The following is a 42,015-nucleotide window of genomic DNA, read 5'->3' as shown; positions in this document are numbered from 1 at the left end:
ACTTCTATTTTACACGAAGCGAGTGTGGGTTTTTTTGTATTTTCTAGATGTCGCACTTAATAATACAATTTGTCATAAATAAAAAAGAAGCTCCCCAAAAAAGTATTATTTTGGGGCAGCCTCTTTGTATGTCGAAAATAAAAAAATTAGATTTGCTGGCAGTCTTTTTTATATTACTTTTAAAAAAATAATTCTTCTTTACTTTGTTAAAACAAAGTTTTAGTTTGTACATTATCTTTTTGAATTTTCCTAAGAATATTTTTCCTTTATTTAACTAATTAGTACATTAATTAATCAGAAATATTCACGATTTTTTATGGATTTTAATAAAGTAAAGTGAGTGGGTCTTTTTACGACTGCCCATAGTCTACAATTGACAAGAAGGTGATATAAATGAATTCTATCTTATTTGTTTGCCATGGAAATATATGCCGCTCACCTATGGCAGAGGCACTCTTCCGTGACCTCTTACTTAGACATAACTTGAGTACTAAGGTTAAGGTCGATTCAGCCGGAATAGGTAATTGGCATTTTGGAAAACCTCCACACCAAGGAACGTGTGAGGTTTTATCAAAACGGAAAATCCCTTATGAAAATATTACTGCAAGACAAATAACAAAAGAAGATTTTAATAAATTTGACCTTATTATCGTTATGGATGAAAGAAACCAAAAGTCGATCAAGGAACTAGCCGGGAACAAAGCCATAAACGTCCATTACTTGTCAGAATTTATTACAGAGAGTGATTGTATCGATATTCCTGACCCTTACCACACCGGGGAATTTGAAAAAGCTTATCAATTAATCCATGCAGGATGTCAGGGTTTATTGAAAAAAATTCTATCGAAGGAAATTTTGTAAAATTCATATATTATTATAGTTCATCCTATCCCTTGTCCATTTTATCTCTACCCGTGTATTCTTATAACCTGAAATGCTTCAGCATAATCGGTGTAAATTGATTGTCCTCTGTATGTTGCCTTTGTCGAAAGAAATTGGGGAGTAGTGGGATGATTTTTTCCGCCAACCTGTGTCCTATAAGCTGCTAAAGCTTTTGCTTTTTTTTCGACCTGCTCTGGCTTAAGCGGGACAAATAAATTGGGTGAAAAAGAAAGCTCACCATCGGTTTCATATACGAGTACCGATCCGTTCCAATAATATGGTCTTATTGCCGTTAAAGCAGCCTCGTGCAAAGCTGTATGATCCTGATGTTTCGTTAACGATGGAATATAGATCACTGTTGGTTTAAATGAATCAATTTCCCTTTCAATTTTTGATACCAACTCTATTCTTGGTATCACATCCAGTTTACTATGGTATTTGATTTTTTCATTATCGGTATACATGATACTATGATCAGTCACACCTAATATTTCATAAGCCTTTTCTAACTCTTTTAAACGGACCATTCCACTGTATTCTTCATATAGATTATTTTCTTTGTGAAACTTCTGATAAGTACCGTATACAAATGTAGCTATAACAACTCGAACAGCACTTTGGTTTTCCAAGTATTTCTGGATAACCCCCCCGCATCCGATAACCTCATCATCTGCATGAGGAGCCAATATTAAAACCCTTTGATTTTCATATTGTATAGCTTGCACTATTTTCACACTCCTTCTTTTCAATAAAGACCAGTAATAAACTTCAAAAATTCCTCTTGTCTTGTTGACTAAGGGGTCTTTCTATTTGGTTACCTTTTGTTGTCGAAACTTTGAATAGAAGAAAATATTGTACAAATCAATTCTTTAACGGTATAAATATTTGAATTTTAAGGAACCAATTTTACTAAGGGAATAAACAGAAAGTACTTCAAATAGTCAATCACCCCAATTATCCACATTTGAGCTAATTGAGTTATTTAACGTCAGACGCCATTCACATTAATTATTGTATTTGCATAAGAAAGAAAGGACAGGGCTATCTACACGCTGTATATAAAAAAATATAAAAAAATATATAAAACTATCATAAAATTTTTACCATTAGCTTCTACTGCCATAATAACGATTTTGATTACCCTACATTAGGCCGAAACAATATAAATTACTGCTAATGTATCTTCTTCTGTGTTTGATAATATTCCAACTAACAAAGTTGCAACATTAAACACAACTGTCATTAAGCCTAGCAAGCAGAATAAGTTTTGGCTAAAATCACCACTCAAAAAATCATAAGTGATTCCCAAAAAACTTGACCATGCTAAAACACCCCCTTGGTTGGCTTTCCCAGACCAACCAAGGGGGTTCACATAACTTTTAAAAATCTACTATTGCTTTTCTGATTTTTCCATTCTTAATATAATGTATCCAGTAAATACTTTGCATAAGCTAATGGTGTTGTATGAGTAGCTTTCCATGTTGATTCCATTTTGGCATTTCGAAACGTTATCCTTAAATCCCGTGCATTACACTCAATAAACATCGGGAATCCCTCTTCAGTAATACCTATATCCATTCCAAGATCAGCTAAACCGCTTAATTCACTTGATAATTGTTCGGCAGCCTGTAACGAAAATTTTTCAATTGCCTTATAGACTTGGTCTTTATTAAGATTCTTTCCCTCTAATAGCACATCTAACGGATAGACTTTTCCTCCCCTCGCAACATTCGTTACATAATTTCCTCCATTAGCGACTTTCCCAACAATACCTGTCACTTGCCAATGTCCCGTCTGATTTTTTTGAACGGATACCCGAAGGTCGAATGGATTCCCTTGATAAGATGCCAGTGGAATTCTTTGTTGAACTAGAAAAGTACGTTTCCTAAGAATATCCAATAAATTTTGTGGTAATTGGTTCCCAAAAGTAAGACTTTCGTATTTTTTTGTTGCTCGATTTCGAAAGGTCCATTTGTATTCATCATCCTCTTTACTAATAAGCATGACACCAAGCCCTAAACTGCTATTATTTGGCTTAATAATAAGTGAATCAAAGTTTTCCAGCATTTGAAGAATATTATTTTCATCTGCTATTAGCGTCATCGGTAAATGTTTGTGCAGTTCATTGTTCTTTAGAAGTATTTCGTGAACTAGTATTTTACGATAACGATTCTTTATATTAAAAACTATGATACCATTATTCATTAACTGCTGGACCTTTTTATAATCCCTATTGGAATTAAATAATGCACGGTTATGAATCACTCTTGGTATAGGAACACTTTGTTTCATGTATTTGTTATTTTCACCTTTAACATATGCCTGTACTTGATTTCCCCTTGGTTCAATATCCTGGATCCGAAAAAAACAGGGTATAAAATCATACATAATCCCCGCTTCTTCATAAAAGGAAAGGTGTTCAAATCCCGTTCTTCCACGTGGAATGCCATTATATATTATATTGTCTAATAGTATACCTACATACGGTCTACTCATTTATCCAAATGCCTCCTATAAATTTATTTCTCTACCACAAATGAACCAAAGATAGATTGAATCTATGATTCAGCATTAGCTTCATATCAAATGCCCGTATGCAAAATTCATAAGTAAATTGATTTTGACTAAAAACAGCTAAACTTCTAAGAATATTCACTAATGCTACTTATTCGGTTTTGACATCACCTTATAAAGATTTAAACCGAGTTCTTAATATGAATATGAAAAAATGACCACTATGTATAGGCATATCATTAGCTTCCAAACCCTATAATTCATTGGAACAGAGCAACACTCACTGATTTTGTCTGTATCCCATTACTTATGGACAATTTGTCATTGCTTTATTATGAAAAGATGCATAAATCTGTCTCAGACTTGGGTAAACAACCAAGCAATTTCCCACTATACTGAATAGTTTATAAATAAGAAAAGGATTTGATTGTTCTTTATTAAAATGGTTGGTTTTGAATAAAAATTTAATGATGCACTTGGAAATTCCATAGTTATATATAAAATAAGTTCATGTAGCATGGAGAAAATCTTTAAAAATACTGAGGAAAAAAGATAAATATTATTCTCAATAATGATTTCTTTATATAGTTGGATGGACGAAAAGAGCGGGAAAAAAATAATGTACTAATATACTACCTTTCAAGAGACAGCGTTTGGAAGGTGTTTGAATTAATTAATGATATTTTGGTTCTTTTTTATCTAATGAACTCAAAAGCATTAAATAATACAATTTCCGATATCAAGTATTATTGTATTTCAAGTTAATTTTGCAATACATTGTCAAGGCTCGCTGTTCGATCATGATTTCATCAACCTTTCTATCTTTTCTTTTAAACTAGCTGGAGCTGCTTTAACGGTATTTAGGAGGTCGGCAAATATGCCGGTAAGAGATAAATTGACCAATTTTGTGTGGAAAACGCCAAATTTTTATTAGAGCATGATGAAGTCCTAATCACATTCTTTATAAATGAATACCCTAAAAATACAGAAAACCATATTTTTTATTCGTCATTAAAAGCTGATTACTGAAATCTAATAATCATGATTAAATATAGGAAGTTTCATCCAAGAAAGGAGTGCCAAGTTGAAAGGAATTATAGTTGCTGGGGGTAGTGGATCTCGACTTAGTCCTTTAACAAAAGTTATTTCAAAAGCTCTTTTACCTGTCTATGATAAACCGATGATATACTACCCCCTCTCAATTCTAATGGAGGCAGGTATACGTGAAATACTAGTTATAACAACTCCCGAGGATAAATTAAGATTTATGAAGTTATTAGGAGATGGATCCCACTTAGGAATCTCGATAAAATATGAAGCCGAGCCATCACCAAAAGGGATTGCACAGGCTTTTATTATCGGTGAGCAATTTATTGGCGATGATAATGTGGCTTTAATATTAGGTGATAATATTCTTTTTGGAAATGCTCTTTCTGCCCGCCTTCAAAAATCAATCACAAAGAAAACAGGTGCTACCGTTTTCGGATATTATGTAAAAGACCCTGAAAGGTATGGAGTCGTAGAATTTGATCTAAGCGGCAAAGCTATTTCCTTAGAAGAAAAGCCTAAAAATCCGAAATCAAACTACGCGGTAATAGGATTGTATTTTTATGATAACCGGGTAGTAGAATTAGCAAAAAGTCTATTACCTTCTGAACGAGGGGAATTGGAAATTACGGACATTAATAAGGCCTATTTATTTATGGACGAGCTAGATGTTGAAGTGTTGGAAACAGGATTTACCTGTATTGATACTGGTACACATAGTTCATTGTATGAAGCTTCACAATGTATAAAGATATTTGAAGAACATCAAAACATTAAAATAGGATGCATAGAGGAAGTAGCCTATAAAAAAGGATATATAACGAGAGAGCAGTTAATTTCTTTAGCCAATTCCCTGCTTAAAACTGATTATGGAAGTCACTTAAAGAAAATTGCAACAAAAAATAGAAATGTATTTTAAATTAAAGAAATAAACTCTTTCTGCCTTCTCCTATTTTTTAACCATTTCAAGTCCCTCACTCTATTATTGGATAATCCAGACCCCAAAAATTGAAATTACAACAAGTTGACAAGGTCAGATGCTTAAATATCTTGAATATGATCATTTACAATTGTGAAAAGCGCGATTATGGTTAATAAATTGCATTTTCTATTTATTAATATTGTTAGAGAATCGGTTGGGAGTCGAATCACTCCCTGCTTAACGTACTCCAATAACGTATCTATGTACCCATTACTCAATTTCTTATTCATGTTTCTGATTGTATCCTGCCTTTCTTAAAAATACGGGAGGAATTAAAATATTCAACTAAAAAAGGGTGAAAAAAATTGAAAGTTCTTGTTACAGGAGGATTAGGTTTCATCGGGTCACATCTTGTTGACCAATATATTCATAACGGATATGACGTTGTTGTTCTAGATAATCTATCAACTGGGGCTTTGTCTAACCTAAATCCAGATGCCCGTCTTATCAGCATGTCTCTTTTAGATGTTACTCTCGAAGAATGTTTGCGTAAAGAAAAACCAGACATAATAAACCACCACGCTGCACAAGTTAATGTTAGAAATTCAGTCAGCAATCCTATTTACGATGTAGAAACGAATTTGCTTGGGACTGTTCGCTTGCTTCAAGCAGCAGGCAAAGTCGGAATAAAAAAATTCATATTCGCTTCTTCAGGAGGCACTGTTTATGGTCAAACTCCTAAAATAGCTTTGCCAGAAACTTTTATTACTAAACCTGTTTCACCATATGGTATTAACAAACTTGCATCTGAATTTTATATTGACTTTTACGCTAAACAATACGGTTTTCAATCAATCATTTTGCGTTATTCAAACGTATATGGATCAAGGCAAAATCCAGCTTCAGAATCCGGGGTAGTTTCTATTTTCGAAAACCGTATAAGAAACGGTTTGCCTCCCATTGTGTATGGGGATGGAAAACAAATTCGTGATTATATTCATGTGAGTGATGTTGTGGCGGCAAATATACTGGTTAGCCAATTGGAATCTCTCCCACACGAAATTTTAAATGTTGGAACTGGCAAAGGAACATCATTAAATGAGCTTCTCGCCTTGTTTTATCGACTATATCGTGGTTCAAAACCCCCAGTTTATACAAATGCTAAAGCAGGGGAACTCAGTTTCAACGTATTATCAATTAACAAATTAACTTCCTTGGGATGGTCTCCCAAAATTAGCCTCGAAGAAGGCATTATACAACTCTCCCAGGAACATGATTAAAGAATCTGAGTACGCCAAAAGGCATCCAATTAATACATTGGATGCCTTTTGGCTATTCAGGGTTTAAAATATCATACAGGACATATTTATAACCGTTGCTGGACTTTTAATACTAAGGGAAAACTATCTGTCTAAACCTAGATTACCATTATTATATTTAAATATCTTCACTCCAAATAGTTATACTTTCATATTTAAAAAATTCGTCTTGTAATATGTGTCCTTTATTCCAAGGTTTACTTTTACCGGTAAAGTGAATGATTGCTGGCTTAAAATCGTTCATCTTTTTTTTACTACTTTTTTTCTTTTTAATTCTCATAATCCTTTTATATAATTCTGTTGTGAAATTCCATTTCATATCCAACGGTAGCCACTTACTATACAAAACAGCATTTAACGCATCCTGATCTAGAAAAATAATAATACTTTCGTTATTTTTTAAATAATCTACTACAGCTTTAGTTGTATGATTTTCACGCCATTTATCAAGATTTATTAACATGACACCAGAGTTAAAATACATTCCTTTTTTGGTGGGCAGAGACAGAGCTCTATGCCTTCTTTTATTAAATTCATTAACCGCTGCTACGAAATAGTCCTCTATATTAATTTTCCATAGTTCAGTAATATCTTCATTAAGAATAATATCACTATCCAAATATATGGCTTTACGAACCTCAGCATTAAGAAGGTCAGGAATGAGTAATCTATAATATGCTTCTTTTGTTAAGTGATTTGTGAGTTTAAAGTCCTCAAAAAGTGTGGGAGAAGTATCAAAAAACTTTAATTCTAATCCGAATCTTTTTATGGACTCATTTAACTTAAACTTATTAATATCAGACAATCTACCAATGATATTAATGGACATGGGATTGTTTGATTTCTTATTTTCTAACACGGAAGTAAGCATGACAGCTGTGGGTTTTGCATAATTATCATTGCTCGTAGTAACTATTTGTATAGTTTCCAATGTTCTTCACCTTTTTCTTGTTCAAAAGATACACAGAAAAATATGCTTATATAATACAAATAACTAATTGTAAGCTGATATTTGAAAATTCAAGGTATTTGAATAGTGAATAAATTTTTTCCGAATGATAGACCCCTCCTTCTTAATTGACGCAAAAGCCTACGTTTTTTTGAATTAACAACAATTCCATCGATTTCATTTGATTTGTATAATGAATAAGCTTCTTCTATATCATTTGACCGTGGGTCAGGAAAGCTCATCGTTATATAATGATTTTTTCCTTCCAAATGACTCCTATAAAATTCGTAGTTTTTTTCTGTGCCTAGTAATAACAATTTTGGTTTCCTATTTAAATGATTAAATCTTAGCTCTGAAATATTTTTAAAGGTACTGAGTAATACCTCGTTCCTTGTATCGATTTTATCACGATGTGCAAGAGAGTTTTTACGTACTCTATATTTATATAAAACTTCCGGCACCCTAGAAATCCCCCCCATTTCAAACATTCTAGTCCATAGATCGTAATCATAAGCAATTTTGAATATTGGATCATATCCTCCAATTTTTTCAAATACACTCTTTAAGAAAAATCCGGTACCATTGCAAAGGGGAGTGCTGTAAAATTGTTCCTTCCTGAAATTTTTTTTATTGTTAAAAAAGGATTCCTCCCATTGAAGAAACTTTTGATTAATTTTATCATTCCCGGGTATACATTGAACTAATGAACCAACAACTACAAGTCTAGGATCCGATTTAATAAAATATAACTGAGTTTGCAATCTATGCTCTATGCTAACATCATCAGCATCTTGGAGTGCAATCCATTTGCCTCTTGCTTCATTAATTCCAATATTTAAGGCATTTGCTGCCCCTCCATTCCTTTCTAAATGAATTGCCTTAACTCTGGAATCCGCTATATTGTCCAATATTTCTCTTGTCTTATCATTGGATCCATCATTTACAATAATATATTCAAAATGTGAATATGTTTGTTTAAGAATACTCTCAATGGATTCCTTAAGATACTCTTCTCCGTTATATACCACTGTTACCACCGATATTTCCATAAATCTCACTCCTTACATCATCCGTCCATTTATCAAGTTATAAAAAAAGAAGAAAATAGTTTCATATGATTTTTGATTTTAATTAGGTTTCTTAAACTCTATAAATTTCCCCTTAGGTTGGGGCTTCAAATATAAGTGGATTAAAAATAATTAATACCTCCAGCTGCAACAGAGCGTAACATTTAAGTGATGAGCAAGAATCGAAAAAACATCATTGAATTGATAGAATAAATGCTCATACGTTGGATGAATTAAGGTAAGTCGAAGTGATTGTTTCTAGTCAGTGGGAACTCAATCATTATGTGAGCATGTATCAACCTTAGGAAGCCTTTTTCGTTCTTTTCGTCTGGTCTGTTATTCTTTGAGAGCATAAAGTATCTTGATTTATTATTTTTAAAAAATGAATAATAACACCATACAGTAAATTTTAAAAGTCACAATAAAGTGTTTTAAACTCCTGAAAGGTCTGCAATTTTTTATCTTTTTCAGATAATATAATTTGATTTATACCCTTCATTTTCCAGTCAATGGCTAAAATCTCATCGTTCCATAAAATACCTGAATCGTGCTCAGGGAAATATTTATTATCACAAAGATAATAGAAAGTCGTATCATCCTCTAATGATAAACAACCATGTGCAAAACCTCTTGGAATATAAAGCATTCTTTTATTTTCTGATGATAACATTACAGAAAAATGTTTACCGAAGGTGGAAGAACTTATTCTTAAATCTACTGCTACATCAAGGATTTTACCTTTTGCACATCTAATAAGTTTAGCCTGAGACTTATTACTTTGATAATGAAGACCCCTTAAAACACCCTTTTTGGATGTTGTTTCAATTTCCTCAATAGGTGAAAAATCAATACCATTTTCTAAGAAGATATTTTTTTCAAAGGTTTTTTTCATAATCCCACGTTCGTCGTAAACGGTAAAAGGTTCTATAAGAATAAGACCTTCTAATTTTGTTGGGAAAAATTTGTAATTAGTAAACATTTCTATGCAACTCCAATGGGAATTTTTTATATCGTATAAAAATTATTTTGTCGATTAATCATTCTTTCGCGTAGTCCTAAACTTTCGTTTGCCCTCTTAAAAACCTAACAATAAATAATTTATGCACTAACTCCAACGCTAGTGTATTTGTTTTATATAAAGATCGATCCTAAATTAGTTCTTTTCAAAAAAGGCCTATTTTTGCTAGAAGCTTGAACAAATTTATTATTAATTGAATAAAGATAAGTTAGTACCGCTAATGGAAATATCTGAATATTGAACAAGCATTTAAAAAAGTGAATGAGAGGTGGTAGGAATGAAGGTAGTCATTCTTGCTGGTGGATTTGGAACAAGAATAAGCGAAGAGTCTCATTTGAAACCTAAACCTATGATAGAAATTGGTGATAGTCCAATACTTTGGCATATAATGAAAATTTATTCATTTTATGGTTTTAATGAATTTATTATCTGTTTGGGATATAAAGGATATAAAATAAAGGATTATTTTCTAAACTATTATCTTTATAAATCAGATGTCACAGTAGATTTCACTCATGGAAATCAAAGTATAGTTCATAATCAAAACGCAGAGCCATGGAAAATTACCCTAGCTGAAACTGGGTTAGAGTCGATGACAGGAGGTAGGGTAAAACAGGTTCAAAAATTTATTGGAAATGAACCTTTTTTATTAACCTATGGAGATGGAGTTAGCGATGTAAATATAAATAAGCTCATAAATTTTCATAAATCACACGGTAAGTTGGCAACACTTACTACTATTCAGCCAACAGGCAGATTTGGCTCATTGGATTTATCAGAGAAACAAGAAGTCTTAGAATTCAAAGAGAAGATAAAAGGAGATGGAGGATGGATTAACGGCGGTTTTTTTGTTTTTGAGCCAGAAGTTTTTGACTTTATAGATAATGAAAAAACAGTTTTAGAAAAAGAGCCGCTTGAAAGGCTTGCCGAACTTGGTCAGTTAATGGCCTATAAGCATACCGGCTTTTGGCAGCCAATGGATACTTTAAGAGATAAAAACTACTTAGAGGAGCTCTGGAAATCGGAAAAGGCTCCTTGGAAAATATGGAGTTGAAATGAGGTTCAATGCAATGTTAAATAAAAAATTTTGGAACGGAAAAAAAGTCTTTGTTACAGGCCATACAGGATTTAAGGGCTCATGGCTCTGCCTATGGCTCCATTATTTAGGTGCCAATATTACTGGGTATTCCTTAAGTCCGCCAACAAATCCTAATTTATTTGATTTATGTAAGATAAACGAGATTACAAACACCGTATTTGGCGACATTAGGAATTATACGTTACTTAATACCGTTATTTCAGACTTTGATCCAGATATTATTATACATTTAGCTGCACAGCCATTAGTAAGAGAATCTTATTCCAATCCCATAGAGACATATGAAACAAATGTATTAGGGACAGTTAACGTATTTGAAGCTGTAAGGGCACTATCGACAAAGTCAAATAAAAAGAGGGTAATAGTAAACGTGACCTCTGATAAGTGCTATGAAAATAAGGAGTGGCTCTGGGGATATCGTGAGGATGATAAATTAGGCGGCTTTGACCCATATTCTAGCAGCAAAGCTTGTTCGGAACTCGTTACCTCATGTTATCTTCAGTCTTTCTTTTATCGGAATAATCAATATGGTATTGCTCTAGCTTCTGCAAGAGCGGGTAATGTAATTGGCGGCGGTGACTTTGCCAAAGACCGCCTATTACCAGACTGTGTAAGATCCTGCCTTGATAAAACGGAAATTATTATAAGAAATCCGAATTCATTAAGACCATGGCAGCACGTATTAGAACCACTAAGCGGATATCTCTTACTAGCTGAAAAACTCTATAATGATGGTTATTTGTATCAAGGCAGCTGGAACTTTGGTCCATCTGAAAAAGATACTCTAACTGTAAAAACAATCGTGGATATCTTTTTAAAACAATGGGGAGAATCCGCTTATATAAAGATACAGGGAGATAATGCTACTCATGAAGCCAAAATCTTAAAGCTGGATTGTTCCAAGGCAAAACAGCTTTTAGGCTGGGAGCAGCGTTGGGATGTAGATGAAGCCATAAATAAGGTAGTACTATGGACAAGGGCGTTCATTAATAAACAAAACTTAAAGAAAGTTTGTTTAGAACAAATTGAAGAGTTTGAACTAAAGTCAAAACAATAATCGTGAACTTCTATGGCACAAAGAACTTCCGCTCATTTCATTTCCCAACAAATAGGGAAATCTACGATATTAATTTTATCAAACTTTAACTATATTAATTGCAAAGTTTCATTTAAGATCTGATTTACCGACCGAAAGAGTATATTTATTTTCATAAAGCAGTAAAGTTCTTAACATGATTAAATGCTAATAAACAAATTCAAAAAACCTCAACTGATATTAAAAAAATGAGGGATGCAATGTGAAAAACAAACGAAATCCAATTCCAGTTGGGTTCTATAGGAGATTAGAAGATTTTATCTATTCCGAAAAAAGCAATATGAATTATTTTAAAGAAATATATCCTCAAACCGACGTACCAAAACACATACAAGAATTTGAATTAGGTCCAAATGTATATATTGGATTGTGGTCCCAAATAGAAAATTGGTGGAACCCCAATTATTTTGAACAAGCATATGTCACCGTATTAGAACAAGCTAGAGTTGTGGGGAAACGCGGATCCATAATTACAAATGACAATAAAATAATTCACGATTATTCATACGAATGGGTATGGCAAAACCCTGAGGAACATACTCTTTTTCAAGAAAAAAAATTGTATCCCATTTCAATGTATTTGAAAAACGCAGCCATTTTAACACTCACATTCACTACTAATTATTATCATTGGTTAATAGATACAATACCTAGACTTCATCTTTTGGAAAAAAGCGGATTAAACATAGAGAAATATATTGTCAATTCTCCAAAAGAACTCGAATTATTGAACCTGTTCGGTGTACCGTCTGACAAAATCATCGTACCTAATGATAAGACTCATTTGCAAGTTGAAAATTTGATTATCCCTTCACAGTATTACGTAACACCAAAATGGGCATGTGATTTCATTAGAAATAAGTTTCTTCCGCCTAATATCAATTTTGAAAAAAGGAATAAGAAAATATATATTACTAGAAATGGAATTGAAACCGCTAGCAGGAAAATTCTCAATGAAGAAGTTATTTTTAATTTCCTACAAAAAGAGGGGTTTGAAAGATATGAATTAGAGAAAATTAGCATAGCAGATAAAGCAAAATTATTTTCACAGGCCGAATTTGTAATAGGTCCTACTGGAGCAGGTCTCACCAATCTGATCTTTTGCAACCCAGGAACCAAGGTAATTGAGATTTTCCCCTCTAATTTTGTACCCCCACAATTTTACCTAATCAGTCAACTATATAATTTAGATTATCATCATTTACTTGAGACTAACATAGGTACATCTAATGTGACGAACTTTCATGATATTATTATCAATGAGTCAAGGTTTTTTGAATACTACCAAAATTTAAAATAAAAAAACATGCATTGATAAGGGCCATGATACGAATCATATCATGGCTTTACTTCTTATTTACTCATTATTCTTTTCCGTCTTGTTAACTAGCTTATTTTTCTGTCACCCATGGTTTGAAATTTCCTTTTTACAAAGGAACCAAATTCACTTAAAATCACCGCTCATTGACCGCTGACTGAGGCATATGCTGTAGGTGGTCTAAAATTGCTTGTGCTAATACTTTGTTATAAATAGGCACTCATTCAAAAAACGGTTTTTTGTTGTAATGAAAAGATATCCACCCACCTTCTCTTAAGGTTTTTTGAAATGACTAGTAAGATAAATGGCACCAAAAATCAAAGAGGAAAATAGCTTTATAGTGAATACGAATTACATTAAAGGCTAAGTATAGAAAGGCGTAATTTTTGTGCCCTCAACCACAAGTAAAATGCTAAGGGAGAAGAGAATACAGCTTCAGCCTTAAACCAACTGAAGAAAGGAGACCAATTGGGGAATTAAATGATTTTAATATACTAAAATTTAATATATACTTCAAAGAACAATTTCATAAAACAGATTTTATTACTTTTATTACCATACTATTCATATTCGATTTTAAGGGTTCACTTCAATCTCCTATGCCATTCAGCCGTCAATCTAATACCCTCATTAAACGGCACCTCAATCTTAAACCCGGTATCCTTGCTTAGGTTTTCATTTTTCAAATCTTCAATTGACATATAAACACCACTATTTTTATGTCTTCCAAATCCTAGAGTAGCATCAGGTTTAACGATATCCTTTAATTCTACTAAATAATCTTTTAGTGGTATCACTCTACCGCTGCCAATTACGTATTGATTATAACTTTTTCCTTTTTCTGCGATATATCTGTATGCCCTAGCTACATCAGTTATGTATATGAAATCATATAACTGATCCGCCTTTGTTAATGCAGGTTCATGGCCATTAATTAATTGCCGAATAACATTATTTACTAAACGGTTTGATAATTCACCTATACCATAGGTATTTGTAAGTAATGGCCAAAAAAATTCCATGTTAAGTTTGCTTGCTTTTAACTTACAAAAGAAGTGAGCTGCCAGTTTCGCAGTTTTATATGCATTACCTTGATTTTTCGTTTCTTGCTCTTTTGGCATTTCGATTAAGCACTCTTTTTCCTGTATACTTCCCGCTCCAATGAAACGAGTGCACCTAGTTTGGTATGCTAGATCCATGGCATCCAGCGAAAATTTAATGTTGCTTATTTGTATATCATAGTTAGATTGCTTTTCTCCAGAAACTCCTTCCCACCCTAGATGAAAAAAAACATCATAATTATCATTTATTTTTCTACTTGCATCTTTTAAAGCAGATAAATCATATTCTACTATCTCAACATTTGCTATATTTTGTAACTTAACTATGTTTTTTGAATCTGGCCTTATCATTGCTAATACTTTGTATCCGTTATTAACCAAATCTTTGACTAAGTGGTGGCCGACAAAACCTGTAGCGCCTGTAACTATAGCTTTTTTCATAATAATCACTCCTTTTATATCGTGTATGTGGATTACAGATTGTCCTATGATAACTTATTTACTTTTTACAAACTTTTAATGGCGCTAACTCCTTTTATTTTTTCTACTTGAGTGGAATTCAAAATCTCTCTTTGGAAGAAATTTAGTGTACTGCCATAAAAAAGCCTGCTTTACTTTTGTTTGGGGTTCCCAACATAGCAAAAGAGGCTCCATAATCTTTTGGATATCACCCTTCAATCCGGGAAATAATGTGTAACTTGTTCATTTTTACTGTCCGCTTTTAACCAATTACGGCGAACATGTACACAACAATTTGCGAAGTTGACGTCTGCTATTTTGACATAGGCAGATTTAGGTATCCACATCCTGATAGCTTTTGGGCTTCGAGTTGTTTTGCAGCCTCACCCTTTGAGAATTCGCCTGATGATGTTCGTGTTCCTCGGGTCAGAATTTTGCCTCCAGCTTCCTTCGGATTCCACCTCGCGTTTGACACCCTTGCTCTTGGTAATGGTTGTCGCTATCTCCCCCATAACGGACTTTCACCATCTAGCGAATGCCCATGCGCGACGCACAATGAAAAAAGGCATTGGAGACCCCAATGCCTTTTTCAGCAACTATTTTATAATTTCGACCGATACTCAGCCAATCTTCTTACTGCCAGTTTTTCACAAGCTAAAAACAATAAATTTCTTTCCTCACATTGCTCCTTTGTTAAGACCTTTTTATATTCATGAATGTGATTCCATAGATCATCTGAAGAATCCCAGAGAGAAAGTAAGGCTAATTCAGGGTCGGCCATCCCAAATTTTTCATATAAAAATACATAAAACGGCGGGTGACTGAAATGAGGTTTTCGTCTTTGTTGAGGATGTTCTTGATGAAAACCGACAGTTTTCCCAACGCTTTTAAAGGTGTAGCCCTTTTTGTAAAGTCTATAACCAAACTCCCAGTCCTCCCCTCGAATAAGCCGGTCATCAAACCCTCTTTCCTGCAAAAAGATATCCTTTGGAATGGAGACACAACGAGTAATAAAAAGCAGCCATGGGGCAACTTCTGTACTTAAAAAAGCTTCCTTCACATTGTCAGGAACAACCTCCCATTGCCGCACCAATGGATAGATACAATTAAAATTTGACCTGAGGTCCTCAGGTTTAATCACAGGTGTCACCTTTTTGGGGGAATCTGTTTGACCTACAATATCCCGAAACAATTTACGTTCCCTGCGTGAGAAATCCGGAAAATAATGAGTAAAAACCATATTGAAACAATAAGGGGTTCCAGAGATAATGGCATTTTTATGCTGGGATTGCAAAAGATGGAAATCAGCAAGGAAACTGGGAAGGACAAGTAAATCTGCATCACAAAAGATCAAAATATCACCTTTTGCATAGGATGCACCAATATTTCTTGCAACTCCCTGTCCTCTCCGCTCTTCCACGCGGATGTATTGAAGGGGATACTTCCCTGAAAACTCTTTGACTACCTCTGCCGTTACATCTGTCGAACAATCGTCTATAACAATGACCTCAAACTGAACAAATGTCTGTAGTTCAAATGCAGTTAATGTCAGCCGAAGCTGTTCAGCACGGTTAAAGGTTGGGACTATTACACTGTATAAGATTCCCACCTTCCTATCCCCTCCTATTTAAAGACATTCCATAGGAAAAATAAATTATCATTATAAATGAGTCCGGCCCTTTTTAAATACCTCAAGACTTTGTTATGAAAATAAGATTCTAACACGATTACACCGTCTAACTTATTTTGGTACAGGCTTTTCTTGACACTATTGATTTCTTGCAATGATGGACTTGTAACATATCGCTCTACCCGAAGCCCATCAATACCCTGAATGGCATGTCGATAACTTTCGCATCCCTTTTCACAGCCAAACACAGCTAATCTTGGCGTAAGCCATTTTATATTTTCAGATGAAATCTGCATCACTTCCTTACAGGTTTCCCCTTCGTCCTTACGATGGAGCGATTTATCATGTACCCTCCATTTATAAAGCACCTTTGGAATTTTTACAATTGGCTTTTCACGCATAAATCTCATCCAAAGATCATAATCAAAGGCAATTTTGTACTTTGGATTATATCCCCCGACTCGCTGAAACAAATCCTTTGAGAAAATCATCGTTCCATGACAATTCGGATTTCCAAAAAAGCGGACATTCCTAAGGTCCTGAGCAGTTTGATGATGGTTGTAGTCATCCTCAATTTGTTTCAGTCTTTCCAAGGTGACAGGCGGAACACCATTAATGCACTCAATCAATGTCCCAACAGCTGAGTACTGAGGATCCATAAAGCGAACCTGCTCTTCTAATCTTGTTGGAAGGCTGATATCATCCGAATCATGAACCGCAAGCCAGTCACCCTTAGCGTGACTGGCCGCAATATTTAATGCAGTAGCGGCCCCCTGATTTTTTTCAAGATGAATTATATTTGCTTTATTAGCAAATTGCTCTAGAATATTTCTTGTTTGGTCGGTCGAACCGTCATTAACTATCACGAGTTCAAAATCATCATAAGTCTGCTCGAGAACACTTAAAATGGCTTCCTGTAAATGCTTTTCACCATTATATACGGCCATTATCACAGACAGCATCCGAACTACATCCTTTCACTTACCTATTTTGAAAGAATAAATTTGATAATTCAAAGGGAATTTTATTTTTAAAAAGATGAGTTTTTTCGCGGAAAATCACCCGTGACTCCTGATTTATATATTCACCGCTCCAAAAATAATCAAAGCTCCAAAGACGATCCTTATACTTTTGATTTCCAGCTTGTTCCAAGTCCTGTTTATACTCAGCTAATAAAGAATAAAGTAGATTTCCTTTATCCTTTACAAACTCCTTTAAATATTGTTCAAACCAGCTTCCTATACCGGAAAAATGAATAAAACGGAGCGCCTCACCGTTAACCTTCTTCTCTCCCTTTTCTACATAGAGATTCCTTTTTGGTAAATTCCAATTTCCAATGTTATAGCCAGAATGCTTTAGAATATGAACCCTAAATAATCCCGGAGCTAGATCAATCCATTTTTGGTCTAAAAAAAGCCCTCGTTTGAGATCAAGGTAACAAAAATGATAGAGGCGTTCATTCCACCATTTAAGAAATTGTTCCGCCTCTTTAGAGCGGCGCAGAGCAATAAACCCCATATTGAAGCTTCCCACTCGAAGTTGATTCTCTTCAATTCGTATAATTTCAGAAATATGGTCCATGGGCTCAAGGTGATGCGGAGTCAGTATAATAGCCTCATTTTTCAAAATTTCCTCAATTTCTTTAAACCGGCTATATATCTTGACATCAGAATCGATATAAACAAATTTTTCCCTGTCAGGGTATTTGCCCATAGTATAAATTAGTAGCTGAGCCTTTACCGCACAAGCTGCCTCATAAATGGAATACTTAAATATGAATGAATAAAATTCATGAATTCCCATTTCCTTTGGTAGAACTACTTCATCGAAATAAGGGCAGCTTTCAGCCTCTTTCATCATCTCAAGTTCCAGAAGGCAGACGATTAACTTCGAGTCAGGCATATGCTCTTTTAACGATTTTGCCATCGTAATTGCTTTTGCCATATGGTTGGCACAGACTGCCGTACAAAATATCAAGCCCTCACTCCCTTATAATAGCGGTGCGGATGATTTTGAAGCCAATTCCAAGTAGATTCAATCATTTGTTTAAGTCATTCTTCAGTGTCCATCTTAAATTAAAAATTTCTCCAACTGTTGGATTTTTCAACAAATATTCTAATTCTAATATATGTGCATTGGCTAAATCGGAGACATGAATATACTAATTTAGGTCAAATTCCAAAGTAAAAAACAAAGCTTATGATGATCTTATGACCAATAATCCTGTCTTCTCATTTATATTTCTAAAATAAACAAGTTCCCAAAAGGCCCATTACCTTTAATGGATTTTTCTATACCTTAGTGTTTAGTTAGAATAGTCCGAATAAGGTTCATAGTTATACAGTTAATTGATTATTTAAGGAAGTGGACCTTTTGTAAGGATGGCTTTCTGCCCCTAATAGCAGTGTTTAAAACATTAGCCACTCCTTGATGTTCATAAAAAGATGATCTTCAATTGGAAATAATCTGGTTGGATACAGGATTTCACGTAATCCTAAGGAAATCTTCGCTATTCTAACGGCCATTACCAGTGTAACCAGTATTTCTTTTTTAGCCCCTTTAAATAAAATTTCGTTACATTACACGATGGATAAACATATGATTTTAGCGTGTCGATTGGGGGGTTTTTGGCGAAAAAACTACATCCGCCTGTAGGTATTTATTCAACGGTTAAAGAGTGGTTTGATGCAAAAGTCGAACCATTTTTCGAAAATAGTTTCACATAGGAAATTTATCCGGTTTACCATTTTTCTAGACAAATTGAGAACCCGTCTGTAAGCTATCCTAAATATTTATCCGGCCTTGGTAAGTGGGATTCCGGAAGTACGGGTATGGGGGTATAACGGGTCGATTATTACGCCAGACAATTTGCTATGGGAACATTCTATTGAATGGGTACCCCAATTTTGGTCGTTCCATTTTTTTGAATGATCCAATTCCATCCATTACTGACCAGATTTGAAATTGCTGCAGATTTAACTCATATCGAGAGCAGAAACTATTCCTTTTGGATGTATGAGGTGCTGCCCCGTTTTCGTTTGCTGAATGAAAGTGGGATTAAGGGGGACCAATATATTGCGGGCTATGAACCGGAGCATGTCCCCTTTCAAGAGGAAACCTATAAGAAACTCGGTATTGATAAAGTGTTCCGAACCTATAATGAGTTCCTTGCAAAGGTGGAAAAGCTGATTCTTCCTTCCCAGCCTGATTTTTTAACCAAATGGGATATGATTTTCTCCGCAATGCCTTTCTTGGATCGGAACCGCTGCCGACACCGAACAAGCGAATCTATATTCGGCGAAAAGGAGCACGCCGAATTTTAAATGAACAGGATGTCATTGGGATGCTGGTTGAATTGGGCTTTCTTGTAGTCGATCTAGAAACGATGACGGTTGCAGAGCAGGTGGCTCTTTTCTCAACATCCGAAGTGATTACTGCCCCACATGGAGAAGGGCTTACAAATTTAACCTTTTGCCAGCCGGGAACAAAAGTACTTGAAATCTTTTCTCCCGCTTATATCATCTGTCTCTATTCGATGATCAGTTCCTTTGGTAATCTTAAACATTATTATTTTATTGGTGATTACGGAAAACGTGGCCCCGGAATGAAAGAGGATTGGTCCGGATTTGACAACATGAAGATTAAAATGCAGTTTTCTTAAGCCAGCCCCGGAAGTAGGAACTGGCTTTTTTCAACGGCTCGCGCGCAAGCTATACTGCTATCCCTAGTCTGTTATTGCTGCGATTACAAGTTCGATCAAGCAAAAACCCCGTTGCACCATGAAATTAGAAGAGTTTGCAAATTATAGAATACTCTCTGAACTTATTTCATCTATTCATTACATAATTTATTGAGCAATCTCTTCATTGATCCACTCTTATTAACTATTAAATCTAATATTAATACCCAATCAAATAGTTTTAGTTTGAATAGCATATAAAAGAAATTATTTAATGCATTTATTGAGACAAGATACTTTTTATTAATGAAATAAAGAAAAAATAAGGGGTGTAGAAGTGAAAAAAATTGTGATATCTGGGGTGGCTGGTTTTCTGGGATCTCACCTCGCTAAAGATCTAATTGATCAAGGAAATAATGTAATTGGGATCGATAATCTTTATACAGGGAAGGAAAAGAATATAACCGATTTAAATAAGGATCAATTCACCTTTATTAATACTGATATTTGTTCAGATGAATTATTAAAGCATCCGTTATTAAAAAATGTCGATGAAATTTACCACTTAGCATCTCCAGCATCCCCTAAGTACTATCAAGCTCGTCCTTTCGAAACAATCAACGTAAACACGATCGGAACTATCAATATGCTTGAATTAGCAAAGCAAAATGGAGCCAGAATTCTTTACTCCAGTACCAGTGAGGTATATGGTGACCCCGAAATAAGCCCCCAACCTGAAACCTATAGAGGGAATGTCAATACCTGGGGACCAAGAGCTTGTTATGATGAATCAAAAAGATTAGGAGAGGTTTTTTGTTATCTTTATTACACTTTATTTAATGTAAAAGTTAGAGTAGTCCGGATTTTTAATACCTACTCAGCCGGTTTAGCTAATGATGATGGCAGAGTTATTTCAAACTTCGTCACTCAAGCCTTAACAGGTGAAGATATAACCGTTTACGGAAATGGCGAACAAACCAGATCATTTTGTTATGTTACGGATACAATAGATGGTTTTAAAAAAATGATGGAAAGTGAAACCGCAAGTGGGGAAATTATTAATATTGGAAATCCAACAGAATATAAAATCATTGAAATTGCTCATCTTGTTAAAAAACTAACAAACTCCGAAAGTAAAATCATATTCCTCCCATTACCTGAAGATGATCCAAAACAAAGGAAACCAAATATTCAAAAAGCAAAAATGCTTCTTAATTGGGAACCGAAAGTTTCTCTAGAGGAAGGTCTAAAACAAACTATAAAAATGTACAAAGAAAAACTGGTAAACTGAAAGTTTGTTGTTGTTTGGAAATTCACCAATAAAATACCAAATAGTTTTGTGTCTATACCCCTTCTCGAGAATCAACAAAAAGTAGAAAGGTTCGATTAAAATTGAGAAATATTGCTGTGATAGGAACAGGATATGTAGGTCTCGTAACTGGCGTATGCCTCTCTGAAATTGGTCATTCTGTGATTTGCATTGATGTAGATAAAGAAAAAGTAAAAAAAATGAAAGCTGGAATTCCGCCTATATATGAGCCCGGTTTAGAAGAGTTAATGCACAAAAATATCAAAAATGGACACCTTGACTTTACGTCTGATTATGCAAAAGGATTAAAAAATGCTGAGGTTATTTACATCACAGTTGGGACCCCTCAAGATATTGATGGCTCAGCTAATTTACAATATATTAAGCAGGCAGCCAAAGAAATCGCCCTACATGTTACTCATGATGTAATTGTTGCAACAAAAAGTACAGTACCTGTAGGAACAAATGAACTTGTTTATAAAATTATTCAAGAAAATTTGATAGAGAACGTCCAGGTTGATATTGTTTCTAATCCTGAATTCTTACGTGAAGGATTTGCTATATACGATACTTTTAACAATGACCGAACTGTCATTGGAACAAATCAAGATCATGCAGCCAAAATAATGGAAGAAATTTACCAACCATTGAATGTTCCAATTTTCAAAACGGATATTCGTAGTGCTGAAATGATTAAGTATGCATCGAATGCTTTCTTAGCAACGAAAATTAGCTTCATTAATGAAATTGCTGTGATTTGTGAAAGAATTGGTGCCAACGTTGAAGATGTTGCTTATGGAATGGGACAAGATTCGCGTATCGGTCCAAGATTTTTAGAGGCTGGAATTGGCTACGGCGGATCGTGTTTTCCTAAGGATTCCATTGCTCTGGTTCGATTGGCTGAAAATGCGAATTATTCTTTTAAAATCTTAAACTCTGTTATTGAGGTAAACAAAAAGCAACAGCTGCTACTTCTGGAAAAAGCAAAAAAACGGTTCGGAAGTTTAAAAGGAAAGAAATGCGCAATTTTAGGACTTTCTTTTAAGCCAAATACAGATGATGTTCGTGAGTCGGCATGTATATATATTTCAAAACAATTGATTGATGAAGGTGCTGATGTTTTTGCTTATGATCCAATCGCCATCGAAAATGCCCAAAAAGTATTAGATCCAAAAGTTAAGTATGGCACAAACATAGGAGAAGTACTTCAAGGTGCTGATATTGTTTTCATTTTAACAGATTGGCAAGAATTCATTGATTTTCCATTAAATAAATATTCAGTTTTAATGAAAGAACCTATCATTTTTGATGGTCGTAACTGTTATCCATTAGAGGATGCTAAACAATATCCAATAGAGTACCACTCCATAGGCAGAGAAAGTATAACCAATAATCAAAACTAACCTACTAAAAAGATTGCACAAAACTCAAGCAGATAAATCACTTCTCATTCTGTTTACTGTCTGTATGTCCAACCCTTTTTTAAGCCTCACTTTTAAAACCACCGACTTTTCTTCATAGTAAAATCCCCTTCGAGATAGACAGTTGCGAACATATAAGATGTTCTCTTTTTTACTGTCTACTTTGAAGGGGATAATTTCATATATCAGATTTTTTTTTAAGATGATGTATTATTATAATTTATCCTAAAACCCGGCAAGAGCTTTTGCATATTCCAGCGGCGACTTAAAAATACTTTCTCTGAGTTTATAATCCCGTATTTCCCTAAAAATTTTATGTCCATAACCCGCGTTAACTTCAAGGAAATAAACATTCCCTTGACTGTCTAATATGAAATCGAGTGCAACATCCCCAAAATGTCCCAAATTTATGTCCATGCTTTGGCCTGCCAGGATACAGGCTTCTACAATTTTTTTGGCTGCCTTATCAGCATTTTCTCTTTCAAAGCCATAAAACTCCTTTAATGCTTCATTTCCGGGTAATATTTGTTGCGTATACCTAATATTTGTTATTACACTATTCGGTTGGGCCAGCCTGCCAATAAACCCGCTTACCTTCCATTCCATACTTCCGTCCTTTTGAAGATACGCACGAAAATCGACTTGTTTCTGATTCGCTTGGTAAACTACACCTTGCTGTATAATATACCCACTTTTTGTAATTAAACTTTCCAGAAAGGACTTCAATTCGATTTCTGTTTCAAACTGATCTTTTTTCTGAGTATCCTTTAAAACTCTTGTTACTTCATATAAGTTCTCCAATTTCTTGACTTGTATTATCCCGTAGCCTCGTGATCCGTATCTTCTTTTTAAATACAGGACGCCATATGTGTTAAGCATTGTGAAAAGTTGTTTAAAGTCTTGGAATTTTTCTGTATAGGGAACTTTCGATTTAGTTTCCGGGTTGTTGAATAGAGCAGAAAAAAATTCCCATTTTCCTGTTCCACTGCTATTGATGAATCTGCCATTAGTTAATTCTTCAAACAGGCGCCGGTACCTCTTGCCGACACCCCCTGTCTTCTTGTTAAAAACAGCACTTGGAATTGGAAAGGTTCCTTCCTCCCAACTTTTTTTGGGGTTATTTGAGTTATAATAATAACCCTTTATAGACTTAGCCCCTTCGTATACCTCTGATAGTGGAAAAATAATAACCAATCCTTTAATTTTATGATAATCCTTAACCCAGGGCAGCAGAATATTTCTGCTTCGGTTTAAATGGGGAAAATTGTTCCCTCTAACAATACCAAGCACAGGCCCGATGTGAAGTTCTTTTCCCTCCTTTCGGTATTCAAAATCTATATCATCCGGTACCGTAAACGGTGCCATTAGACTGTATGATATACCCATTCTATTTTCTTCAATGTCCTCTGAATAACCGATTTCAACTTCTCTATTCCAGGCACCGAAATGAACAACAAGCTTTTCACCTTCGTTCACATTCATATTTACTCCCATTGATTGATTGAAATAAATCTTTTCATCAATTATTGTTTCCATTTTTTTGATATACACTTACGCACCTTCTCATTCTTGAAAAATTGAGACAAAAAGAATCTGAAACTATAAATATTGGTTCCCTTCCCCGTAACAAAACAAATAAAAAAATGTATTTCGATTCCTCTCTATCTTATATATGTTATTTCAAAGACTGAGTACGTAAATTCCTCACTAATTTTTTCAACCATGAATAGAATATGGTAGTACAAAACTACTCAAAAAGGTAAGAATATCCAATAAGACTAGGCCAATTTTTTAGGGGAGAGTATGATGGAGGAAACGAATGAAGGCCATGGAATTTCCATCGTTGCTTGTACAAGTAAAGAAGGATATATGGATAATATTTTTTCAAATTATCAAAATCAAATATTACAAGAAAAAACAGTGATTCTCTTGATGTAAATGAATGGCTGAAAAAAGCGGAAAATTATTAACATGTCCGGGTGTGCCAACTTCCATAGGAAACAACACTGGGAAGTTGTTTTAAACTTTGGTATTGATAAAGCAAATTTTAAATTTGTGGCTAAATGGGATGATGATGATTATTATGGCCCTGCTTATCTAGATGAAGCCTTAAAAACATTTGAGAATACAAATGCTGATAATCTTGGAAAAAGAACAATTTTCATGTATTTTCCGAAAACTAAGAAATTACGATTGCTATTTCGGGGTCGTGAATTTAAATTTGTTAAAAGAGTATTAGGCGGAACCCTTATTGCTAAAAAAACAGTAATGCAAGAAGTCCCGTTTTTAAATATATCATTGCATGAAGACAGCAACTTTATAAAAAATGCCAGGGCTAAAGGATATCGTATCTATCGACAAGCAAAAATAATTATGTATACTTCAGATGAGATTCAAATAAGCACACATGAATGCCTACAAAAGGGTATTTAAACAAAACATCGCATCACATTGGTTATTTTGATGATTTTAAAAAGATTGTCGATCAGGATATTTTTGGTTAAGTCTTACGGTGTATTTTTGCAATTGCTTAGACATTTTAATATAAACTTAAACGAGTTTACATTAACGGATCTTGTTTTTTCTCAAAGAAATGCCTAGGATAAAATTGTCCGAGGCATCTTTTTTCATTCTTGAATAAAATTTTTTAAATTTACGAGTAAAATGATTTTTTATTCTTTAACATCAGTGACTTTTTACCTTTTACGCATTTTCTTTATTGTATAGTACATCGTTTTATCTGCTAGTTTCATAAAGTAAGATAATCCAGGATTTAAGTTTGCCTCGATAATCCAAATGTGCCCGTCACTGTCTATCCCCATATCAAAACCATATATAGGATGCCCTTGATAAATTGGCTCTAATGTTTTCGTTGCAAGCAAGGCAATTCGTTCTAATTCTGATACAAGTTTTTCACTATTATCATCCACTTTATGAATATTGGAGGCTTTGATCGCTTCGGCAACAGGCAATATCGATCCACTTCTCAACTGATTATTATTATTTGTTACAAAGAAGCCTTGCCCGGCTAATTTTGCAGCTTTACCAGTTACAATCCAATTATTCGAGTTCTTTTGTTTTTGAACAATGACCCGAATATCAAATGGACAGCCCTGGATATTGGCTAGGGAGATATACCTCTGAGCAAGATAAGTTCTTCGTGGAGCTTTTTTATTTTTAAAGTAGGAATAAGCATAATTCCTTCCAATAAATACCTCCCTACTATTTAAGTAATGAATTTCAAACTTATCTGATTCAACTTCAGATACTTTAAAAATCTTTCTTCCCCTACTGCCATCTATAGGCTTTAAGATCACTGAAAGATACTTATCAACAAAGTCCCATAGTTCCTTCTCTGTTGAAAACCTCGTCGTTTCGGGAAGATGTTTTTCAAGTTCTTTATTTTTGATTAAGGTTGAATATTTTTCCCATTTGTCCCATATTGGCATTCTTCATCCTACCTTTCCCTGGAGCAGTAACCTATTTTTTGCACATACTTCTCTAATAATGTTAAAAACAACACAACAACTGAATACACTAATCAATGTATGGGAGAATGGAAATTTGGCTTGGACAATATAAGGCTAAAGGAAAATAATCACTGTAACTTCTGATTTATATGATTCCAAATCCTTAGCGTTCCGAATTTTTTTAAATACAGGAATCCATATTTTTATTTTGCACTGTTAAGAGCTGTTCAAAGTTTATGAATCTTTTGGTTGCCAGATGATAAAAGTACAAAAAATCTTCCTCCACATTGTTTGACCGAAAACATCTTATTCCACTCGTTGATTCCATTTTTCAATGTATATTGGGCACCTTCTCATTCCCTAAAATTCAGAAAAAATATTTTATTCCTTGTCCAAGGATATAAAGCAAAATAAAGCAGTATATATTTTCTACCTCACTAATTTATGTATGATATTTTGAAGGCATTGTACGTAAACTCCGCATTAGTCCTCACTAAATTTTTCTGCAATGAATAATATATGGAAGTACAAAATTACCTAGAGTAAAAGGCCAAGAATAGTAATTTGCTTGTGCCTATATTGCTACAACAACTGAACGTTTAATAAATGCCTCCCATCGTGGATGCAGATGAAAGAACTTCTGTTATCACTTTGAATCTGAGGAGTTGAACAAATTTGTATGCATACCATTGTTTTTCTTGGCAGCAATAAATCAGGATCAAGCCGTGATGCAATTTTCTCAGCTGCAGAAATGGGATATTTTACAGTGCTTTTAACTGATCGGCACAAATGGTTAAGGCAAAGGGAAGAATTTCAGGATGTGCACCAGATGATCTTTGTGGATGATTTATTGGATAAAGACGTTATTTATGAACAAATTTCACTTTTGAAGGAACAGGGTAAACAAGTTAAGGCGTTTGTGAGCTTTATAGATCCTTTGGTAAGTACTGCTGCTCAAATTTCCAAGGAACTGGGCCTTGCTGAACTGTCTGTAAATGCCCTTTACCAAATGGAAGATAAAACGCGATTCCGCGAAACTTTAAAGGAAAACCCAATTACTCCGTCTTATTCCATATTCTCTTTAGACTTGGATTCAAATGATATGTTTGAAAAGTATGTTTCAGATGTTCCCGTAATTCTAAAATCTCCCGTTTCCAAAGGCTCAAAAGATGTATTGCTCATTCATTCCCGTGAAGAATTTATAAAAGCAACCCAATATTTTAGGAGCCGTTTCCCGGAAACTCCTATACTTTTAGAAGAATATTTGGATGGTCCTCAGTATCTGATTGAGGTGGTGGTCTGCCATTCTGAAACAACGGTGGTCGCCATCATTGAACAAGAAATCTCAAGGGTAAACCGTTTTATTATCACTGGCTATACTATGCCGGCACAATTAAGCTCAAAAGTAGATGAAAAGCTAAATGAGGCTATTCAAAGCATTATAAGAGATATTGGTTTGAAACATGGCACCTGCCATCTGGAAATGCGTTTGGTAAATGAAGAATGGAAGCTTATTGAAATCAATCCCCGAATTTCAGGTGGTGCAGTCAATCAGTTAATTTTAGAAGCGACTGGGATCAACTTGGTAAAAGAAACTTTAAAGCTGAATCTTGGTGAAGAGCCTTGCCTCAAACCCAGTAAGAATGAATCTGCTTTTCTGCAATATATAACGGTTAACTCACCAGGAAAATTAATTAAAGTAATTGGCAAAAATAAAGCACTAAATATGGATGGGGTTAAGAAGGTTTATATCAAACCGAGAAAAGGCAGTATTCTTTCTCCCCCTTTATCCATGGGTGACCGTTATGCCTATGTCCTAGCAAGCTCCGAGGATCCATTAAAAGCTAGAGACATTGCTAAAACAGCAGCAAAAGAAATAAAATTTTATTTAGAACCAATGTAGGGTGTTGTTGTTCATGAAACTTATTGGCATGCTTCATTATCGTAAAAAGCCTCATAATGTTAAAAAGGCCTATGCATGTGCCTCCGTCTCCAAAATGGATGGAATTGATTTTGTGTATTTCTCTTATCGTGCAGTAGACTTTTGCAGACAGAAGATTTTTGGATGGGTTTATAAAGAAGGAGACTGGATCCAGCAAGAGGTGGATTTTCCGGACACCATTATCAATATTAGTGCTCCCAAGACAAGAGAACAATCGATTGTAAGAAAGGCCTTGAAAAGCAGAATTCCTTTTATTAGCCATTCAATTGGAACTAAAATGAAAGTTTTCAAAAAAATCGAAAAGGGAAGGCAATTTTCAAACCATCTTATTCCTTCCTTTAATATTTCTAATTCTGATAAAGTGCTGAACCTGATGCAAAAGTTCACCAGAATGGTCATTAAACCCCATTCAGGAAGCAAGGGCCGTTCTATCTACTTTGTTACTCTCTTAGAAAACAACTCCATACACTGTATTAGCGGCATTGAAGAAAACATTTATTCACTTTCGGAATTTAAAGAGCTTGTAGAAAGGCTAATTTATGAACAAAAATATCTAGTTCAGCCCTTTATTGAATGTAAAACAAAAACAGGATTGGCTTATGATTTTCGTTTACACGTCCAAAAAAACGCTTTAGGAAAATGGGCTATTACCCTAATCTATCCCAGAATCAGTGGAAATGGAAAATTAACAAGCAATATTAGTAATGGCGGATACCGAGGTGAATTTATTCCTTTTTTGGTTGAAGAGTTTGGCGATAAATATTTCGATATAAAGCAAATGCTGGAATATTTTGCTGTCGCTTTTGCCACGTACTTTGACAGCCTTTATAAAAAACGATCCTTTGATGAATTGGGCATTGACATTGGAATTGATCAAAATCACCGTATCTGGATTTTTGAAGTTAACTGGCGTCCCGGAAGTAAACATCGGGAATTTTCTGTTGCCAAAAACATGGTACCTTATGCCCAATATATTGCTGATAGTGTTCAAAAAGAATAATTTTCAATGGTGAAGGAGGGAACAACTTGGAAAACCGCGCGGATGTTTTAACAGCATTAAAGATTTTAAAAGAGCAGCAGGATCAGCTTGCTGGTGACCCTTCTGATTGTTTCAGCAGCCTGCTGACGAAATTATTTAAAGTCGATACCATACCTTTTTCACTATATTCAATTGATAGTCTCTCTCCTTTTTATGCCGAAGGCTTCATAGAAGAGGCATATTTTAAAACCCCCTTCTTTCGAATTGAAAGCCTCGATATTCGGAAAAAATTATCGGTGGTTTCATTGTTAATGCCATTCGATGTTTATGGTGATGTAGTAAGTGATTGCAAAGACGTTTATCTCTTAAAGCGTACCCCGGTTTTCCTTTCCTTAGAATTAAAAGAATTTACCAGGGTTAAATGCACGGATATCGATCTACTCAGGAGGGAGATTATAATCGAGCCAAAATGGTAACAAAGCCAATTTTTATTTAAAAGAAATTCTTTGTCCTATGTAAAAAAGCCTAAAGGAGATTACTGTGAAACAATTACATTTACAAGAAATTCTTCCCCATATCGGAGGAGTCATAATAAAAGAGGGCTTGTGTTCCAGCTTCCATACTGTCATTACACGTACAAATAAGCTAAATTCCGGCACATTATTTTTTTGTCTTAACAGAAATATAGGGAATACAGTAACGCAAAAGCCCTTCCCTCCGTGCATTATTGTAAGCGATCGTATTGGCCGTCTTAAGAATCTTCCCAATGCAGCAACAATCGTTAGAGTAAAAAACATAAAAGTTGCTTACCAACGTTTCCTGTCCTTTTATCGACGTTTATTCAACATACCGGTCATCGCCATCACAGGAACATCCGGAAAAACCACTACAAAGGAAATGATTAGGCATATTCTTTCTGAACAATACAAAGTAAAAGCCACTTTAGGTAACTATAACCTGTTCCGTTCAAACTCATTGGTATTATCAAGATTCGAAGATCAGACGGATTTTGGAATTTTTGAGTTAGGTATTGGAAAAAAGGGGAATTTGGATCGCTGCTGCCGATGTTTTGGCCCATTCACAGCCGTGATTACCTGCATAGGTGCTGACCATATCGAAAGATTTGGTTCAATTGAAAATTATAGATTGGAAAAGTCAAAGATTTTAAATGGTGTTGGCGAAAATCAGGCTGCAATACTAAATGCAGACTGTCAAAATACTTTATTGATCAGCAAAAAATTTACAAATAAAAAGATTGTTTGGTTTGGCTTAGAAGAAAACGCCGATTTTAGGGCGCATAATATCATATATTCAGAACATAATATTGATTTTCAATTAACTTTTAACAAAGAAACCTTTTCTGTTCGTATACCAGGTTGTGGCATTCATAATGTCTATAATGCACTCGCTGCAATCGCCGCCGTCCATTCGAATGGAGTTGACATTCAGTACGCGATCCATCGTCTTGAAAGCTATAAACATCTTAAACGACACCTTGAAATAGTGAAAGGATTAAAAGGCGCAACCCTTATTGATGATACCTGGAATACGAACTCTGGTTCCATACAGGCCGCTCTTACTGTTTTAAATCAACTCGCCCACGAAAAAACCTCTATAGCCGTACTTGGCAAAATTAGCGAGCTTGGTGCAGAAGAGAAAAATGAGCATAAAAAAGTTGCCCGTATGGTTATAGAAAATCAAATAAAAATATTGATTTCAATTGGAAATACGGCTTCTATTATAAGCCGTGAAGCCATAAAATTGGGCATGGACCCAAACAGAGTATATATGTGCAGTTCAGAAATAGAGGCAAATAACATTCTTAATGAGCTGGCCAATCCTAATTCCATCATATTGGTCAAAACTTCGATGCGAGAGTCGTTAAGAAGTTTCGTAAAGAGCTTAAAAAAACAAACTGAAATGATGTAGACAAAACAAAGCCTCCTTAAATCATGCCTTTCGATGATTAAGGAGGCTTCTTCCTGATTATGGCAAGTTAATAAGACCAATAAATGCTAAACTCCATTATCAGATTACAAAATAGAAATCTCTACAATTAAAAACCGGCAAGCCTTTTTGCGTAGAGCATATTAGCCAGCCTAATCAAGTTTACCAACTTTTTATCTCCTGAAAAGGAAGCGACAAAATCATTAGGATTTCGATGATTAATCTCGATTAACCACACTTTTCCATCCGTATCTATTCCAATGTCAATTCCCAGTTTTCCAAAATGAAATCCACAATTCTCAATCGTCTGTGCAGCTTTTTTTGCTAAATTGTCCATCTTTACTCTATACTCCAAAATTGCAGTTTTACTCCTAAACATTTTTCCAAGTGTGAGGTCCGCCTGTTCTACTTTTCCACCCCTGTGGCGGTTGCTGACAATTTGGCCTTTTACCCCATTTCTCCCCAAGACCCCATAACTTTTCCACGTCCCTGTGTAATCCTTAATCAATATTACTCGAAAGTCTATTATGGAATCATTAAATCTAAGATTAATAGGCTGTTGAAGAATAAATTTCTCTTCGCCAAAATTTTTTTCAAGGAAATCTTTTGCCTCATACAAATCGTGAAAAGTATAATCTTTTTTTGTATCCTCATCAATGTATTGAAGGAGAAGCTTGTCGTCCTTATTCTCTAATTTCGCCACCCTTTTGCCCTGCATACCTTTTATTGGCTTAATATAAACAGCATCATATTTTTCCATCATTTGCACAACACTCACAAACGTTCGAAAGATTTTTGTTTCCGGCAAAAAAGGCTTCAATTCTGGAGAATTTTTAAACCAGGTATACATTTCCCATTTGTCAAATGTTCCGGAGTTAAAAATCTTTTCCCCAATCAAAGACTCAAAATGACGATGCAAATCCTGATTTAAGGAAGACTTTTTAAAGATTGCCAATGGATATGGGTAGAACCCTTTCTCCCATCTTTTTTTGACAGGATTATATAAGTAACCAAATATCAATTTCTTGTCACGGTCAATTCCTTCGTTTGAAAATGCAATAATCGCGCCGCCAATTTTTTTATAATTTCTCACATATCTTCCGAGCTTTTGGACTTTTTCATCCAGCTTTGATATGGTTTTTGCTGCTACGATTCCGATAATGGGTCCGAAATGAATCACGTTTTCTTTATATACTATCTCGTACCCCGGAAGCAGGGGCAGCATTAAAGAATGAAAAGCATCGCCCGTCATTAATATTTCATCTTTTCTTATTTTATCAGACAAAATAATATTGACTTCACATTTTTGAAGGCCAAACCGACATTGTGTTTTTTTCATTTGGGAAATCCCCAGCTCCCGTAATACGACAGAATTTAGCGTTATTCTATAGCCAGTTTCCATTTCTTTTTTTATTTGAAACGATTTACCCATAGTCCACCACCTCACGGCTGTATTCCTTTTCACTTCTACATACTATGAGTCCCCTGCTATTTGTGCCAATTATCTAGAGCAAAATTAGCTTATCTGAAATATACATAGAGAAGAATGATAAAAGCAGGAGCTGAAGGCACAGTGAAACAGGAATATATAGGGGTAATCCTGCCAGATGGCATTTATCAAGTACTGTTAAAGGGACAAAACCAAATCAACGTTTCCGCCTACCAGGCGGCAGGGGAACATTATCATCTTTTTCCTTTTTTTATGAGGTTACGAAGTATTAAACCTGGAGTTGATCAAGTACAAGGATTTATAAAAACAGAGGGAAAGTACACACTTAAAACCATTCCTATTCCAAAGGTGATTTATACCCGAAGCTTTTTATCAAAAAGGCAGATTCACTTTTTAGAAAAAAGAAATATCCTGTTCTACAATAAAAAAGGCATTGGCCATAATAAATTGAATATGCACCACATTATTAGTGAAAATCCAGAGTTACAAGCGTTTCTGCCGAAGACTGTAAAGGGAACGATCGAAAACCTGAGAATAATGATGAATCAGCACAATCATTTAATTCTTAAGCCAGCAAACGGAAGCTTAGGCGGAGGTATAATGAAATTATCCAAGGACAACTTGGGTACATGGGTACTCAACTATCCACTTGCAAGAAGAGAGTGGTCTCAAATTACCTTTAGAGATGAAATTCCCCCATATATTACAGAAAGCTTTAGTATGAAGCAATACATTATCCAGGAAAAAATTGGTCTGGCAACTTACAACGAGAGACCCTTCGACCTTCGTGTAGTTGTACAGCGGAATCATACGGGCAACTGGGTACTCGCAGGTATTCTGTGTAAGGTATCTCCATTAAAAGAACAGTTTGTTACGAACATTAGCCAGGGTGGCAGATCTCTCAGCTTCGATTCTGTTTTAAAGGAACATCCATCTCTTTCTTACAGCCAGGTGTATGATGATATTTCACAGTTAGCCTTGAAATTGGCGATACATTTGGAAAAATACACAGATCATATTGCTGATATTGCATTTGACATTGCTTTAAATAAAGAAGGGCACCCCTATTTTATTGAGAGCAACTTCCGCGGACGCTATGGAAACATGAGATACAAAGGAAAAAGATATGAAGAATGGAAGGCAAAACACTTTAATCCGATAGGATATGGCAAATTTTTAATTGACAGGATAGGCAAACAGCATGGTGCTTCTTAAATAAGTTTTCGATTCAAGGGGAGTAAAGTATAATGGAGCAAAATAATAAAAACAATGGAATTTCCATCGTTGCTTGTACTAATAAAGAGGGATATATGGACAACATCTTTTCAAATTATCAAAATCAAATATTACAAGAAAAAGAGTTAATTATTGTTCTAAATAGTGATTCGCTTAATTTAAATGAATGGATGAAAAAAGCTGAAAATTATGAACATGTCCAGGTGTACCAACTTCCAGAGTACACAACACTAGGAAGTTGTTTAAACTTTGGTATTGAGAAAGCTAAGTTTAAATATGTAGCTAAATGGGACGATGATGATTATTATGGTCTGGCATATTTATATGAAGCTTTAAAAACCTTTCAGACTACAGACGCAGATATTCTTGGAAAAAGGAGCATTTTCATGTATTTTCCGGCTACTAAGGAATTACGGCTTCGATTCCCAGGCCGGGAATTTAAGCCGGTTAAATTAGTGCTAGGAGGAACTATTGTTGCTAAAAAGTCAGTAATGCAGGATGTTCCTTTTTTAGATATATCTTTGAGTGAAGATACAAACTTTATAAAAAATGCAAGGGCTAAAGGATATCGTATCCTTTCGACCAGCAGATATAACTATGTTTACTTCAGATGGAATTCTAATAAACACACATGGAAGCCTTCCAGCAAGTATCTTAATAAAACATCGAAACACGTTGGCTTTTTTCCTGATATCAAACAAATTGCGGATAAGGAAATTTTTGGATAAAAATCGTGTGTTTCGTGTGCCTAAGGCCGAGGATTTGCCTAAAGCTACCTTAAGATTCCGCGTCGCAGCGGACACTTCACCTTCAGCTAATAGATGCATATCCCAACATCCAAAGCTGACTTTTACCGCCAAGTTAATGGAGATGCTTGACACACCAAAAAAAGCTTCCCTCAGGATGCTTTTTTTGATGTAATACTTATATCATTAATAACTCCCTTATATCCTCTTCTGTAAGGGAAGAAATAATCTTTTCATCAGAATCAATGATCTCTCCTATAAGATCCCTCTTTTTGTCCTGAAGTTCATTCATTTTCTCTTCGATAGTTCCACGGGCGACGAGCTTGATGACTTGAACGACATTTTTCTGTCCCATACGATGGGCACGATCTGCTGCCTGTTCTTCTACTGCGGGATTCCACCAGGTATCATATAAAATAACAGTGTCAGCACTCATTAGATTAAGCCCGGTCCCTCCGGCTTTCAAAGAAATAAGGAACATATCACGTTCACCATTATTAAATCGTTCACATATTTCTACCCTTTCCTCTGCCGGAGTTTTGCCATCCAAGTAAAAGAATGGCATACCTTTATTTGTTAACTCCCTGCCCATGAGTTCAAGCATTTTAGTGAACTGAGAAAAAATTAATACTCTTCTTCCCGAAATTCTTGATTCCTCCACTATTTCCATCAACTGTTCAAACTTTGCTGATTTCCCTTTATATCCTTCAACAAACAAATCAGGGTGGCAGCAAATTTGTCGCAGCCTAGTCAAGCCCGCTAAAATTCTAATTCGATTTTTTCTTATTGTTTCCTTATCGAGATGCTTTAAGGTATCATGCCGGAGCTTTGCCAAATAGGCAGCATACAATCTCTTTTGCTCAGGAAATAGCTCTACAGATTCCCTTGACTCTATCTTATCCGGAAGTTCAGAAAGTACATCCTCTTTTAATCTGCGGAGTAAAAAAGGCTGAATTCTTCGTGCTATATGCTTCCTTGAAAGTTTGCTGTATTCTTTTAAACCTAGAAAAAGCTCAGGGAAGACTACGTGAAAAATAGACCATAGCTCTTCTAAGGAATTTTCTATAGGAGTACCGGTAAGTGCAAAGCGATATCTGGAGTTCAGCTTCTTTACTGCTCTAGCAGTCTGGGTTAACGGATTTTTAAACGCCTGTGCTTCATCAAAAAATACCGTATGGAAGCCTTGTTTTTCAAACCAGCTGATCTCCCGTCTCAATAGCGGATAAGAGATAATCAGTACGTCAGTATCAGACAAACTCCCCAAAATTTTGGCTCTTTCCGTTTTATTGCCATCGATTACAGACACTGCGAGCTCGGGAGAAAATTTCTTAAATTCAATAAGCCAGTTATAGGATAGAGATGATGGACAAACGATCAGTACTGGCTGTTTATCCTTGCGAATACTAGGTATTTCCGACACGATAAACGATATACTTTGTATCGTTTTTCCAAGTCCCATATCATCGGCTAAAATTCCACCCAATCCAAAGTGAGCAAGAGTTTTCATCCATTTAAATCCATACTTTTGGTATTCTTTAAGGATGGATTCCAAACTAGCGGGAACCTCAAATTTTAAAGTGCCAGGGTTTCGAAGAGTATCCATCAGTTCCCGGAATGATTCCTCGAGTTTAAAAGTATCATTTACTTCAACGGTATCAAGAAGCTGAAGACATTTTTCCAGGGGCAGACTTAAACCATTTGATAGATCCTTATTTTCCATCAGTGGTGAACGGAGAAAACGCTGAATTTCTTCAAATTCTCTTGTTTGCAAAGAAAGAAGTGTCCCATTTGGCAAACGATAGTATTTTCTTTTTTCCTCCAGGTACTGTAAAACTTCCTTAATATGAGCTTCTTGAAAACCATCCATTTCAAATTTAAACTCAAGCCAATTAGTTCGTTCTTTCTTTACTTTGACTCTTACTTGAGGACGGAATACTCCTCTGGATATTCTATTTCTAACGGCAGTTGTAGCATAAATTCGGACAAGTTTTTGCAGCTTGGGAAGGGTATGATATAAAAACTCATACTCTAACTCTTCATTATGCAGATAAAATCCACCATCCGTCCTTGAAAATGAGCTCCCATCCAAAAGCTGGAGGATTTCCTCTTCTTTCTCTAAATCCCTTACGATAAAAGAATTTCCAGTAATTCCCTTTCCCTCCGATGGATTAATGGTTATATGGTTATATTGAAACTCAAGTCCTGCTAGAAGCTTATTTTTGACACGATCAAGATAAAGCTTAGCTATCAACGGGGTTCTTACCCATTCTTTTGTGATATTTTCAGAAATGTGAACCTGGCCCAATCTTTTTAATCCAAGAACCACTTTTTCCAGAAAAAAATGCAGCTTCTCTTTCGGTATAGGGATTGTATTGGTTCCAGATGTTGCCAGCATTTGGACAAGTTCCCAAAGCCTTTCAAAGTCCTCTTTTTCAAGCTTTTTAATTTTCCCATCGAATAAAACAGACAGATAGGAATCAAAAATGACCAACCGCTGCAGTCCTTTTATCCTTAAATGGTAATTGTTTTCGATGCTTTGTGTAATTTCGAATTCCAATGGAGGCATTTCATCCGTTAAGGGGATTCCTTGGAAGGTCTGTCCCTCATACTCCATCTTGGTGTTTTGTGCCTTAATCAGCAACGGGAGAAGCCGATCCCATGAGGAGGAAGGTATGAGCAGCATCTGATTGTTTTCTTGAAAAGGAGTGGTAATTCCATAAGCATTTTGGTCACGAAGCACCTGGATAAGCTGATGAATAACAGCATCTGTTTCTTTTTCGAAACAATGAAGAGTTGGTTCATATGTAAATGTACCAACATGTTTGTAAGGACTGCCTTCGGTGATGTGATTCAAAAACATTCGAATATCCTTTACAACAGTAGATCCAAGAACAATTTCCAGGCCGAAAAGATATCGTTCACTGCCTATAGAAATAGGCTTACATATAAAAGACGCATTAATTACCTCTCTTTTTTCGAAATGAGGCAAATACCCACTTGTTTTAATGGCACGATTAGAGAAAAGGTTAATTATTCCTTCTGTTAAATCTTTTTTATTTTGCTTTTCTTCAGTTGGGGCAGTTCCTTTACGCTGATGTTCCAGAATAGCAAGTAATACTCCCGCAATGTGCTGGCAGTCCTTCTTAAAGGAGGCTAACTTAGGACAGTCACAGGAAGTATGAAGGGTACCATTCTCATCAGTATGTACTGTCACGTGGAAATCTTCATCACCGTTGACAATTGCCCTGCAGTAATTTGATTCATATTCTGAAAAAAGGATTTTATTAGTACGGTTAAAATATTCTCCACGTTTAAAGGAGACAGAGCCGCACTTTTCTATAATTAGTTTTTGATTGAGTTTAGTGTTCAAAAGCTTTGTCCCTTCCTTTAGAGCTGTTATACTTTTTCCTACTGAATAATCCCGATTGTAACATAATTCCGCGGTTTTAATATAAAATGAAAATCACAATAGATTGAAGGTAAAATCCAAAAAAGGCCTTATACCTGACAGATATGGTATACGGCCTGCTTATTATTTTTTCACATTTGGTTGGATTTGCAGCCTGTATGGTCCGGGGATGGGTGGTATTAATTGTCCTACGACTGATTATTTGGTTTTGCTAATCTAATTAGAAGGCATTATGACTTAATTGTCAGGGCTTAATTCAAAACCAATAGAACGAATATACATAGGATCCGCAAGAAAAGTTTCATAAGGTGTAATAAATGGCCCATGCTGCTAAAAAGGTTAGGATACTTATAAATGGCCCATGCTGCCAAAAGGGTTAGGATACTTTTAGTGTTTTTCTTTTTGTAATTAAAGAGGAATTATCTAGTTTGACACTAAATTCAAGAGAGTAATCTTTCTCTCTTTCCAGTTCCTCAGGAATGGTTAAAATAAAGCTGATAGATTCTTTTTTATGAGGATGACAAGGCTGTGAACATAATACAGACATGCTGTTTAATGCATCATGAACAGACTTCTTTTCACCCAGCAAGTCAATATCAATACGGCTGATTTTGTTTTTGATCAATCCGCCTTCGAATTCAATTGATCCATTAATAACACCACCAGCAGTATACTCTGGTTTATCAAGTTTAATATCAATTTTTGGCTGACCGATTAAACGTTTTAAATAATTTGCCAACATTTTGATCACCTTTTGCTTCTGGATTCATTTGTGCTGTATACAGGTGAATCATAGTAAGGGTTATTTTTTGATTCACGAACAATTTAGAGGAATTATCATCTACATATTAATTTTAAATGCAAAATAAAAAGACCTTCTTTCATGTATCCACTTCTTAAAAAAGAAACCGAAAACATGGTGGTCTTATGGACCTCCCTCGCTTAGCCTGCGAAGTTAGCTGTCGGGTAGGATGGCGAAAGAGAAATTCACCCCTTCTGAAAAAAACAGAATTAACCCCAAGTAACATTGGTTCCTCCGCTTCTGAAAAATATCAGGATTAAGCCATTATTTATATACTTGTCTATTTTATTCAGTGGTTCGACAAATGTAAACTGCCAATATAGTACAATTACATGTCAAAAAAGGTTCATTGCGGGGATTTTTCTGTGAATCTCTCAGGTTATCTTACTTTCTCTCACTTTTATTATAAATTTTGACAAAGAAAACAAAAAAGCCATTTTCGTCTAGAAAAATGGCTCGGATATGTACTACTTATTATTGACTCATCTCTACAAAATCTCCTTCGTCAAATTTTGACGATAAAGAATTGATTTGTTTTTCCACTTTAAAATATTTTACTTTTTCTATGTTAATAGTGACAAATTCGGAACCTAATTTCTTTGTGTATTTATCTCGTAGCGGGAAGGAAATCCAAGTCTTATTTTGTTCAATGATCCTTTTCGAAATTTCTTCTGCATTTTCTCCTTTAATTGGTATGGAAATGGAACTGTCCTCATTATAAAAAAACCGTAAGATAAATTTGTTTTCCATTCAAACCCCTCCTTGTCCATGTATGTATATTTTCTTCCTTTTTAAATATTCAGAGTCTTGGATGAAAAAGTTTTGAAATTTTTGTTTACACGATAAATAAATTAGATTAACATCTAATTAGATTAACGTTAAATTACTTAATTTAATGTAAGGAGGGCTAGAATGTATCAAACCATAAAGCATGAAAAATCATACCGAAGGTTATTTCTAGCTGGAGTGGTTAATGGAATTGGTGACCGTTTCAGTCAGGTAGCGTTATTGACGCTTATTTTGGAAATTACAGGCTCTGGTCTAGCAGTTGGGCTTACAATGGCGTTAAGAATGATCCCTTTTCTCCTATTTGGGCCTTTTAGCAGCAGATTCGCCAAAAAATGGACCAGGAAGAGACTTTTGATTACTACCGACCTGGTACGTGCTTTCATTGCCATATCTTTTCTTTTTATTAATAGTGCAGCTGACATGTGGATTGTCTATGCAGGCACTTTTCTTCTTTCAGCAGGAGAAGCTCTGTATGCTCCGGCAAGGAAAGCTGGAATTCCCAGCATCGTACTAAAGAAATCAATAAAAGATGTTAACGCATGGGAGCAGGTTTCTCTCGGAATCATTTTAATTGTGGGGGCTTTTACTGGAGGGATCGTTTCTTTTCTCCTAGGCCCGAAGGCGGCATTTTTTATTAACATTCTATCTTTTGCCGCTGCTGCATATTTTATTTCCGGTATACCAAGCCTTGAGAATAGAACGGTTCAAATGCAATCAAAGGAAACAGTGTCTGCAGCAAGCTTTGCAAAGCTTGCCATGGCTTCTGTCTTTTTGCTTATGCTCATGACCTTTGATCTGTTAAATCCTTTAATAAATGGGATTGAAAATGTTTTGCTAAGTGTTTACGCGGTGAAGGTTTTCCATATGGGCGGACTTGGAGTTGGGATTTTTTATAGCGTTCTGGGAACAGGACTTTTAATGAGTCCGCTGGTTTCAGGACTCATTAAAAAGAACTTTCTCCCTATTGCTTTTATATGCTTATTAATGGAAGGAGTTGTCCTTACAGGGATTAGCCAGGTTCATTCCTTTGTACTTGCAGCCCTTTTATTTGGAATTCTAACGCTCTTTAGCGGAGTTGGAAATACTTTAATGGATACGGCTGTTATGCAGACCATACCTGCAAAATACCATGGAACTTACTTTGCCTTTTCTGCAACCATCTCCAATTCTTGCTTAGGCTTTTCTATGTTTTTATCAGGATTGGTTCTTGAAGGAACTTCGCCGCGAACCCTTGGCTTAGTGGGAGGATTACTTTATATTTTGCTGGGTGCAATTTACTTCTTATGGTCAGCAAAAATAGATCTGCGAAAAGAAAATCGGCAGTTTGTTAACAATTCAATTGGATTATAAATCTAACCTGTAAGGGACCCTCCTTACAGGTGTTTATTTTTCTATACCAACTCTCGTTCCATTTGGAATGATTCCTGAAAGCTCAAGAACATCTCTATTGTGCATTCTTATGCATCCATGTGAAACGGCTTTGCCAATTGAAGCAGGGTTGTCTGTGCCGTGGATTCCATATCCGGCTTTTGATAAAGAAAGCCACATAACACCGAAAGGTCCACCGGGTGCCGGCTCCCTGTTAACAACAATATACTCCCCAAAAGGTGTACGTGTCAGCATTTTACCAATCCCGACAGGATAGACTTTCACAAAGCGTTCATCTTTAAACAGAGCAAGTGTTTTTTTACCAAGGGAAACCTTTATAGAATATGGAATCGTATTTGGCTCCGGAATACCAGGGATGACAATTCGTTGTCCCGGATAGAGTCTATATATTCCGGGGTTGGCACGATAAAGTTTTTTTCGGGAAACACGAAAATCCATCGATATACTTTCAAAGCTCTCACCCGGCCTAACAATATGAAACAATGGCAGCCCCTCCCTTTTTCTTTAGCATATTCCCCATTTATCATTTGGTTGCCTGTGTCTTTTTAAGGGTTAACCATTGTAATCCTCACGTTGAGGTTTCGCTACAGGCACACGCTTTCAGCAGGCGTTCCGGGAGCCTCCCACCCTCCGGCAATCTTTAAAAAATTAACAAAGAAAACTTTAAACCTGTAGATTATGGTGAGATCACAAAAAGAATTTTTCCATTTTTTTCTTGTAAAATGACTTAAGTGTATTACAATAAAAATTACATAAGTGCCATTTATTTCCCCACTATGTCGAGATCATTAATGTAACCAAAAATAACAAAGGATGAAAAAGAAAAACGCAGCATGCAAATTATTCTGCTTGAGAGGTTTTTACAAGAAAAGAATCAGTAGAGTTTCATCCTACCACCCCATTGAAGGCCTTCAAATTCACTGTTATGCAGCTGGTCCCGATCTGGTTTTGACAGAATTTCAGTTTTTAAAGGGTTATTAAAAAAATTAAGTAACTACTTAGGTCAGTTAAAAGAAAACTGACCTCGATAGACTAACACAATGGAATCAAGCAGACTCCTGCCTTG

General features: G+C 35.3%; 35 protein-coding genes and 1 riboswitch. Of the genes, 19 read left to right on the top strand and 16 right to left on the bottom strand.

The genetic code is table 11. From position 1 onward, the window contains the following. Positions 1-393 precede the first annotated feature (393 nt). Complete coding sequence (locus AC3WR0_RS22970) at positions 394-861, top strand: low molecular weight protein-tyrosine-phosphatase (protein ID WP_492554455.1); 468 nt, start codon at positions 394-396, stop codon at positions 859-861. A gap of 47 nt (positions 862-908) precedes the next feature. On the opposite strand, the gene AC3WR0_RS22965 is transcribed toward AC3WR0_RS22970, so the two are convergent. Next, positions 909-1,607, bottom strand: a complete 699-nt coding sequence (locus tag AC3WR0_RS22965; protein ID WP_492554454.1) for a PIG-L deacetylase family protein — start codon at positions 1,605-1,607, stop codon at positions 909-911. A gap of 691 nt (positions 1,608-2,298) precedes the next feature. After that, positions 2,299-3,378, bottom strand: a complete 1,080-nt coding sequence (locus AC3WR0_RS22960) for a YheC/YheD family endospore coat-associated protein (protein ID WP_492554453.1) — start codon at positions 3,376-3,378, stop codon at positions 2,299-2,301. A gap of 1,102 nt (positions 3,379-4,480) precedes the next feature. Here AC3WR0_RS22960 and rfbA point away from each other — a divergent pair. Beyond that, on the top strand, positions 4,481-5,362 hold the full coding sequence (gene rfbA, locus AC3WR0_RS22955; RefSeq protein ID WP_492554452.1) for a glucose-1-phosphate thymidylyltransferase RfbA: 882 nt from the start codon (positions 4,481-4,483) through the stop codon (positions 5,360-5,362). Positions 5,363-5,730: 368 nt separating this feature from the next. After that, entirely contained in the window at positions 5,731-6,645 is a 915-nt protein-coding gene (locus AC3WR0_RS22950) for an NAD-dependent epimerase/dehydratase family protein (protein WP_166026515.1), read from the top strand. Positions 6,646-6,802: 157 nt separating this feature from the next. Here AC3WR0_RS22950 and AC3WR0_RS22945 read toward each other — a convergent pair whose 3' ends face one another. The 3 genes from AC3WR0_RS22945 to rfbC form a co-directional block, all read right to left on the bottom strand. Beyond that, entirely contained in the window at positions 6,803-7,615 is an 813-nt protein-coding gene (locus AC3WR0_RS22945) for a glycosyltransferase family 8 protein (protein ID WP_492554451.1), read from the bottom strand. An 89-nt stretch (positions 7,616-7,704) separates the two neighbouring features. Further along, entirely contained in the window at positions 7,705-8,682 is a 978-nt protein-coding gene (locus tag AC3WR0_RS22940) for a glycosyltransferase family 2 protein (RefSeq protein ID WP_492554450.1), read from the bottom strand. A gap of 427 nt (positions 8,683-9,109) precedes the next feature. Continuing rightward, on the bottom strand, positions 9,110-9,679 hold the full coding sequence (rfbC, locus tag AC3WR0_RS22935; RefSeq protein ID WP_492554449.1) for a dTDP-4-dehydrorhamnose 3,5-epimerase: 570 nt from the start codon (positions 9,677-9,679) through the stop codon (positions 9,110-9,112). Positions 9,680-9,995: 316 nt separating this feature from the next. Between rfbC and rfbF the strand changes: the two genes are divergently transcribed. The 3 genes from rfbF (at position 9,996) to AC3WR0_RS22920 (ending at position 13,213) form a co-directional block, all read left to right on the top strand. Then, positions 9,996-10,772 carry a glucose-1-phosphate cytidylyltransferase gene (rfbF, locus tag AC3WR0_RS22930; protein ID WP_492554448.1) on the top strand — a complete coding sequence of 259 codons (777 nt, stop codon included), beginning with the start codon at positions 9,996-9,998 and terminating at the stop codon, positions 10,770-10,772. Between the two features lie 16 nt (positions 10,773-10,788). Continuing rightward, a complete protein-coding gene (gene rfbG, locus AC3WR0_RS22925) occupies positions 10,789-11,874 on the top strand; it encodes a CDP-glucose 4,6-dehydratase (protein WP_492554447.1) in 1,086 nt (361 codons plus the stop codon). Positions 11,875-12,115: 241 nt separating this feature from the next. Continuing rightward, the gene (locus AC3WR0_RS22920; protein ID WP_492554446.1) at positions 12,116-13,213 is read left to right on the top strand and encodes a glycosyltransferase family 61 protein; all 1,098 of its coding nucleotides are present in this window, start codon (positions 12,116-12,118) and stop codon (positions 13,211-13,213) included. A gap of 602 nt (positions 13,214-13,815) precedes the next feature. On the opposite strand, the gene AC3WR0_RS22915 is transcribed toward AC3WR0_RS22920, so the two are convergent. The 4 genes from AC3WR0_RS22915 to AC3WR0_RS22900 form a co-directional block, all read right to left on the bottom strand. Next, positions 13,816-14,733 carry an NAD-dependent epimerase/dehydratase family protein gene (locus AC3WR0_RS22915; RefSeq protein ID WP_492554445.1) on the bottom strand — a complete coding sequence of 306 codons (918 nt, stop codon included), beginning with the start codon at positions 14,731-14,733 and terminating at the stop codon, positions 13,816-13,818. 619 nt (positions 14,734-15,352) lie between these two features. After that, positions 15,353-16,360, bottom strand: a complete 1,008-nt coding sequence (locus tag AC3WR0_RS22910) for a glycosyltransferase family 2 protein (RefSeq protein WP_492554444.1) — start codon at positions 16,358-16,360, stop codon at positions 15,353-15,355. Between the two features lie 14 nt (positions 16,361-16,374). Beyond that, positions 16,375-17,343, bottom strand: a complete 969-nt coding sequence (locus AC3WR0_RS22905; RefSeq protein ID WP_492554443.1) for a glycosyltransferase — start codon at positions 17,341-17,343, stop codon at positions 16,375-16,377. 19 nt (positions 17,344-17,362) lie between these two features. Continuing rightward, positions 17,363-18,358 carry a glycosyltransferase gene (locus AC3WR0_RS22900; protein WP_492554442.1) on the bottom strand — a complete coding sequence of 332 codons (996 nt, stop codon included), beginning with the start codon at positions 18,356-18,358 and terminating at the stop codon, positions 17,363-17,365. A 950-nt stretch (positions 18,359-19,308) separates the two neighbouring features. Here AC3WR0_RS22900 and AC3WR0_RS22895 point away from each other — a divergent pair. The 4 genes from AC3WR0_RS22895 to AC3WR0_RS22880 all read left to right on the top strand — a co-directional run bounded on the left by AC3WR0_RS22895 (position 19,309) and on the right by AC3WR0_RS22880 (position 22,772). Further along, positions 19,309-19,704, top strand: coding sequence for a glycosyltransferase family 61 protein (locus tag AC3WR0_RS22895; protein ID WP_492554457.1), 396 nt, complete (start codon positions 19,309-19,311; stop codon positions 19,702-19,704). Continuing rightward, a complete protein-coding gene (locus AC3WR0_RS22890; RefSeq protein WP_492554441.1) occupies positions 19,602-20,042 on the top strand; it encodes a glycosyltransferase family 61 protein in 441 nt (146 codons plus the stop codon). Before AC3WR0_RS22895 ends, AC3WR0_RS22890 begins: the two co-directional genes overlap by 103 nt. Before the next feature lie 355 nt (positions 20,043-20,397). After that, a complete protein-coding gene (locus tag AC3WR0_RS22885) occupies positions 20,398-21,351 on the top strand; it encodes a UDP-glucuronic acid decarboxylase family protein (protein WP_492554440.1) in 954 nt (317 codons plus the stop codon). 101 nt (positions 21,352-21,452) lie between these two features. Continuing rightward, positions 21,453-22,772 (top strand): UDP-glucose dehydrogenase family protein, encoded by a 1,320-nt coding sequence (locus AC3WR0_RS22880; RefSeq protein WP_492554439.1) that lies wholly within the window; start codon positions 21,453-21,455, stop codon positions 22,770-22,772. Positions 22,773-23,015: 243 nt separating this feature from the next. On the opposite strand, the gene AC3WR0_RS22875 is transcribed toward AC3WR0_RS22880, so the two are convergent. Further along, positions 23,016-24,341, bottom strand: coding sequence for a YheC/YheD family endospore coat-associated protein (locus AC3WR0_RS22875; RefSeq protein WP_492554438.1), 1,326 nt, complete (start codon positions 24,339-24,341; stop codon positions 23,016-23,018). Positions 24,342-24,593: 252 nt separating this feature from the next. On the opposite strand from AC3WR0_RS22875, the gene AC3WR0_RS22870 reads away from it, so the two are divergent. Both AC3WR0_RS22870 and AC3WR0_RS22865 read left to right on the top strand, forming a co-directional pair. Next, positions 24,594-24,728 (top strand): hypothetical protein, encoded by a 135-nt coding sequence (locus tag AC3WR0_RS22870; RefSeq protein WP_492554437.1) that lies wholly within the window; start codon positions 24,594-24,596, stop codon positions 24,726-24,728. A 33-nt stretch (positions 24,729-24,761) separates the two neighbouring features. Further along, positions 24,762-25,223 (top strand): hypothetical protein, encoded by a 462-nt coding sequence (locus AC3WR0_RS22865; protein WP_492554436.1) that lies wholly within the window; start codon positions 24,762-24,764, stop codon positions 25,221-25,223. A gap of 263 nt (positions 25,224-25,486) precedes the next feature. Here the strand turns inward: AC3WR0_RS22865 and AC3WR0_RS22860 are convergent, their stop codons facing one another. Then, positions 25,487-26,239 (bottom strand): YheC/YheD family protein, encoded by a 753-nt coding sequence (locus tag AC3WR0_RS22860; protein WP_492554435.1) that lies wholly within the window; start codon positions 26,237-26,239, stop codon positions 25,487-25,489. A 700-nt stretch (positions 26,240-26,939) separates the two neighbouring features. Between AC3WR0_RS22860 and AC3WR0_RS22855 the strand changes: the two genes are divergently transcribed. The 4 genes from AC3WR0_RS22855 to AC3WR0_RS22840 all read left to right on the top strand — a co-directional run bounded on the left by AC3WR0_RS22855 (position 26,940) and on the right by AC3WR0_RS22840 (position 31,110). Next, entirely contained in the window at positions 26,940-28,163 is a 1,224-nt protein-coding gene (locus AC3WR0_RS22855) for an ATP-grasp domain-containing protein (protein ID WP_492554434.1), read from the top strand. Between the two features lie 13 nt (positions 28,164-28,176). Continuing rightward, positions 28,177-29,202 (top strand): YheC/YheD family protein, encoded by a 1,026-nt coding sequence (locus AC3WR0_RS22850; protein ID WP_492554433.1) that lies wholly within the window; start codon positions 28,177-28,179, stop codon positions 29,200-29,202. Positions 29,203-29,228: 26 nt separating this feature from the next. Beyond that, the gene (locus tag AC3WR0_RS22845; protein WP_492554432.1) at positions 29,229-29,657 is read left to right on the top strand and encodes a hypothetical protein; all 429 of its coding nucleotides are present in this window, start codon (positions 29,229-29,231) and stop codon (positions 29,655-29,657) included. 64 nt (positions 29,658-29,721) lie between these two features. After that, on the top strand, positions 29,722-31,110 hold the full coding sequence (locus AC3WR0_RS22840; protein ID WP_492554431.1) for a UDP-N-acetylmuramoyl-tripeptide--D-alanyl-D-alanine ligase: 1,389 nt from the start codon (positions 29,722-29,724) through the stop codon (positions 31,108-31,110). Between the two features lie 127 nt (positions 31,111-31,237). Here the strand turns inward: AC3WR0_RS22840 and AC3WR0_RS22835 are convergent, their stop codons facing one another. Beyond that, entirely contained in the window at positions 31,238-32,560 is a 1,323-nt protein-coding gene (locus AC3WR0_RS22835) for a YheC/YheD family endospore coat-associated protein (RefSeq protein WP_492554430.1), read from the bottom strand. A gap of 141 nt (positions 32,561-32,701) precedes the next feature. On the opposite strand from AC3WR0_RS22835, the gene AC3WR0_RS22830 reads away from it, so the two are divergent. Further along, positions 32,702-33,793, top strand: coding sequence for a YheC/YheD family protein (locus tag AC3WR0_RS22830; RefSeq protein ID WP_492554429.1), 1,092 nt, complete (start codon positions 32,702-32,704; stop codon positions 33,791-33,793). Between the two features lie 32 nt (positions 33,794-33,825). Next, complete coding sequence (locus AC3WR0_RS22825; protein WP_492554428.1) at positions 33,826-34,542, top strand: glycosyltransferase family 2 protein; 717 nt, start codon at positions 33,826-33,828, stop codon at positions 34,540-34,542. A 196-nt stretch (positions 34,543-34,738) separates the two neighbouring features. Here AC3WR0_RS22825 and AC3WR0_RS22820 read toward each other — a convergent pair whose 3' ends face one another. The 3 genes from AC3WR0_RS22820 to AC3WR0_RS22810 form a co-directional block, all read right to left on the bottom strand. Beyond that, a complete protein-coding gene (locus tag AC3WR0_RS22820; protein WP_492554427.1) occupies positions 34,739-37,930 on the bottom strand; it encodes a DEAD/DEAH box helicase in 3,192 nt (1,063 codons plus the stop codon). A gap of 415 nt (positions 37,931-38,345) precedes the next feature. Beyond that, positions 38,346-38,711, bottom strand: a complete 366-nt coding sequence (locus AC3WR0_RS22815) for a sporulation protein (protein WP_492554426.1) — start codon at positions 38,709-38,711, stop codon at positions 38,346-38,348. 186 nt (positions 38,712-38,897) lie between these two features. Then, a riboswitch (cyclic di-AMP (ydaO/yuaA leader) is annotated at positions 38,898-39,044 on the bottom strand. Positions 39,045-39,245: 201 nt separating this feature from the next. After that, entirely contained in the window at positions 39,246-39,521 is a 276-nt protein-coding gene (locus AC3WR0_RS22810; RefSeq protein WP_492554425.1) for a hypothetical protein, read from the bottom strand. 162 nt (positions 39,522-39,683) lie between these two features. Between AC3WR0_RS22810 and AC3WR0_RS22805 the strand changes: the two genes are divergently transcribed. Further along, positions 39,684-40,910 carry an MFS transporter gene (locus AC3WR0_RS22805; RefSeq protein ID WP_492554424.1) on the top strand — a complete coding sequence of 409 codons (1,227 nt, stop codon included), beginning with the start codon at positions 39,684-39,686 and terminating at the stop codon, positions 40,908-40,910. A gap of 33 nt (positions 40,911-40,943) precedes the next feature. Here the strand turns inward: AC3WR0_RS22805 and AC3WR0_RS22800 are convergent, their stop codons facing one another. After that, positions 40,944-41,387, bottom strand: coding sequence for a L,D-transpeptidase (locus AC3WR0_RS22800; protein ID WP_492554456.1), 444 nt, complete (start codon positions 41,385-41,387; stop codon positions 40,944-40,946). Positions 41,388-42,015 lie beyond the last annotated feature (628 nt).

This window comes from Neobacillus sp. FW104-15D2 (genome assembly GCF_058790155.1).
The sequence above is the reverse complement of the archived record's forward strand: the minus strand, read 5'-3'. Positions and strand labels throughout refer to the sequence as shown.

Bases quoted from the DNA above. Each gene is read 5' to 3' on its own strand.
- AC3WR0_RS22835 (WP_492554430.1), bottom strand. From the start codon at position 32,560: ATGGGTAAATCGTTTCAAATAAAAAAAGAAATGGAAACTGGCTATAGA.
- AC3WR0_RS22810 (WP_492554425.1), bottom strand. From the start codon at position 39,521: ATGGAAAACAAATTTATCTTACGGTTTTTTTATAATGAGGACAGTTCC.
- AC3WR0_RS22970 (WP_492554455.1), top strand. From the start codon at position 394: ATGAATTCTATCTTATTTGTTTGCCATGGAAATATATGCCGCTCACCT.
- AC3WR0_RS22815 (WP_492554426.1), bottom strand. From the start codon at position 38,711: ATGTTGGCAAATTATTTAAAACGTTTAATCGGTCAGCCAAAAATTGAT.
- AC3WR0_RS22905 (WP_492554443.1), bottom strand. From the start codon at position 17,343: ATGCTGTCTGTGATAATGGCCGTATATAATGGTGAAAAGCATTTACAG.
- AC3WR0_RS22890 (WP_492554441.1), top strand. From the start codon at position 19,602: ATGGGATATGATTTTCTCCGCAATGCCTTTCTTGGATCGGAACCGCTG.
- AC3WR0_RS22940 (WP_492554450.1), bottom strand. From the start codon at position 8,682: ATGGAAATATCGGTGGTAACAGTGGTATATAACGGAGAAGAGTATCTT.
- AC3WR0_RS22865 (WP_492554436.1), top strand. From the start codon at position 24,762: ATGTCCGGGTGTGCCAACTTCCATAGGAAACAACACTGGGAAGTTGTT.
- AC3WR0_RS22915 (WP_492554445.1), bottom strand. From the start codon at position 14,733: ATGAAAAAAGCTATAGTTACAGGCGCTACAGGTTTTGTCGGCCACCAC.
- AC3WR0_RS22895 (WP_492554457.1), top strand. From the start codon at position 19,309: ATGATCCAATTCCATCCATTACTGACCAGATTTGAAATTGCTGCAGAT.
- AC3WR0_RS22960 (WP_492554453.1), bottom strand. From the start codon at position 3,378: ATGAGTAGACCGTATGTAGGTATACTATTAGACAATATAATATATAAT.
- rfbG (WP_492554447.1), top strand. From the start codon at position 10,789: ATGTTAAATAAAAAATTTTGGAACGGAAAAAAAGTCTTTGTTACAGGC.
- AC3WR0_RS22855 (WP_492554434.1), top strand. From the start codon at position 26,940: ATGCATACCATTGTTTTTCTTGGCAGCAATAAATCAGGATCAAGCCGT.
- rfbC (WP_492554449.1), bottom strand. From the start codon at position 9,679: ATGTTTACTAATTACAAATTTTTCCCAACAAAATTAGAAGGTCTTATT.
- AC3WR0_RS22825 (WP_492554428.1), top strand. From the start codon at position 33,826: ATGGAGCAAAATAATAAAAACAATGGAATTTCCATCGTTGCTTGTACT.
- AC3WR0_RS22870 (WP_492554437.1), top strand. From the start codon at position 24,594: ATGATGGAGGAAACGAATGAAGGCCATGGAATTTCCATCGTTGCTTGT.
- AC3WR0_RS22850 (WP_492554433.1), top strand. From the start codon at position 28,177: ATGAAACTTATTGGCATGCTTCATTATCGTAAAAAGCCTCATAATGTT.
- AC3WR0_RS22860 (WP_492554435.1), bottom strand. From the start codon at position 26,239: ATGCCAATATGGGACAAATGGGAAAAATATTCAACCTTAATCAAAAAT.
- AC3WR0_RS22800 (WP_492554456.1), bottom strand. From the start codon at position 41,387: ATGGATTTTCGTGTTTCCCGAAAAAAACTTTATCGTGCCAACCCCGGA.
- AC3WR0_RS22805 (WP_492554424.1), top strand. From the start codon at position 39,684: ATGTATCAAACCATAAAGCATGAAAAATCATACCGAAGGTTATTTCTA.
- rfbF (WP_492554448.1), top strand. From the start codon at position 9,996: ATGAAGGTAGTCATTCTTGCTGGTGGATTTGGAACAAGAATAAGCGAA.